Origin of the sequence: Paenibacillus tyrphae (assembly GCF_024158745.1) — a bacterium.
GTDB lineage: Bacteria > Bacillota > Bacilli > Paenibacillales > NBRC-103111 > Paenibacillus_G > Paenibacillus_G tyrfis_A.
Map to the genome: position 1 here is coordinate 1 of NZ_JAMZAW010000026.1, position 57,671 is coordinate 57,671.

At 54.3% G+C, this 57,671-nt stretch carries 47 protein-coding genes (1 of these 47 running past the window's edge); 33 read left to right on the top strand and 14 right to left on the bottom strand.

The window, feature by feature from the left end; translation table 11 throughout:
- Positions 1-439: 439 nt before the first annotated feature.
- From NI000_RS29655 to NI000_RS29685, 7 genes are all read left to right on the top strand, one after another.
- The gene (locus NI000_RS29655; protein ID WP_253414967.1) at positions 440-1,393 is read left to right on the top strand and encodes an ABC transporter substrate-binding protein; all 954 of its coding nucleotides are present in this window, start codon (positions 440-442) and stop codon (positions 1,391-1,393) included.
- A 13-nt stretch (positions 1,394-1,406) separates the two neighbouring features.
- On the top strand, positions 1,407-1,904 hold the full coding sequence (locus NI000_RS29660; protein WP_253414968.1) for a DUF7689 domain-containing protein: 498 nt from the start codon (positions 1,407-1,409) through the stop codon (positions 1,902-1,904).
- A gap of 36 nt (positions 1,905-1,940) precedes the next feature.
- Entirely contained in the window at positions 1,941-2,312 is a 372-nt protein-coding gene (locus NI000_RS29665; RefSeq protein ID WP_253414969.1) for a hypothetical protein, read from the top strand.
- Positions 2,313-2,421: 109 nt separating this feature from the next.
- Positions 2,422-2,664 (top strand): hypothetical protein, encoded by a 243-nt coding sequence (locus tag NI000_RS29670; protein ID WP_253414970.1) that lies wholly within the window; start codon positions 2,422-2,424, stop codon positions 2,662-2,664.
- Between the two features lie 378 nt (positions 2,665-3,042).
- Positions 3,043-3,792 carry a class I SAM-dependent methyltransferase gene (locus NI000_RS29675; protein ID WP_253414971.1) on the top strand — a complete coding sequence of 250 codons (750 nt, stop codon included), beginning with the start codon at positions 3,043-3,045 and terminating at the stop codon, positions 3,790-3,792.
- A 412-nt stretch (positions 3,793-4,204) separates the two neighbouring features.
- Entirely contained in the window at positions 4,205-4,720 is a 516-nt protein-coding gene (locus NI000_RS29680; protein ID WP_253414972.1) for a hypothetical protein, read from the top strand.
- Between the two features lie 55 nt (positions 4,721-4,775).
- Positions 4,776-5,183 (top strand): hypothetical protein, encoded by a 408-nt coding sequence (locus NI000_RS29685; RefSeq protein ID WP_253414973.1) that lies wholly within the window; start codon positions 4,776-4,778, stop codon positions 5,181-5,183.
- Positions 5,184-5,503: 320 nt separating this feature from the next.
- Here NI000_RS29685 and NI000_RS29690 read toward each other — a convergent pair whose 3' ends face one another.
- Positions 5,504-6,562, bottom strand: coding sequence for a hypothetical protein (locus NI000_RS29690; protein WP_253414974.1), 1,059 nt, complete (start codon positions 6,560-6,562; stop codon positions 5,504-5,506).
- 369 nt (positions 6,563-6,931) lie between these two features.
- On the opposite strand from NI000_RS29690, the gene NI000_RS29695 reads away from it, so the two are divergent.
- Both NI000_RS29695 and NI000_RS29700 read left to right on the top strand, forming a co-directional pair.
- On the top strand, positions 6,932-7,642 hold the full coding sequence (locus tag NI000_RS29695) for a DUF7832 domain-containing protein (RefSeq protein WP_253414975.1): 711 nt from the start codon (positions 6,932-6,934) through the stop codon (positions 7,640-7,642).
- A gap of 81 nt (positions 7,643-7,723) precedes the next feature.
- A complete protein-coding gene (locus NI000_RS29700) occupies positions 7,724-10,237 on the top strand; it encodes an SEL1-like repeat protein (RefSeq protein ID WP_253414976.1) in 2,514 nt (837 codons plus the stop codon).
- Positions 10,238-10,334: 97 nt separating this feature from the next.
- On the opposite strand, the gene NI000_RS29705 is transcribed toward NI000_RS29700, so the two are convergent.
- Entirely contained in the window at positions 10,335-12,566 is a 2,232-nt protein-coding gene (locus NI000_RS29705; RefSeq protein WP_253414977.1) for a helix-turn-helix domain-containing protein, read from the bottom strand.
- 260 nt (positions 12,567-12,826) lie between these two features.
- Here NI000_RS29705 and NI000_RS29710 point away from each other — a divergent pair, with 260 nt between their 5' ends.
- The 4 genes from NI000_RS29710 (at position 12,827) to NI000_RS29725 (ending at position 17,692) form a co-directional block, all read left to right on the top strand.
- The gene (locus NI000_RS29710; protein WP_301292765.1) at positions 12,827-13,816 is read left to right on the top strand and encodes an ABC transporter permease; all 990 of its coding nucleotides are present in this window, start codon (positions 12,827-12,829) and stop codon (positions 13,814-13,816) included.
- A 48-nt stretch (positions 13,817-13,864) separates the two neighbouring features.
- Positions 13,865-14,749, top strand: coding sequence for a carbohydrate ABC transporter permease (locus NI000_RS29715; RefSeq protein WP_253414978.1), 885 nt, complete (start codon positions 13,865-13,867; stop codon positions 14,747-14,749).
- Positions 14,750-14,812: 63 nt separating this feature from the next.
- Positions 14,813-16,381 carry an extracellular solute-binding protein gene (locus NI000_RS29720; RefSeq protein WP_253414979.1) on the top strand — a complete coding sequence of 523 codons (1,569 nt, stop codon included), beginning with the start codon at positions 14,813-14,815 and terminating at the stop codon, positions 16,379-16,381.
- Positions 16,382-16,432: 51 nt separating this feature from the next.
- Positions 16,433-17,692: a Gfo/Idh/MocA family protein gene (locus NI000_RS29725; protein ID WP_253414980.1), complete on the top strand. Its 1,260-nt coding sequence runs from the start codon at positions 16,433-16,435 to the stop codon at positions 17,690-17,692.
- A 55-nt stretch (positions 17,693-17,747) separates the two neighbouring features.
- Here NI000_RS29725 and NI000_RS29730 read toward each other — a convergent pair whose 3' ends face one another.
- The 3 genes from NI000_RS29730 to NI000_RS29740 form a co-directional block, all read right to left on the bottom strand.
- The gene (locus NI000_RS29730; RefSeq protein WP_253414981.1) at positions 17,748-17,945 is read right to left on the bottom strand and encodes a hypothetical protein; all 198 of its coding nucleotides are present in this window, start codon (positions 17,943-17,945) and stop codon (positions 17,748-17,750) included.
- 731 nt (positions 17,946-18,676) lie between these two features.
- Positions 18,677-19,498 carry a WYL domain-containing protein gene (locus NI000_RS29735; protein ID WP_253414982.1) on the bottom strand — a complete coding sequence of 274 codons (822 nt, stop codon included), beginning with the start codon at positions 19,496-19,498 and terminating at the stop codon, positions 18,677-18,679.
- Positions 19,485-20,801 carry a helix-turn-helix transcriptional regulator gene (locus tag NI000_RS29740; RefSeq protein WP_253414983.1) on the bottom strand — a complete coding sequence of 439 codons (1,317 nt, stop codon included), beginning with the start codon at positions 20,799-20,801 and terminating at the stop codon, positions 19,485-19,487. Before NI000_RS29740 ends, NI000_RS29735 begins: the two co-directional genes overlap by 14 nt.
- Before the next feature lie 833 nt (positions 20,802-21,634).
- Here NI000_RS29740 and NI000_RS29745 point away from each other — a divergent pair.
- From NI000_RS29745 to NI000_RS29760, 4 genes are all read left to right on the top strand, one after another.
- The gene (locus tag NI000_RS29745) at positions 21,635-23,143 is read left to right on the top strand and encodes a TROVE domain-containing protein (protein WP_253414984.1); all 1,509 of its coding nucleotides are present in this window, start codon (positions 21,635-21,637) and stop codon (positions 23,141-23,143) included.
- 256 nt (positions 23,144-23,399) lie between these two features.
- The gene (locus NI000_RS29750) at positions 23,400-24,188 is read left to right on the top strand and encodes a nucleotidyltransferase domain-containing protein (RefSeq protein WP_253415041.1); all 789 of its coding nucleotides are present in this window, start codon (positions 23,400-23,402) and stop codon (positions 24,186-24,188) included.
- A 6-nt stretch (positions 24,189-24,194) separates the two neighbouring features.
- Positions 24,195-25,793: a limonene hydroxylase gene (locus tag NI000_RS29755; protein WP_253414985.1), complete on the top strand. Its 1,599-nt coding sequence runs from the start codon at positions 24,195-24,197 to the stop codon at positions 25,791-25,793.
- A complete protein-coding gene (locus tag NI000_RS29760) occupies positions 25,775-27,001 on the top strand; it encodes an RtcB family protein (RefSeq protein ID WP_253414986.1) in 1,227 nt (408 codons plus the stop codon). The genes NI000_RS29755 and NI000_RS29760 overlap by 19 nt, the downstream gene beginning before the upstream one ends.
- A gap of 166 nt (positions 27,002-27,167) precedes the next feature.
- Here NI000_RS29760 and NI000_RS29765 read toward each other — a convergent pair whose 3' ends face one another.
- Positions 27,168-28,025, bottom strand: coding sequence for an amidohydrolase family protein (locus tag NI000_RS29765; RefSeq protein ID WP_253414987.1), 858 nt, complete (start codon positions 28,023-28,025; stop codon positions 27,168-27,170).
- Between the two features lie 6 nt (positions 28,026-28,031).
- The gene (locus tag NI000_RS29770; RefSeq protein WP_253414988.1) at positions 28,032-31,169 is read right to left on the bottom strand and encodes a GNAT family N-acetyltransferase; all 3,138 of its coding nucleotides are present in this window, start codon (positions 31,167-31,169) and stop codon (positions 28,032-28,034) included.
- A 181-nt stretch (positions 31,170-31,350) separates the two neighbouring features.
- On the opposite strand from NI000_RS29770, the gene NI000_RS29775 reads away from it, so the two are divergent.
- Positions 31,351-31,842, top strand: a complete 492-nt coding sequence (locus tag NI000_RS29775) for a DUF6884 domain-containing protein (RefSeq protein WP_253414989.1) — start codon at positions 31,351-31,353, stop codon at positions 31,840-31,842.
- A gap of 49 nt (positions 31,843-31,891) precedes the next feature.
- Here the strand turns inward: NI000_RS29775 and NI000_RS29780 are convergent, their stop codons facing one another.
- From NI000_RS29780 to NI000_RS29795, 4 genes are all read right to left on the bottom strand, one after another.
- Complete coding sequence (locus NI000_RS29780) at positions 31,892-32,503, bottom strand: TetR/AcrR family transcriptional regulator (RefSeq protein WP_253414990.1); 612 nt, start codon at positions 32,501-32,503, stop codon at positions 31,892-31,894.
- A gap of 4 nt (positions 32,504-32,507) precedes the next feature.
- Positions 32,508-33,260: an alpha/beta fold hydrolase gene (locus NI000_RS29785; protein ID WP_253414991.1), complete on the bottom strand. Its 753-nt coding sequence runs from the start codon at positions 33,258-33,260 to the stop codon at positions 32,508-32,510.
- A 204-nt stretch (positions 33,261-33,464) separates the two neighbouring features.
- Complete coding sequence (locus NI000_RS29790; RefSeq protein WP_253414992.1) at positions 33,465-34,229, bottom strand: ANT(4')-I family aminoglycoside nucleotidyltransferase; 765 nt, start codon at positions 34,227-34,229, stop codon at positions 33,465-33,467.
- Positions 34,230-34,414: 185 nt separating this feature from the next.
- Positions 34,415-34,948: a hypothetical protein gene (locus NI000_RS29795; protein ID WP_253414993.1), complete on the bottom strand. Its 534-nt coding sequence runs from the start codon at positions 34,946-34,948 to the stop codon at positions 34,415-34,417.
- A 102-nt stretch (positions 34,949-35,050) separates the two neighbouring features.
- On the opposite strand from NI000_RS29795, the gene NI000_RS29800 reads away from it, so the two are divergent.
- Positions 35,051-35,644, top strand: coding sequence for a TetR/AcrR family transcriptional regulator (locus tag NI000_RS29800; protein WP_253414994.1), 594 nt, complete (start codon positions 35,051-35,053; stop codon positions 35,642-35,644).
- Positions 35,645-35,731: 87 nt separating this feature from the next.
- On the opposite strand, the gene pdxK is transcribed toward NI000_RS29800, so the two are convergent.
- Positions 35,732-36,541 (bottom strand): pyridoxine/pyridoxal/pyridoxamine kinase, encoded by an 810-nt coding sequence (gene pdxK, locus NI000_RS29805; RefSeq protein ID WP_054971846.1) that lies wholly within the window; start codon positions 36,539-36,541, stop codon positions 35,732-35,734.
- 111 nt (positions 36,542-36,652) lie between these two features.
- Positions 36,653-37,792, bottom strand: coding sequence for a glycerate kinase (locus NI000_RS29810; RefSeq protein WP_253414995.1), 1,140 nt, complete (start codon positions 37,790-37,792; stop codon positions 36,653-36,655).
- Between the two features lie 184 nt (positions 37,793-37,976).
- Here NI000_RS29810 and NI000_RS29815 point away from each other — a divergent pair, with 184 nt between their 5' ends.
- Positions 37,977-40,001, top strand: coding sequence for a penicillin-binding transpeptidase domain-containing protein (locus NI000_RS29815; protein WP_253414996.1), 2,025 nt, complete (start codon positions 37,977-37,979; stop codon positions 39,999-40,001).
- Positions 40,002-40,165: 164 nt separating this feature from the next.
- A complete protein-coding gene (locus NI000_RS29820; RefSeq protein ID WP_253414997.1) occupies positions 40,166-41,107 on the top strand; it encodes a serine/threonine protein kinase in 942 nt (313 codons plus the stop codon).
- Positions 41,108-41,534: 427 nt separating this feature from the next.
- On the opposite strand, the gene NI000_RS29825 is transcribed toward NI000_RS29820, so the two are convergent.
- On the bottom strand, positions 41,535-43,556 hold the full coding sequence (locus NI000_RS29825; protein WP_253414998.1) for a VWA domain-containing protein: 2,022 nt from the start codon (positions 43,554-43,556) through the stop codon (positions 41,535-41,537).
- A gap of 417 nt (positions 43,557-43,973) precedes the next feature.
- Here NI000_RS29825 and NI000_RS29830 point away from each other — a divergent pair, with 417 nt between their 5' ends.
- The 12 genes from NI000_RS29830 to NI000_RS29885 form a co-directional block, all read left to right on the top strand.
- Entirely contained in the window at positions 43,974-46,145 is a 2,172-nt protein-coding gene (locus NI000_RS29830) for a transcriptional regulator (RefSeq protein WP_253415042.1), read from the top strand.
- A gap of 122 nt (positions 46,146-46,267) precedes the next feature.
- On the top strand, positions 46,268-46,693 hold the full coding sequence (locus NI000_RS29835) for a hypothetical protein (protein WP_010497257.1): 426 nt from the start codon (positions 46,268-46,270) through the stop codon (positions 46,691-46,693).
- A gap of 90 nt (positions 46,694-46,783) precedes the next feature.
- Positions 46,784-47,227 carry a DnaJ domain-containing protein gene (locus tag NI000_RS29840; protein ID WP_253414999.1) on the top strand — a complete coding sequence of 148 codons (444 nt, stop codon included), beginning with the start codon at positions 46,784-46,786 and terminating at the stop codon, positions 47,225-47,227.
- 27 nt (positions 47,228-47,254) lie between these two features.
- Complete coding sequence (locus NI000_RS29845; RefSeq protein WP_253415000.1) at positions 47,255-47,806, top strand: FHA domain-containing protein; 552 nt, start codon at positions 47,255-47,257, stop codon at positions 47,804-47,806.
- A gap of 51 nt (positions 47,807-47,857) precedes the next feature.
- Positions 47,858-48,388, top strand: coding sequence for an FHA domain-containing protein (locus tag NI000_RS29850; protein WP_253415001.1), 531 nt, complete (start codon positions 47,858-47,860; stop codon positions 48,386-48,388).
- Positions 48,388-49,239: a PP2C family protein-serine/threonine phosphatase gene (locus tag NI000_RS29855; protein ID WP_253415043.1), complete on the top strand. Its 852-nt coding sequence runs from the start codon at positions 48,388-48,390 to the stop codon at positions 49,237-49,239. The genes NI000_RS29850 and NI000_RS29855 overlap by 1 nt, the downstream gene beginning before the upstream one ends.
- A gap of 6 nt (positions 49,240-49,245) precedes the next feature.
- Positions 49,246-50,958: a PP2C family protein-serine/threonine phosphatase gene (locus tag NI000_RS29860; RefSeq protein ID WP_253415002.1), complete on the top strand. Its 1,713-nt coding sequence runs from the start codon at positions 49,246-49,248 to the stop codon at positions 50,956-50,958.
- 6 nt (positions 50,959-50,964) lie between these two features.
- Entirely contained in the window at positions 50,965-52,242 is a 1,278-nt protein-coding gene (locus tag NI000_RS29865) for a normocyte-binding protein (protein WP_253415003.1), read from the top strand.
- Positions 52,233-52,931 carry an iron-dependent peroxidase gene (locus NI000_RS29870; protein ID WP_253415004.1) on the top strand — a complete coding sequence of 233 codons (699 nt, stop codon included), beginning with the start codon at positions 52,233-52,235 and terminating at the stop codon, positions 52,929-52,931. Before NI000_RS29865 ends, NI000_RS29870 begins: the two co-directional genes overlap by 10 nt.
- 267 nt (positions 52,932-53,198) lie before the next feature.
- Positions 53,199-55,847 (top strand): molecular chaperone, encoded by a 2,649-nt coding sequence (locus tag NI000_RS29875; RefSeq protein ID WP_253415005.1) that lies wholly within the window; start codon positions 53,199-53,201, stop codon positions 55,845-55,847.
- A 10-nt stretch (positions 55,848-55,857) separates the two neighbouring features.
- Positions 55,858-56,631, top strand: a complete 774-nt coding sequence (locus NI000_RS29880; RefSeq protein ID WP_253415006.1) for a DNA and RNA helicase — start codon at positions 55,858-55,860, stop codon at positions 56,629-56,631.
- Positions 56,632-56,690: 59 nt separating this feature from the next.
- Positions 56,691-57,671, top strand: the 5' portion of a protein-coding gene (locus tag NI000_RS29885) for a YiiG family protein (RefSeq protein ID WP_253415007.1). 42 nt of this gene lie beyond the right edge of the window; only the first 981 of its 1,023 coding nucleotides appear in the window; its start codon is at positions 56,691-56,693; its stop codon lies off the right edge, out of view.

The following is a 57,671-nucleotide window of genomic DNA, read 5'->3' on the forward strand; positions in this document are numbered from 1 at the left end:
AATGGGTGGGACGAGTGGTTTAATAAGAATTTTGAAATTCTCCAATAAAGTATTTATGAACATTCAAATGAAAGATTTTTAAAAGCACTACGGAATTCGTTCCTCGAAATGAGGACGGTTTATTTTGTAGGACCTATACCTGCTGAGCAAGGAGAAGATTTAGCTCAAAGAACTTAGAATGAAAAAAATGTTAGTCAAATACAAATTGGTTCTAATGTCTCATTTTAATTTTATTGGTATTATTTACAATAATACTATTAAATAGGATATCTTATCCTGTCGAGCATCCTCAAAAAGCCGCATTTGCTTGGCGTATCATCGATTATCCTCGCTACCGCAGTTTTCACGCTTCATCCACATCTTTAGAATACATCGGAAATGACCATTCTTTCATTACCCATTTTTTATTATCCTCCAAAAATATAGAGGGGAGGAGCTTATGATTGTTTTGAGAAAGTATAGCCTTTCAATTTTAATAGTATCTTCTTTTTTTCTATTGCTGCAAGGCTGTTTAGACGCGGGGTCCGTTAAAACACAGGACAAGACTCTCCCGCATCCAATAACTTATCGAGATGCTTGTAACGTTGAGGTTACGTTTGAAAAATCTCCTGGCCGGATCTTGGCATGGAATGTTTGGACAAGAGATCTTTTGCAGCACATTGGGGTAAGTGAGGACAAGATTGTGATGGATCAAGGGGTGGGAAGCAGCACCGCGGAAGGTTGGCAGAAAGCGGTTGCCTCTCAAAATCCCGACTTGCTTCTTTATATGAGCGAGACGCCAATCGATAGGAGTGAATGTGAGAGCTTCCAAGCTTTGAGATCATCGCCTATTAAGGTCATCGTTTCAGATCAAACGAAGCTGGAGAAGGTAGCAGAAGACATGCGTGCCTTCGGTCTTTTATTAGGCGTCGAGGAAGGGGGGAACCGGGCGGCCGGTGAACTGACGAATACAATGCAAAACGTAAAGGATGCCGTGAGGCGTCTTCCTAGCATGCGAGTTGCGTGGATTAATGGTTACAGCGAATGGGATAATCCCCTCAAAAGGGGGGTGCTCCTCACCGGCAGACAAACGTTAACTCACGATATTCTTACGATGGCAAATGGAGAAAATATAGTGAAAGATGACTTCCTTGGAACCAAGGCAAATATTACTTATACCTTGAAGGAGTTCATCTCCTTGGAACCGGATGTCTTGTTGGTTCGAGTAGATCCTGGTCGAACTGCTATCTCCGGTCCCATAGACCAGTATCCGGAATGGGGACAAATTATTGCTGTCCAAAAAGGGAACGTCGTCGAATTCCCGCGCGAATTTCCAAGAGTAAAGCAGCTGCGGCAAGAGTTAATTGCTGTTACGGAAGCTTTGTATCCGGAGCTGAAAAACAAAATCCAATAAAGGAGAAGATACGATGTTATCAGTTAAACGTTGTTTGAAGTATAGTGCGGTTACCGTTGCTTTCGCGGCATCTGCTTTTATTACAACTCAAGTGATAGCCGCTCCTTCACATGATTATTCGTGGTTTGAGGGACAATTAAAGTCCGGCATTCAATACTCAATTGAAGATGGCTCTGCAACATCTACTTATAATTGCTTGGCATATGCATTAGGAGTAACCTCAACTTGGATTTGGCCGTGGGGTTCTAGCGATGCTACTTTATCGGAGATGACCAAAGTGCTTACCGATCAAGGGTATAACACAAGAAGCCCGGGTCCTTCATACATTCCCCCTAGACTTGTGGTCTACGGATCGAGCAATGGGATTGGACATATTGCGAAAATAACCAATAGCAATCCACAAACAACTAAATCAAAGTGGGGACCATGGGAGTTGGTTGACACGAAGTCTTATGATCCGTATCGCCCCACCCCTAATGGCTATGGTCCCGCTGTTCAATATTACTGGTAAAAATGAATCTCCTTGATGCGGAAAGGAAGGGGTATATTGAATAAGAAAATGATAATTAGCGCGCTGCTTGGAATTGGGATTGGAGTGATTGGATATTTTGGAACGATTCCAGACTTTAAGGCCTATAGCTCTTCAAGTAAAGCAATTAGTATCGTTGACATTCGGAATGAAGTGGATAGACTAATCCAAAACGACCCACAACTTGCTTATAGTTCGAATCCATATGACTATGTGAAAAACAATAAAGCGTATCATCATATTGTAAAAATCGGATACCCAGCCTTACCTGAAATTGAAAGAATGATTACGGATGGTAACTCCTATGGCTTGGAAAAGTATTTACTTGCGATTGCAGCCGAAGAAATTGCCGGTGTCCAGCTGAAAAAAGGTAAGTATCGGTGGTCCTGAAGAGTTTATCCGTGCTTGGAATCTTCATCTCCAAGAAGTGGAGCAAAGAGTCGAGGATATAATAAAATCTGACAATAACCTAAAGACAAAAAATGAGGAGCTGTCCAAGTTGGGAGCACCGGCTCTGCCCTTTCTAGTAGATAAGATCAATCAAGAGAATACGGAAGTAGCCATCGCGATCGAAAGCATCGCATCGTCTGCTCCCCAGAGTTTTTCCACGCTAAAAAATCAAAACGTGGCCCGTTGGACGAAAGAAAACGAGGCGCAGCTTGATTTCTATCGCTCCTTGGTAAAAAACGCTTCCGGCAAGACAACTATCCGTAAAGACTTCCGTTTTGCCCCCGAAACTTAACGTAACCTCCTACTCCGTGAATTAAAAATGGCTTTTGTTTTTGGCAAATAGACTATCATTTAATGCCTTGATTGGCTCGTGCCTCTCAAGGTTTCTTTTTTGGGCCGGGGGTTAGATCGGATCGAAGTTCAGTCATAGACCCTATAACAATGCTGCCCCTTGATTGACAAACTCCAATCAAACTATAATTGAATGAATCTTTCAAATGAGGTGAAATGGATGTCTTTCCGTATCGTTCGAGGTATGTAGTTTTCGGGCTGGAAAAAACGCGTACCAGCCATCAAGGGGGAGGTCTGCCCTTTTGATCCAGAAACTACACATTGAATGATATCGGTCATCCGTTCTGTGATTTTTATCCTTATTGGAAGGTGAGAAACAATGAATTCAATAGACTATAAAGAATTTTATGATAAAGTTGGAAAAACCAACGGATGGAATTTCAGCAGTGTGAAATGTATCTCGGAAGGAATAAAATGGGACTTTTACAGTGAAGTAACAAAGGCATGCAAGAAGTCGGATTTGTTACTGGATATCGGCACAGGCGGTGGAGAAGCGATTTTATCGATAGCCGAAGCCGCGTTGCTGTTAGTGGGGATTGATCAATCAACTGGAATGATCGAAACCGCAACTAACAATTTGGCCAATTCAGGCAGAGCGAATGTTCGTTTTCTAAAGATGGACGCTGAAAAGTTAAATTTTCCTGAGAGTTTCTTTAATATAGTTTCTTGCAGACATTCGGTTTTCTATGCTAAAGAAATAGCAAACGTGTTGGTTAAGGAAGGGATATTCCTAACCCAGCAAGTAAGCGAAAATGACAAGTTAAATATTAAAGAAGCGTTCGGAAGAGGGCAGTCGTTAGGGATATCAGGAGGCACATTAAAACATCAATACATTGCCGAATTAAGCGAAGCGGGTTTTACAGAGATACAGTCATTTGATTGTAATGTCATTGAATTTTACCAGACGGCCGAGGACCTGATTTTTCTTTTGAACCACACTCCAATTATTCCTAACTTTGGACAAACCGAATTTGATTTTCAAATACTTCAACAATTTATTATGGAAAATCAAACTGAAAAAGGAATTAAAACCAACTCTGAACGTTTTATGATCATTGCTAGGTTATAGGGATATCTTGTGGGTAGTAGGAAGGAGCGTCTTTCAGTTAACCTTTGTTCGGTATTCCGGACTAAGGTTTTTTCATTGTACCCGATATGTGTGTTAATTTACATAAAATAGAATATGAATATGTCCGATATATATTAAGTTCAAGGCTTGGTAAAACGAGGCGGAAGTCTAATGTGAGGGTATGATTCGTGTTAATAATACAAGCAATCGTTCTATTATTAATTTCAATAGGATTTTTATTTTTTCCCAAATATATGAAGTACTATAGAACTGATGAGCTTTTCTTGCCGGTTCCGGAGTCTATTATTATTATTGGTTTTGTTCGAAGTTAATATGAAATGTACGCCGGTTCTGATTCTTCTGATGAATCTAAAACGACTCTACTTAGAACACTTTAGTCAAAGGTGGACCAATGCGAAAAATTAAATTGACTTTGGCATTCGCAGCTTTAATTTCAGTGGTATTTCTTTGCGTTCAAGAATTACCGGTTAAACATGCGGTATCCGTTGAGTTTGATTACATCCCTAAGGGCGAGCTTCCTTTAGGTGAAATTGAGATTATTTCCGAGCATTCGGATGCATCGGGAGCCGATTGGAAAATACTTGGCTACAATAATCATTTATTTCCTTCGACTAACGGCTACATGTATGTTGAAGGCGCAAATCCGATGGATGAGCTAAGCGAGTTTCTAACTATTTATGATGGGTCGTCAGGATGCAAGAAAAACAGATTTGTCCTTAAGGGAGTGCTAGAGAAACGAGAAGGTCCTCGTTATAACAAACAAGATGGGAATTTGGTTCTTATTTCCAAGGGGTGGGAGATTTTTTATCCGATTCGTGGAAGGGATTTTTTTAGACCTTTGGCTTCCGCATCATATCTGTCGAAATGGGATTATAAGGACTCCAATTTTAAGAAGGGATACGAATAAATTGTTGCAATAGTCGAGTTTATTGGGTGATGCGGGATACGGTTGAGGTGATCTTTTGAAGAGAATTTGCTTATTTTTACCTGTAGTCCCAGTTCTATTTCTTCTGGCAGTCATTTATTATTACGTCTACCAACCTAAATTTATTGATATAAAAACGAACTGGTCTGAGAAAGAGTTTAGTAATGGCATTGAACTAAAATATGATTATTTCGATGGTGAGAAAAGAATCCCGATTAAAGCTATAAAGGGCAGTCGAATAAAAGTAGACTACACAATCGGCGGAAAGGGAGGACTATCCACGTCATTTTTAGATCAGAACGGCAAGTTTGTTAAAATTATTCCGGAAGGAAGCACAGTAAGTATTATGGCTGAGAAGGATGGGGAGTATTTCTTCGTCATAAAGGGAAATAAGATGGAAAATGGGTATATAAAAGTAAGATGGAAGATCGAAAGTGGATCGTGACCCAAAGTAAGCAGAGTAACCTCCAAAAGGCTACTCTGCTTCTCAATCCGTACCCCAAGTTTACGGCGTCTTCAACTTAACTATATCGTCCTTGGTTATGAGCTTCAGATTATTTTCCGGATCTTCCAGGTACCATTTGTTAAATCCATACTTGCTCAATAAGGCTGTGATTTCGGAATTGTCCCTGAAATAAGCATTTAAGGAAACTTGGCCCGGCATCGTGGGGAAGACTTCGTCGCCATTGGCTCCGTGCTTGCAGGGAAACGGCCATAAGCAACAACTTTTTCATAAAATGTGCCTCCAAGCTCTATGCCGCTCTACTACTCCTCAAACATGTCCGTAACTCTTCCCATAGTTCGGTCTACGTTAATCCAGTTTCCCGTTGCTGTATGTTCGTCGTCGTCTCCATTGCGCACCGCTTCGTACACATGGATCGTCACCTTCTCATCGTCGGATGAGGAAACTTCTTGAATGAAAATCGAGCCGATGTTGTCTTCATTGCGGCGGTTGTCTGCATGGCTTGTTACTCCTCCTATTCCGGTCGCAATAAAGAACGCTTCCTGTTCGGAAAGGAGGGCTTCCAACCCGGGGTGTCCTTCGTTATCGAATCTCTGCATCATCGTCTCCTGGTATCGATCGAACTCGGCTTTTCGTGTGGCCAGGTACACAAGGTCTTCCGGATAACCCAAGCTTTTTAAACGATCGGCTGCCTTCTTTCGGCTTACCGTATCAATCTCGCCAATAACGTTGAATGCTTTGCTGGATTCGTTATAAATGACAACTTGCTCCGAAACGAGGTTTGACCGATTGATTGCACTGTACGATTGAAGCAGCAACAGCTGTTTTCCTTGATCCGCGTTAACTGTCCAGATATCAGTGAACCCTTCCCGGTACGATGGTTCGATCTTGGCCGCATCGTAGAGTTTGGCAAGAAACGGGGGATCGATCGGCGATTTGAATAAATAATAAGTGCCTCGCGGTTCTGCATTATGACCGCCGAATAATTTGGAATCGGGATAATCGATCACAAGTCGGTTCTCGGCGAAGGTTACGGATACGTCATCGTACTCTTCATTCAGCAATTTCACTTTCCCGGAGGTGATGGTAAAATCCGATTCCATGGACCCGACATTATGGGCGAAACCGCTCGTTACATTCACTTCCAAATGAAAAGTGCCATTGTCCCGCTTGCTAATCTCGGCTCTCCCTTGCCAAAGCTGATTTTCCCCGGCTCTTGCATAAGTTCCCTCGATCGGCTGCTCCTGCGCGGCAACCGGTTTCGGCGGTAGAACTTCCGTTTGCGATGCCGCCGTCGGCTTCGATTTTTCCGATGCTGCAGGAGGTTGAGCTGGCGCTTGGGGAGGCGCCGGCGTCGCCATCTGGGTCGTTGTTCCTGATTCTACAGGCGCAGACGAGGTTGCATTCGTCGTTAATTTGCACCCCGAGCATAAAGCAAGTAACGATATGAATATTGTCAACTTGCGTAAAAATAGGTTTTTCATGCTTCACTCCGCCGTTTTTTTCTAAAATCTGTATTCAACATGCACAATAGTACCAGTATATAGCAAAATGCTGTGCAGAAATAGCTTTTTAGAAAAATGCATTCCCCGGCAGACGGCGTTGAAGAGCGATTTTCTCTGGAAGGAAAAAAGGTTGAGTTTGGTAATTTTGCAGGATTCCCATAAAATGCAATCCAAGGTAAGCTGGTAACTACAGAAGCTTAACTTCGTATGAGTATGGGGAGAACGATGACAAAAAAGATCGAAACGGTATTGACCAAGCAGAGAAAGACCTTTAAAGATTATGTGCATTTGACCATTACGGAAGGACCGCAGGTCTATATCCTGAATGTCATTAAAGGCCGGCTGTATCCCGATAAAAAGACGATGAATCCGACCTACGAGCCGTATCCAATCAAGGAGGAAGCCGTCGACCGGTTGAATGAACGGGCTCATGAACTGAGAGCTAAAGACTTCGTCGAAGAACCGACGGATGTTTTGTTTCAGATTAAGGAAAAAGAGCTGTACGTGTTCGATAAAGCGAAGTGGCATTACGAAGGGGACTTTCCGCAAGAACTGGACGTATTTCAAGCTTATATCCCGACCGGCATGTTCGTCGAGTGGGTGATCAAAAACGATTTGTCCAGCAAGCGAAGCCGGAAAGAAGATGCGCTAGATATCGAGCTGGTAAAACGGGATGAAATGACAGGCACCCAATTTTTTCGGAAAAATTGGGATGGCGTACTGACCTCGAAGGAACTGTCGGATGAAGCGGATGCTTTTGCGCGCGAATACCTGAATATCCATAACGATATTTATACGGCCACGGATTTCGCGGAAATATTGGCCGCCGGCCTGCCGACAATCTACCACGTGGAAGATACGATCGAGAATTACCAGATCATCGAGCCGGTCATTTCGGAACGCTACCGCGTCTGGAAGCGCGACAAACGGATATAACAAAGGCTGTCCGCTGCGGCAGTCTTGTTATTTTGAGAGAAGAGAACTTCACGAACTTCATAGTCTAAGGAGATATCCGCGATGTCGCACAGAGTCTATTTATATAATGTCAGCGTCCCTTCCGAAGCACAGGATGACGATAAGATGATGATGGAATGGGGCTATGAAATGCCCCTCGTATTACAGCCTCTCTTGGTCGACGGAGGGTTTATCGACGGCAATAATTATAACAACCATACGGAGCCGGACAATGCGGGACTGTATTACAATGCCCGGACGGGAATCGAAAACCTGAAACGGTTTTACGATTTTCTGGAGAAGCAGGAAGGGCTGATTGCAGACAAAGCAGCCTTTGCCGAAGCCAAAACGAAGCTTGTGAGCTATCTCGAAAAATTAGACCTCCCGTATTTCCATCTCGATGCTTGGGACGTATTCAATATGGACGACATCCCCCATGCCGAGCAGGCGGAAACATGGCGGGCGAATATTGCCCACAACAACGAGATCATCACCAAGGCGATGGACAACGACGACATCTCGCTGCTGCGCTATTCCGAATTGATGGACGTGAACCCTGGCTTTAAATCGTTTGCCGAGCTGCTCAATTATCCGAATTACGAATACGGCTGGGGGTCGATTTGGGAGCCTTATGAAGATGAGACGAAAGTAGAAATTTTTGAGGAAAACGGCTTGTGGGGCCTGAAAGACAAGGCTGGCAACATACTGCTCAGCCCGCAGTTTGACGAATTTTACGATTTCAGCTGCGAAGATCTTGCCGTGGTCACCCGGACGGGCAAATACGGCTATGTACATAAGTCAGGGAAAATCGTCATTCCGCTCGTATGGGACGATGCTTTCGATTTTGAATACGGCACGACTTCTGCCATTGTCAAACGGGACGATAAATTCGGGCTCATCAATCTCGAAGGCCGGACCGTGACGCCAACGGAATACGAGAGCTTGGAAGAGCTGGCCGGCATCTATTTCACCGGGAAAAAAGACGGCGGCTGGGGCGTGCTGGACCAATCCGGATCCGTCATCGTACCGTTCGAGCATGAAGAACCGTTCAAATTCGGCGGGGAGTATTACCATACGGCAGTGAAAGGGAGAAAAAACCGCAAAATCTTCAACGAATATTGGAACTATATCGGAGACTTTCCGTTAACCGCGGTGGAGCCGATCGAGGAAGGGCTTATTCTGGTCAAGCCGCACAAGGATGCCAATCACCACACCTTGTACAAAAAAGACGGCACGGTCTGCGTGTCGGGCTTCGATAAGCTGAACCGGCAGACCCATTTCCCGAATCTGCTTATCCTGCGCAAAGGCAAAAAGCACGGCGCCTTCGGCAAGCGGCAGGAAAGCCTTCTGCTGCCTTATGAGTACGATGCGCTGATCGATCTGCAGGCCGTCGTCGATTCTATGTCGAGCAACCTGGTGCTGGCGCAAAAGGACGGGCAAAAAGGCGTATTTAACGGGGACCCGGACGAGCCTTCGTGGTTATTTCCTATGGACGATTACGAGAACATCGTTTGGCTGTACGAGCGTGCCTTCGCTTTGAAGCGTAATGGGCTATGGAGCATCGCCTATTCGCCCGAAAAACGGCTGAGCGACTACGAATTCGATCTTGTAGCGCAGAAAGCGCCGGTGAACGGCTTTGCTTATGCCTTTAAAGGCTCTGAAGTTTACACGGTAGGGGAGTATGGACTGTCGAGGGCCGATAAAGCCGAAGTGCTGGAGGATGCCGAGGATACGTATTATAACTATTATTTTGATGCCGACGTACGCAATCGACTGTTGGCTTATGCCAAAGCGGACAGCCCCGATCCCGGTGGCGTGGACGAATATACACCGGTCGAGACGTTGTACAACTTGAGCTTGGAGGCTTACGAAGCGGGCGATTACGACAAAGCGTTCCACTACGATACCCTTGCGGCCGAGAAAGGCTATGCCCCATCGATGAGTAACCTGGCGCAAATGTATTACAGCCAGGAGGGCTATCTCGATGACGATAAGGCTTTCTACTGGTACGAAAAGGGCGCAGCAGCAGGCAACCCTTATGCCATGAACGGTCTGGGCGCCTGCTACCGGCACGGAGTAGGAACGGAGCCGGATGCGGACAAGGCGCTGTACTGGACCGGCCAAGCCGCAGAACGCGGCCTTGATTTTGCCCACAACAATCTGGGAGCCATCTATTACGAGGGACAGCTAGTGTCGCAAGATTTGGACAAGGCGCTCTGGCATTATGAGCAGGGCGAAGTATTGGGCTCGCCGGACTTTGGTTGGCTCGGTTATATTCATGATTTGAAAGGGAATCACGAAAAGGCGCTGCATTATTACCGTCAGGATTACGAAGCCGGCAGCAATGTGGGGGCCTATAACCTGGGAATCGTGTACAGTCAAGATTTGGGCATAGCCAAAAATATTCCGGCGGCCATTACTTATTTTAACGTGGCTTTGGAAAGAGACTATCCGCATGCCCATATCGAGCTGGCTCGAATCTACCGGAACGAAAAGGAATTCGCGGATGAGAGCTTGGCGAAATACCATCTTGAACAGGCCGAGAAGGCCGGACTGGATATCCCGGACGACATCTGACATGAATTGAGCGGCGCTGAAAAGAAAAAACATGATTCCGGTCGCTTCGCAGGCACCATGGCCCGGAAGAAGGCGACCGGAATGCCGGCCGGTGTCCCTACATCTGCGTCCCCGACCGCCGGTACTCGCTCGGCGTAACGCCGGTAATCTTCTTGAACATTCGGTTGAACGAGTTCATGTTTTGATAGCCGACCTGCCCGGCGATATCCTGAATGCGCAGATCGGTCTGCCGCAGCAGCTCCTTCGCTTTGCCGATGCGCACGTCGTTCACGAAATCGAGGAAGTTGATTCCCGTTTTTTCTTTAAAATAAGTGGACAAGTAGCCTCCCGTAATGTTGAGCCAAGAGGCGACGAGATCCAGCGTAATATCTTCCGTATATCGCTCCGTCACATAAGCGGTCGCTCCGGTAATAATCGGGTCGGCGGCTTCTTTTTTATTGTTGATGCGCCGGCAGGCTTCACCAATCATCGCTTCGAAATAACGGTCCAGCTTGGAGACGGTATGGAGCTGCTCCGGCTCTAGGTCCGTTAATTGTCCGCTGTCCAGCCCCATGCCATGCAGCAGCCGGGTCGTTTTATACGTGATTTCACGGGCAAACTCACGGTAGGCGAGCGCGTCGGCCTTTCTTTTCTCCATCTGCGCCATGAGGCGCCGCAACACTTGCAGCACGTTCGCGGCGTTCCCCGCTTGCAAATTCGCTTTAATCTCCTGCATCAGCGCATCGGGCACGACGAACGGCTCCTGCGGGACGTGCTGCGCTTCGAGCACGACCGTTTCATCGTCGAACGGCCGGTGACGGATCATCTCCAGCGCCTCTTCGTAGGCGTCGGTCAGGTCAGCGGTATGCGCATGCAGCGGACTGACGGCAATGGTGAGGAAGCAGTAGGCTTTGTCCGTGCTCAGCACCCCGACGATGCCGTCCAGCGTCGTGCGCAGGCGCTCTTCCTCTCCCGGCTTCGGATGCACGATCGATAAAATCTGATTTCGCTCGATTTGGAACGTGAGCGATCCTTCCAGCTCCTTCGTGACGACGTGGTTAATGTACTCGCGAATGTACGACGCGGCGCGTTCCTCTTCCGCTTGAATTTCCGTGTGAAACGGGTGATTGAACGAGAGATGAAACAGAACGACCTGGAACGGCTTTTGCTCGCCTAACTGATCCGCACCGGCGACCGGCAGCCCGCGGATTTTTTTCAGCTTGTTCATATAGCTGTGATAGCGCAGCAGCGCATGCTTCTCCTCCAGATCCTGATGCCGCAAATGCCGCTGTTGGAGCAAAAAACCGATATTGCCGCGGATGAGCTCGAATTCGTTGTCGTGCCGGGGCACGGTGTCCTGCTCGTTCAAGCTTTTGATCGAGTCGACGATGCGCTGGACCGGATTGTTGAACCGGACGGTGAACAAGACGGATACCGTGACGCTGGCCGCGATCGCGACGAGCAGGACGGCGACGAAGGTCAGATTCAGCTTGATCAATTGGGACGAGATATGGCCGTCCGGCACGAGATTCACATAGGTGAATCCTGTCTTTGGTCCGGTGGTGTAGAAGAAGTACTGGTTATCCGCCTTCACCCAATCTTGTCCCGGAGGCAGAGCAGGCAGAGGCTCATCGGCTGCGGAGCCCGAAGCGAACAGCAGACGGCCGCTTGCGTCCAATACGTAAAAGTTGTCGTTGACCGAGCGGTGGAACGCTTGAAACATGCGGTCCGCATCGACAAAAGCCAGCATCATGAAATCCGGGTAAAAGCGGCTTTTGACCAGCATGGGCCAGACCGGACCGGTTGCATCGCCCGGTGAGTCGTTTCTCAGGTAGGAGGCGGCAGGGTAGATCGTCATCGGGCCGGCTTGCTCGAATTGCTTTTTCCAGAACGAGTAGGTGTAAACGGGATTGACGTAATATTCGGTGAACATGGATTCGGGGCTCGCGCCTCGCGATTTCTCCAGCATCAGGGAATGCCTGACATCGTACACGAACAGATTGTTCAAGTATAGCGCCTGATTCGATACAGTGTTGCTGAGATAGTCCGTCACCTTGTTGGCCGCCACGTAATCGAGATACGGCTTGCTGTTCAGCTCCTGCAGCCGGGGGTTCAGGTACAAATTCAGCATCGTATTTTCCAGCAGCTGAAAATGCTGCTCGAAATCGTTTGTCGTGTTCGTGAGATTGACTGTGTTATATTTGATGATTTCATCGCGGAGGCTTTGCCGGAAAACTCCATAGGTCAGGAGCTCGAAGATGACCAGGAGAACGATCACCCCGAGAAAGCTGAGCAGCAGCTTAAAAAAAACGGAACGCGCTTTCATTTTGATGCGGAGGATGCTTGGCAAAGGCGGTTGACTCCCTTCCTGCGGCGGATCGGATACAATATGTCTGTTTTTCGAATGCTTCACTGATTTACGGAAATCCCGAAAACCGTGATAAAACGGCAATAGCGACGGTTTTCGGAGACGAATTCTCACTATATTATAACATTGCGGCCCCGGGATGGGGGCAGGCCCTTAAGTCTCAAAATAGACTGGAAGCGGTTCCAAGATAACGGGTGCGAACCTGCCGCTAGTCCCAACGAAACCGAGAAAGGAGTTTTCTTATGGAAACGGAATTCACAGCCAAGGCATCGCCCGATCCGAGTCCTTCCCGTATGACAGCGGAGTCCATATCCGGCAGCTCGCGCCGGCAATTGCTGTTGTCCCGGATGTGGAAAGAGCGTTACTTGTATCTGCTGCTGTTCCCGGGCCTGGTGTACTTTATCGTATACAAGTACTTGCCCATGGCCGGAAATATGATGGCTTTTCAAGATTATAGCGCATTTCAAGGCTTCTGGGGCAGCGAGTGGGTCGGACTGAAGCACTTTGAGCGCATCTTCCAGGACAAGGAAGTTCTGCGGGTGCTCTGGAACACGCTGTACTTGTCTTTGCTGCAAATCGCCTTCGCCTTTCCGGTGCCGATCGTGCTCGCCGTGATGCTCAACGAGGTGCGCCGCGAATGGTTCAAGCGCCTCATTCAATCGATCGTCTACCTGCCGCACTTCATTTCTTGGGTCGTCGTGATCGGCATGGTGACGGTGTTCCTCCAGTCCGAAGGCCTGGTGAACAAGCTGCTGCACGTGCTGTTCGGCGTCGGACCCGTTGCCTTCCTGCAGGAGCCGGGCTGGTTCATGCCTCTGGTCGTGCTTGAGGTGATCTGGAAGGAATCCGGCTGGGGCACGATCCTCTTCCTTGCGGCATTGGCTGCCGTAGATCCGAGCCAGTACGAAGCGGCCGTCATCGACGGAGCCAACCGCTGGCGGCAAATCTGGCATATTACGCTGCCTGCGATTCGCAGCACGATTGTGATTTTGCTTATTTTGCGGCTCGGCAGCGTGCTCGATTCGGGCTTTGAACAGATTTTCCTGATGCTCAACCCGTTCAACAAATCGGTGGGCGACGTGCTCGATACGTATGTGTACGTCAAAGGCCTGACCGAATCCGACTACAGCTTCGCCACCGCGGTCGGTTTGTTCAAATCGCTCGTAGGACTGCTGCTTATTATCGGGGCGAACCGTCTGGCTAAACGCTTCGGCGAAGAAGGCGTGTTCTAATCTTACCTGCGGCTGCGGCATAAAGCAAGATACGGAGGTGCAAACGCTATGATTCGTAATCGCACATGGCAGGAAAAAGCGTTCGGGGCCGTCAACGGGGTACTCCTCGTGATCATCGCGCTGCTGATGCTGTTCCCTTTCTACTATATGACTATCGTGTCGTTTACTTCCTACACGGAGTACGTGAAGACCGAGCTGCTGCTTGTTCCGACAAGCTTTGTGCTCGATGCGTACGCCTATATTTTTCAATCAGATTCGTTCGTGCGCTCGATTGGCGTAACCGTCTTCGTCACCGTCGTGGGCACGTTCGTCAATCTGCTGCTTACTTCGATGATGGCTTACGCTTTGTCGCGCAACATTCTCGGCAAACGGGTGTTTCTGTTCCTCGTCCTGTTCACGTTCGTCTTCGGGGCGGGCATTATCCCGACGTACATGATCGTCAGCGCCACCGGCCTGATCAACTCGTACTGGGCGTTAATTCTTCCCGTCGCCATCAACTCGTACAATCTGATCGTCATGCGGCAGTTTTTTCTCAACATCCCGCACGAGCTGACGGAGTCGGCTTTGATCGACGGGGCCAACGACCTGCAAATTTATGCCCGCATCATCCTTCCGCTGTCCAAGCCGGCGCTGGCCGCCTTCGGGCTGTTCTCCGCCGTGGCCCATTGGAACACGTATTTCTCGGCGCTGCTTTATTTGAACGATCCGGCCAAATGGACGGTGCAGGTCATGCTGCGTCAGATCGTAATTCTGAGCCAGGCGGGCAATATTTTGTCCGAAGGGGTGCAAGCGGCCCGGGGGCTGCAGGTTCCACCTGCGGAAACGATCGGCATGGCGGCGATTCTGGTATCGACGATACCGATTCTCGTGCTGTATCCGTTTCTGCAAAAGCATTTTGCGAAAGGGGTGATGTTGGGCTCGGTCAAAGGCTAGGGGGTTGGAGAATCGGTTTGACTGATGTACCATAGCATTACACCTTAAGGAGGATATTCATCCATGACAATGAAACGGTCTGTTTCCGTTCTGCTTTCGCTCGCCGTAGCGGGCAGTATGACAGCTTGCTCCGGAGGAGCGAACTCGGGTGCGGCGGACGCCGGCAAAGGCAGCGCGGATGCCAAAAATAAAAAGATTACGATCACCTGGTTCTCGGGCACGTGGGAAAATCCGGTGCCGGGGCCGGACAGCGAAGCGGTCAAAGTGATCAACGAGAAGTTCAACGTAGACTTCAAGCCGCAGTATGTTCCTTGGGATACGTATGATGAGAAGCTCAGCGTCACGATGGCTTCCGGCGATATTCCGGACGTCATCGGCATGGAGCTGGTGGATGCCAACTATATGAAATGGGCGAAGCAGGGCGCTTTTCTCCCGCTGAACGACTATCTCGACAATTACAATTCGTTCAAGCCGGTGCCTTCCAACGTCTGGGATATGCTCAAAGTGAACGGCAAAGTATATGCGGTTCCTTATTTCTTCAACGCCAAGGGCGGCAAAAAGCCGGTTATCCGCAAGGATTGGCTCGACAAGCTGGGACTGCCGATGCCTACGAATTACGAGGAGCTGAAAAAAGTCGCCATCGCGTTCGCCAAGCAGGACCCGGACGGCAACGGGAAGGACGACACGATCGGCCTCGGGTTGGCCAAAAACATCTATTACAGCCCTACGTTCAGCCCGTATTACGGCGCTTGGTACGAAAAGGACAAAAACGGGCAGTACATCCCCGACATCGGCGAAGGAAGCAAAGAGGTCGTCAAGTTCCTGACGGATCTGTACAAGGAAGGCGCGATCAAGAAAGACTGGGCCGTTACGAATTACAACGACGTGTTCAAGGCGTTCAACGCCGGGAAAGTCGGGATCTGGTACGAGGAGCCGGGCGGCAATCTCATCAACTACAAGACGCTGGCCGAGAACGCGCCGAATGCGGTGCTTGCGCCACTGCCCGCCTTCAAAGCGCCGGACGGCACGCAGGGCATCCGCTCGTTGGCCGGTTACTACAAAATGTATCTGCTGAGCGCCAAGCTGAAGAACGATCCGGAGAAAGTGCAGCGCATTCTCGAAATCATGGACTATTTCCGCGAATTTACACCGGCGGACCAGCGTAACGCGAAGAATGAGAAGTACGATTGGCTGAACGGCAAAGAAGGCAAAGGCTACAAAATGGAAGACGGCGTCCCGATTCCAATTAAGGAAAACCGTTCCAACGTCGCGCCGAGCGCATACATCAACACCGAAGGCTGGGCGCCGAACGACCAAGACCTGGAAGTGTTCATCAAAGGCTCGAAGTCGCCGCTCGAAAGGCAGTTCAACGAATCGGTGGTCGCGTATCTCAAAACGTCCAAAATTTATCTCAGCCCCGTGATGGCTGTTCAGTCGCCGCTGTACAATACGAAATGGACCGAGCTGTCCCAGTTCCTGAACGACGAGAAGACGAAAATGATCGTCGGCCAACGGCCGTTTTCGGATTGGGATAAGATGGTAGACGAATTTATGGCGAAGGGCGGCAAGGAAGTCGTCGACGAAGTGAACAAGCTGGTCAAGGATAACAACGCCAAAGTCGGCTGGCAGTAAGGCTTAAGGCCGGCAAGCGAGTATGATATTCGGAAAAAGGAGCCCGAGACCATGAAACCAATGACAGCCGTCTTGATCGGAGCCGGAGCGAGAGGGGCCGGCGGTTATGCGCGGTACGCGCTCGATTGTCCGCATGAATTGAAGTTCGTAGCCGTCGCGGAGCCTAACGCCGAGCGCCGGGAAAAGTTCGCAGCCGAGCACGGTATTTCCCGGGAAAACTGCTTCGAGACGTGGGAGGAACTGCTCAGCCGTCCGCAGATGGCCGATATCGCGATGATCTGCACGCAGGACCGGATGCACTACGAACCGACGCTGCAGGCGCTGGATCTCAAATACCACGTGCTGCTCGAAAAGCCGATGTCCCCGGACCCGCGCGAATGCGTGGAGATGGAACGGAGGGCTTTGGCAAACAACCGGCTGCTGACGATTTGCCATGTGCTGCGCTACACGCCGTTTTGGGCAACGCTGAAAAAGATCATCGCGGAAGGCCGTATCGGCGAGGTCGTGTCGATTCAGCTGAACGAAAATGTGGGCTATTGGCATATCGCTCACAGCTTCGTCCGCGGCAATTGGAATAACTCGGACAAATCCAGTCCGATGATTCTTGCAAAATCATGTCATGACATGGATGTGCTGTCGTGGCTGATGGACCAGCCGTGCGTCAAGGTCAGCTCGTTCGGCTCGCTGATGCATTTTCATTCAGGGAACGCGCCCGCCGGATCGACGGATTACTGTATCGACGGGTGCGCGGTGGAGGCGGAATGCCCTTACTCCGCCCCCCGGTTCTACTTGGGTGAAGGCAAGGCGTGGGCGCGTCATTACACGGAGGAGCTGACGCGTGAGAACATCGTGAAGGGCCTGCGCGAGTCGCCGTACGGCCGCTGCGTCTACAAGTGCGACAACAACGTGGTCGATCATCAAGTGGTCAACATGGAGTTCGCGAGCGGAGCTACGGCGATGTTCAGCATGTGCGGCTTTACGCGGGAGCAGGAGCGCCGCATCCAGATCATGGGCACGCGCGGTGAGCTTCGCGGGGAAGAGAGCACCATTACGCTGATGGATTTTCTGACGCACCAGAAGACGGAGATCGAAATTCCACCGCAGGTGAGCGGACACGGCGGCGGAGACAGCGGCATCGTGCGCAGCTTCCTGCGCGAGGTGCGGAGTAACGCCGGCGCGGAAAGCCTGACCTCGGCCAGCGCTTCCGTGCGCAGCCATTTGATGGCTTTCGCGGCGGAAGAGTCCCGCTTGAACGGCGGCAAGGCCGTTCTCATCGACGATTACTATAAGCAGGTTGTAGCGGCGACATAAGTCGTCGGCTTTGCCGGGATGCGCTGAGCTCCCCGTCGCTTAAGGGCTGTTGCCCTTAGGCGGTGGGGGGCTCTTGCGATTTTGCGATGCGGGCGTTGTCCGCCTTGATCTCCGCCCGCTTCTGATCGAGAAGCTGCTGTTCGATACGGGATAGCTTGCGGGAGATCGTTTGCAGCCGGTAAACGACATAGATCGGAAAAGCCAGAAAAAGAAGAGCGAACAAAATCGCGTTAGGCCAGTGAATTGCGTACATCGGGACACCTCCTTTTTTCGGTCGTTTGGTGGAAGCGTTCGTAGGTCCTGAAGTGAAACTGTTGGAGTGGAACTTTTTGCTCCATTTGGCATAGAAGCTGCTCTTATAGACATCGTTCGCGGGCAAGGTTGTGTGATCATAAGTCGGCAGGGCTTGGGATTCGGCGCACGCGAATCCCAAGCTTGCGTTTGGTGCTGCGGTGCTGTATGCGGTTTGTCAAGTCCTGTGCGGCGTTAAGCTACAGGGGGAGACTCCAGGGGATAGAGGAACTGACGTTCGCTATTCGGTTGTTTTGGTCGTTGGCGGGGGCGATAGAGGAACTTGGTGCCTCTATTCTGGCGAATGATGCCGGATTCACCGGATTCTTCCGTCGAGGCGGGGCAATAGCTCACCTGAGTTCCTCAATTTTTCGGAATGAGGCTATTTGAGGTGTTTTAGCGCATCTGAGTTCCTCTATTGGTTTTGCGAAGGTCGCTGCCGAGATTAGGATTGCCGCATTGTAACCGTGAGCCGAAACGCACTTCTAGTGTACCTCAATCGTCATAGTGTAAAGTATCATCGAGCACCTATCGAGCGCTTCGACGTCTCCGTTGCGCCGAAGGGTGCCCCCGAATTACCTTCGAGGCCCCGACAGGTCAATCCGACGCCTGACGCGTCATCCTAACAGCGGCACCGCTAGGTTGCCGATCTGCTTCGGACCGAGGCCCGTGCAAGACCCGGCCTGCCGCCACTCACGGAACAACAGGCTGCTCCTCCGCTACCCCATATCGGCTCAGCGCCTTGGCCGCTGATTCCCGCATGCGCCGCTTGAGCTTGTCGCCTTCGACCACCCGGACCCGCTTGCCAAGAAAGCGCAGCTTGGACAAAATATATTCGCTCTCGTCCCCGAGGAACGTCAGCCGGATCGTGTAGCAGTCTGCCGCGTCGTCGTACCCGACCTGCTTTTCGAAGCACGAGAAGGCGTACAGGATGCGAGACAGCTCGTTGTTATACTCGCGCACCACCTCGATGACCGCCGATTCTTTCCGGCCCTCCAGCATGCGGTTGATGTCTGCTTCGACAGCCGCGGCTTCCTCTGCCGAAACCGGTTGCTCCGCAAGCTCCACAATATGCTGCAGCTTCGTATTCATCAACGCCTGATGCCGAAGGTGATACCAGATGAGGTACCATTCCCGTTTGACCATGGAATATTCCAGCTTGAACGGAAAGCCCGGCTGCTCCTCGAACATCCGTCCGTCTCTGATCCGGTGGTTGATGAGAAAGCCGCTCTTCCTCAGCATGATCCGCCGCAGAGGGCGCAGAAGCGGGTGGTAGACCTGATGCTCCCGGCTTTTGGCCTTTTCGCCGAAGCCTTCTTTCATATCCAGCGCTGTGTCTCCTTCGAGCATGCTTTGTAGCTTCTCCAGTGTCTCGGGTGTAAAAGCTTGCCCCGACGCCGGGTGCTCCAACATCGCTTTAAGCCATGTCCGCTCATGGGACGTGACGGCGAGCGTACCCGTTTCGTGCAGGCGGGACATGACCTGGTAATTAAAAATTTTTTCAAACGGATTCATAATATGCTGCGATCTCCTTCCACTCCTCAATCAGCTCCCGGCGCAGGTGCTCCGGTGCGAGTACTTCACAGCTGGAGCCGAAGCTGCGGAGCCAAGGCTTGATCTCGGTCGTCCCGTGCACCTTAATTTCATAGATAAACGAAGCCTCGTCTTCCTCCGTAATATGACCCCATTGCCCTTGGAGCAGCACGCGCTCTTTGACGAAATTGGGCTGCGGGGCCTCCGGGCTGAAAAATCGCACCCGCACCGTAAGGGGCCTTCCCGTATCGATAAGCCAGCTGTAGCGTGTTTTTTCCTCTAATAGGTGCAGCTTCTCGTTGAACGTTTCTTCGGGTACGGCCTCGTCTTCGTTCAGTTGAGTCAAGCCTTCCAAACGGAACTTCACGATTCCCTGTCGGCTTTCCGAGCCAAGCAAATACCACCGGCCGTATTGATGATCGTAGATCACCTTGAGCGGCAGCATCACGACCTCTTTTCCCTCGGTTTCGCGTTCGAACAGCGGATTCGTATTTTTCGAAGCGTAGCTCTTGCGCGTCTTGGGCGAGAAATAGAGAAAACGCACCTTCCGGCGCTCCCGGATGGCTCCAAGCAGGGTGAACAAATGCGCTTCATCCAAAATGCGCGAGTAATAATGGTACTTGTACAGAAAAGGCTCTCCGGTGACATTTTCCGCGTTGCCCGCTTGCTGCAAAGCCTTCTTCACGCTATCCCGCAAAAGATAGCCTTGAACGGACGGCACCTGTGTATTCGCCATAATGTCGACGTAATCGTAGAGATCGAGAAGCTCTTCGTAGGTCAGGTCCTTGACGAGCCGGTCGTGAACGCGGTACCGGTATGGCCGTCCTCCGGGCTCTTTTGCGATAACGCCGACTTCCTCCAAATATTTCAGGTCCGAGCGAATCGTTTTCTCGTCGGGCAAAGATAGCTCCGCAGGAAGATCGCTGCAGCACACATCGAGCAGCTCCGTGACGGTCCGGGCCTCATCCTGCATGGCGGCGAGCAGCAGCGACAGCCGGTGGCTTTCCGATTCCTTGAGCGACTTGGCGCGGTATAAGAACAGCAGCATCGGATCTGCGGACTCGTAGTAGCTGAAGCGGAGCGTTTCGGCGAATTCTTTGCCCTGCTCTTGCGGGAGCTGCTGGTACATCGTGTTCACGATGTCTTTCAGCCGCCGGATCGTTTTATCGAAGGTATGTACGGAGATGCCGAGCCGCTGAGCGAATTGCTGACGGCTATAGGCGCCGCTGGTCAGCACCAGCATGCGCAAAAACTGGATTTCTTTATCGAAGCTTTCTCTGGCCATAAACAACCTCCGCTTTCGTAGCTGTTCCTTTCATTGTAACAGGGAAGGGAATTGGAGAAAAAGGAAAACTTTCTCTCTCGTCGTAATACTTTCGCCATGTTCGCGGGCTCGAAAATAAGCGATGATAGTACACGTAAGGCCGACGCCGAAAGGCAGAGCTTTACGCCAAAAGATCACCGAGGCGCTTGGAAGGGTTACTTCGCCTCTTAAGCGACAGGTCGCCGGTTCGAGTCCGGCTTCCGCTATACGGCGGAATAGCTCAGATGGTAGAGCGGTTATTGTACCTTTCCGCCCACTTCCTCGGAGATCTTCACCATATGAATACCGAAGCGAGGCGCTTGAAAGGGCTCCTTCGACTTTATGGGAAAAGAATTGACGGAGAAAGCCGGGCGTCAGAGACGCCATGCGCCTTTTCGTTTTTCCCTCGCTTCGTTCTTAATAGGTAAATACTACGGCGAGGCGCCGGGGAGGGTTCCTTCGAATCCAAGTAGCGGCCTGATGAACGTCGGGCAAATACGGCAGGGGCGAATCCTGCCGCCAACCTTCCTCACTTTTCCTCGCCGGAGTTTATGAAGAAGCCGTTTTTGCTGCGCAAAAAACTTGGAGCTTGTTGAGAAAGTAGCTTTTACAAAAATAGAAATGCAAACGGAGGTGGGGTATCCACTGGAGAAGCGATAGCGGCCGCCTTTGTCTTCGGGAAATGTCCGCTGTTAAGCGGCTTCCAATCAAGATTTCCCGATGACAACAGCGGTCGGAAGTGGATACCCCGCCCCTTCGTAACCTTCTATATATCCATCAGTTTGCTACGCAAAACCTTTAGGAGGTTTCCAACCATGAGTTTCGCTAAAAAAATGTTCGGCGCGATGCTGCCGACGACACATAACAAAGACGGATTTCCCGCTTATGCGCGTTCGGCCGAAGAGCAGTACGTGCAGACGCTGTTGACCAATACGCTCGGAAATACATTTTACGCCGATCAAAACGAGCTTCTGAAGGACGCGCTTGAACTGCATCACGAAATGGCGCAGCAAAACCCGCAATTTATGGCCAAAGCGCTGGTGTTCGCCCGTAACGAGGGATTCATGCGGCTGCAGCCGCTGTTCGGACTCGCCATACTGTCGTCTTACCGGCCGGATCTGTTCGCCAAGGTGTTCGACCAAGTGGTTCGGATTCCTTCCGATTTGTCCGACTTCCTGACGATCCTGCGGGGACTTGGCCGCGGGCAGGGCGGCCGGGCCGTGAAACGGCAGGTGACCCGCTTTCTGTCCGGGGTATCTGAATATTGGGCGCTGAAGTACAACGGCCGGGGACGCGGGTTCAGCTTGGGCGATGCGATCGCGACGGCGCATCCGAAGCCGGCCGATCTCAAGCAGCAGGCGCTGTTCCGTTATCTACGCGGGCAGGAGACGAGCCTTGCGATGCTCCCGCAGGTGGAGGCGCTGGAGCAATTGAAGCAGGCGAGAAGCGAAGCCGAGCAGCTCGCCTGCATCGAACGCGGGAAGCTGCCGTACGAAACGGTGACGGGGGCGATCAAGCCGTCCAAGGCTGTCTGGGAGGCATTGCTGCGCCAGATGCCTACGTTCGCGCTGCTGCGCCATTTGAACGCGCTGGATCGCGCGGGCGTGTTCGAGAAGAAAGCGAACCTGGCGTTCGCGGTGGAGCGTCTGACGAATGCCGAGGCGCTGCGCAAAGCGAAAATTTTGCCGTTCCGGTTCGCCAAGGCGTTCCGAGAGGTGGAGCGTCCGGAGCTGCGCGACGCGCTTCGGGCGGCGGTGGAGCAGACGTTTGCGAACTTGCCGGAGATCGGCGAGAGCACGGCAATTTTCCTCGATATTTCCGGTTCCATGCAGGGGGAATATTTGCAGATCGGGTCCGTATTTGCCTTGGCGCTGTACAAGAAGACGCAAGGGAATTCGTTGTTCTGGCTGTTCGACACGGAAGTGACGGATGCCAAGCCGTCGCGTCACGACAGCATTTTAACGCAAGCGGAACGCATCCGTTCCCGCGGTGGAACCGATACCGGCGCGCCTGTGCGCAAGCTGTTTTACGAAAACAAACGGGTCGATCAGATCGTCATCATCACGGATGAGCAGCAGAACAGCGGCAGTCCGTTTTACGCCGAACTGGCAAAATACCGCGCCAAAGTGAACCCGCAGGTCAAAGCGTTCATTGTCGACATTGCGCCGTACCGCTATGCAATGGCGCCACCCGCCGATCGGAATACATTCTATATTTACGGCTGGAGCGACACCGTGTTGTCCTATATTGCGCAGGCGGTACAGGGCTACTCGGACATGACCGGGAAGATCGATGCCATGGAGCTGGGCGGCGGCGAAAAGTAACGAGCAATTTCCAACGAAAAGGAGGCCGATGAAAATGGCAGGGATTACGCCGACGAATTTACAGTTCCTCTTGAAGTACAAACAACGCAGGCTGTCGAATCGCGGCAGCTTCGACTTCCGCATCTCATCGGTCCTATTCGGATGACATTTTACGCGCACACCGTAAAACCATCTATAAGAACATCGGGCCATGGACCGATGAGGTCGATGGCTTTTCCGTTACCACCATCTCGATCCCAAGGAGGGGAAAACCATGATGACCGACTTTCGTCAACCTATATTAGAAGAATTGTGCCACATCGAGCGGCAGGAGCAGGTGCGCATCCTGTACGCCTGCGAATCGGGCAGCCGGGCGTGGGGGTTCCCGTCAAAGGACAGCGACTACGATGTCCGTTTTCTATACGTCCGGCCTGTCGAGTGGTATTTATCCATATTTGATCAACGGGACGTGATCGAGCGGCCGATCAGCGACAAGCTCGATATCAACGGCTGGGATTTGAAGAAGGCGCTGAACTTATTCCGCAAATCGAACCCGCCGCTGCTGGAATGGCTGCAATCGCCGATCCCGTACTACGAGAATTACTCTGCGGCGGAGCGTATTCGCAGCATCTCGCCGCTGACGTTTTCCCCGAAATCGTGCATGTATCATTATCTCAATATGGCGAAGGGAAATTACCGGGAGTACTTGCAGGGGGAGCAGGTGAAGATCAAAAAATATTTTTACGTGCTTCGCCCGGTCCTGGCCTGCGAATGGATCGAGCGGTTTAACGCGATGCCGCCGATGGAATTCGACGTGCTGGTGGACCGCTTGGTGCCGGAGGGCAGCGAGCTGAAAAAGGTCATTCTCGAGCTGGTAGACCGTAAAATGGCGGGAGACGAAATGGACTACGAGCCGAGAATCAACCCCATCAACGAGTTTTTGGAACAAAAAATGAATCATTTCGAATGCACGGCCGTTCATTTGAAAAGCGCCGAAGGCGGACAGGCTCATGAGCTTGACGTGCTGTTCCGCGCCGTGCTTAGCGAAGTGTGGGAGAACAGGTGATTGACGATGATAAACTGGTTTAATCAAAATACGCTTTATCCATGGGCCGGCAAGCCTTCCATCTATGAGTACATCGTGTCCGCACTGGGTGACCAAGGCCGGCTCAATGACGCCAGGCTGCCGGATGACGACGAGTATTGGGCCGGGCATTCCGTGCGCTGGGTCGCGGGGGGCATGGACGGGACGTTCAGCCACCACGCCGGAGGGCAGGCGGAGACAGCGAAAGTGCAGGCGCTGGTGCAGCTTCTGGTCAAGCAAAGCCGGAGTCCGGGCAGCAAAACAAGACGCGCCACGTACCTCAAGCTGATGCAGGAGGATATGCTGAGCGTCATTGACCCGCTGCTGGAGTCGCTGCGGGAGCACACCGGAGTCGTGATTCCGAATCTGTACCAGGAAGCGGAGTGGTTCGCGAGATCCGGGGCGCATCGCAATGTCGTCAAGCTGGGAATTGCGCTGCTGGGCCAGTTCGAAACCGAGAGGCACCGGGAGCTGGTCGTTACGCTGGGCAAGCATGACGAATTTACGCTCTATTCGGCGGTTGCGATTCGGGGCAGTCTGGACAACGCCAACGAGACGCTGTTCGAATTGGCTAAGGCTGTAGACGGCTGGGGAAAAATCCAATTGGTCGAGCGTCTGGAGCCGCAGACGCAGGAAATCCGGGACTGGCTGCTTCGCCATGGATGCAGCAACAGCGTCATGAACGAATATTTGGCCTGTTACTGCGCCCGTAACGGCGGGCTGGCCGAAGCGCTGTCGCAAGCCTCCGTGGATCTCGAGCTGTATGACGGGGCAGGGGTCATCCTCTCCGCGCTGCTGTCCGGTGGGCCGGCCGAAAATATCGACGACTACGAGGATGCAGTGTCAGCGGTAGGTGATTTTCTAAGGCATTCGCAGACGATGTGCGTGACCACAGCGCAGCTGTCGGTTGTGACGGATGTTTATGATTTTCTAAACGAAGACAGTCAGCGTTGGGAGCAGCGGTATGAGAGGGGCTGGTCAGGCGATCTGCGCGAAGCCTGCAAGCGGCTGTGCGAAAACGTCATCCACAACGAAGAATGGCCGGCCAAAATATGGGAAGCTATCCGTTCGAAGGACAGCGCGGTACGGCAGCATGCGATATATGCAGCCAAACGGCTCCGTATGGACATCTGGGAGGAGCTGTTCGGGCAGCTTCCGGAGCATCCGCTGGAGAGCGGCATGTATTATGAGCTTGCGCGAACAGATGAACCGGAGCGGATGGACCGCTTGGTCCGTTATGCGGAAGCGCATCTTCCGCTGGAGGAAATCGCCAGCGGTCCGCAGGATGAAATCGGCTACGGCGAGCAGTACGGGCCGCATCAATGCTTGCAAAGCCTACTGCAGGCGCTGGACGTCTTTGAGGGCCACGGGACGAAGCTGGTTGTCGCCGGTTTGCTGAGCCCGGCAACCATGAACCGAAATATGGCGTTGAAATGTTTGGAGGCATGGCTTCTTCCGGACTGGGGAGAGGAAGTGGCGGCGGCTTTGCAGGAACTGATCGCCTGCGAGCCGAATGAACAAGTAAAGGAACGAATTGCGAAGCTTTTGCAGGAAAAGGAGCTGACGGCATGGCTTATCAAATCATAGACGGCGTCCGCGTCTGGGGGAACCCGGAGGCAGGCGCTTTGGCGCAAGCGAAAACGTGCGCCGAGCATGGAAATGTCGTGCAGGCGCTGCTGATGGCGGACCATCACAAGGGCTACAGCCAGCCGATCGGCGGGGTGATCGTCTACGAGGGACAAATCTCGCCGTCCGGCGTTGGGTACGACATCGGGTGCGGGAACAAAGCGGTGCGAACGAACATGCTGGCTGCAGATATCCGGCCACGGCTAGGGCACATCATGGATGAGATCGCACGGAACGTTTCGTTCGGCATCGGGCGTGTAAGCAACAAGAAGGTGGATCACGAGCTGTTCGACGATCCGGATTGGTCGGTGTATTCGTCGGTCGGGCGTCGTGAGCACCGTAAGCTGAAGGCGCTTGCCCGCGATCAATTGGGGACCGTAGGCAGCGGGAATCATTTCGTCGATTTGTTCGAGGAAGCGGGGACGGGACGGCTGTGGATCGGCAATCACTTCGGCAGCCGCGGGTTCGGCCATAAGACGGCCAGCGGCTTTATTAACCTTGCGGCGGGCAGGGAGTTTTTGACCAACGCTCCGGGGGAGAAGATGGACCAGCCGCCGGTGCTGCTCGATCTGGACAGCGAGCTTGGCGATATGTATTACCGCGCCATGAAGCTGGCCGGGCGGTACGCGTATGCCGGAAGAGATGCCGTCATCCGTCAGGTGCTGGCGATTCTGGGAGCGGACGCGAAATTCGAGGTGCATAATCACCACAATTACGCCTGGAAAGAAAACCACGGCGGACGCGAAACGGTGGTCGTGCGCAAAGGAGCGACGCCGTCCGCTCCCGGCCAGCTTGGTTTTATCGGCGGCAGCATGGGCGACATCTCGGTCATTGTCCGAGGCAAGGATACGGAGGAAAACCGGGCGGCCTTCTACAGCACGGTGCATGGCGCGGGAAGAATTATGAGCCGCACGCAAGCGGCCGGCAAAATGAACTGGAAGACGCGCACCCGCTCGGGCGGCCTCATCTCGGAGACGCAGATGCACGAGGCTGTGAGGAGCTTCGGCGTCGAGCTTCGTGGAGCCGGGACGGACGAAAGCCCGTTCGTGTACCGGAAGCTTCGGGAGGTGCTGGACGCCCACGCAGAGACGATCGAGGTGATGCATGTGCTGAAGCCAATCGGCGTATGCATGGCCGGTGCGGACGAATTCGATCCGTATAAGGACTAGCCGCTCTAATTTTTAATCCAATTTTGAACTTCTTTTAAGGTGTGCTTAAGCTTCGAGCCGCATACTAAAGAAGATCCCGTTACTTAACATATATCTTTGATCCCCGCCGTCGCTGCCATCGACGAGGCGGGGATTTTTTTTGAGCGTTTATGCGTCGGAAATGCGGCTACTCCACGAGCGGAGCGATTTTCGGAAACACGCGCAGGGCGGTTTTGTAAAAGACGTGCTCATGATACGCCTCCGGAATTAGCTCCTGTACGAATTGCAGATAAGGCTGCACGGGGGCGAGCGGCCAGTCCGTGCCGAACAGCATCTTCTCGTAATGGTCGCAATATGTCACGGCGTGGCGCAGATGGGCGAAAAAGAGCGGAGAATCCTTGAGCCGCGCGCATTCCGCGGCATCGCCAACCATCAGGCCGGACAAATCGGCGAATACGTTGCGGTTCTTGTAGACGATCTCGGCTCCGTCCAGCACCCATGGGTCGCCGAAGTGGGCGATCATGAAGTTGACGTCGCGGTGGGCGACGGCAACCTCGTCCACCGTCAGCGGGTGGGAATATTTCAGCAGACCGCGCTCCGAGTACGTATCCCCCGTATGGTAGACGACCGGGACCTTATACTGCTTCGCCAGCTCGTAAACCGGCTGGTAGACGTCATCGTAGGCATAGTACGGATAGTAGCCGAGGTAAATTTTGATTCCGACTGCCTCCGGCCGCTGCAGCGCTTGTTCCAGCGCATCCAGTCCGGCGTTGCCCAGCTTGAACGGATTAACGCCGGGGCAGTACACGATCTGCCCCGGATACGACTCCACCATATCAAGTCCCATCGGCGTCGGGGCTTCCCGATCAGGGAAGCCTCCGGCGGCGGTCTCCGTCACTCCCATGCCGATCCCCAGCACAACGCCGTTCTCGGCGTATTCGCGCAGCAGCCCGTCAACGGAGTAATCGACGAACGAGCGATTTTCGGCCGTTTCCTTGAACGAAGCAATATGAGACAAGTGCATGTGCGCATCAATGATTTTCATTCCATATTACTCTCCTTCCGTGTCACTGGTTTCAAGTATAAGAGGGAAGGCGAGTCTGCGTAAAGTATCCAAGCTGTCCGTCGGCAGCGGGGCGTCCGGGAAGACGAGGAATACCGGAGCCGAGCGGCTTACGCTTCCGTGAGGCAGACGAACCCTCCGCGTGAACGATAGGCAGCAGATCTCCTTGTTCGTGTAGACCGAAGGGCGGTTGGCGTCTTCGTCCGTCACGATGTGCATGACCCCGGTCCGGCTATCTAGGCCGAACACGTAATCCTTTGTCTCGCGCACGCCGAGCTCCCCGTTTCCGAGAGGGTAACGCAGCGTTTTGCCGTTCGGAGCGCAGGTTTGCAGCCACCCATAGCCGTCCGTCTCGTCGGGACGAAGGAACAGCTCGCTGAGCATCGATTTGTCCAGATACGTCCCGGTGTTCTGACGGATGTCCGTCATGTAAGCGAGCACCGGTACTCCGGGGAGCATCAAATAGTAGCTGTCCATGGTTGTCCCTTTGAACGTATCGTGTTTCCGAATGGATTGGCGGACCCGGATGCCTGCCCAGATGTTGCCTTTCTCATCGGAGAGGTGGACAAAAGCGGCGGAATGCTCTTCTTTGCGCACGGATAACGGACCTATCTCGTCGAATTGGCCCGACAAGCCGCCGGTCCAAGGATTCCACCACGACTTCGCGCCATATTCGGGAAATCCGGAAGCAAGCCATTCCTGACCCCCGACCGCAAGCGAGCGCAGCCCGGGGTAATAGTCGGCCGAAGCCGAGATGCGAATGATTCCATTGTCAGCCTCAAGCACCGAATAACCGGCTTCGGTCGATGCCTTGCTGCTGACTTCACCGGCCGAAACCGGGAACAACGCGGTATGATACGCTTCTTCATGCGCACCGAGCTGCGCTTCCACCCGGACGACGCAGCAACTGGATGCCGGCGCAGGCAGCATGAAGCGGGCTTCCGTCGCCTCGTCGTCGGTCGACAAATGCACCTGCTCCAGCGTTTCGGCCGCATCCATATAGCGGGCGGAGAGCTCTCCTTCCCATACGGTCTGCTTCGCATCCCGAAGCGTGACCGGCACTTCTTCCGCATCCGGCGGCACGAACGGATTTCCTTCATTGGCCGTCAGCTCCACATGGCGGAGCGGCGGCGCCGTCGTTTCCTGTCCGATGCGCTTCAGGGCAAATTCCCGGAACGAGGCCCAATCGTCGAACCCGCCTAGAGACAAGAAGATCGTATCCGAGGTTTTCGTTTCTCCGGCTTCCAGCCGTCCGAAGCGGGTTTCCAGCTCCATGTACCAATCGCCCATATTCATCCGGTGGCTATCGGACCAGCAAATTCCGTATGCGCTTCTGGCGCCGCAGGCGAAGAGCCAAGGCTCGCTAACCTTGGAGCCGTCCCAATACTCGAAATCGATGCCGTGCGAGTCGGTCGTTTCGACGATTTGACCGTCATAAGGCAGAACGATTCCGTACAAGTCGTGACGAATGCGCTGGGAGATCCACATTTCGCTGACGACGGGGGCATCCGAGTCGTTTTCCAGCTCCTGCCACAGCTTCGCCGTTCCGTCGGCGTACAGCAGCGTGTGGAGATGCAGCAGCAACTGCGGGAACGCATCCGAGCGGTATGTATGGCAGAAGCCGACCGCTCCCCGTTCTTCTTTAAGCTCGACACGTACCGGCTTCTTCCGGGTAAATTCGGCGGAATACGGCTTCCCTATCGATGGCGGGTAGATCATGATTTGTTCGTCCTTCCGGTTCCAGGCCCGAAGGAACGCTTCATTATGATCCTTATCGTATTCGATCCCATAGCCGCCGTTCACGGCAACCCGGTTGTCTTCCGTCTCCCCGGTAAACATCGCCCCGGGCCCGGCGAAGGCTCCGCCAACGAAACGGGTGAACGGCACCTCCGGCCCGTTGTCCGGAACGGCCCGGATTTGAAGCGGGGCTTGGTAGAAGCCGTAGTCGAGCAGGCGGTACGGAACCGCCAGCGAGATCCGCTCCTTCGCTTCCAAGCGCGTTTCGAAAGCCCGTTGTCCGAGCGCAAGCCAAGCTTGTTCCGGCAGCTCGAAGGAGAACGAGGCCGTCTCCGGGAAATGGTTTTCCATATCGAGGTACAGGACGTAATCCCCGCCAAGCGCATGCCTTGCATCCGGTACCCGCATTGTCAGGCCGGCCGGAAATTTCGGGACGATGCCGACCTTGAGCAGTGCTTCCAGACCGTTGATTCGCACCCGCGTTTGCACGGCAGGGCAGGTGCGCCATTCGCTTTGCTCTTCCTCGATGGCTCCGACGAAGAAACGCGCGGCGATCCGTTCTTCGCCTTCCACCTGCAGCTCGCTTTTCCAATCGAATTCGACATTGCGGTCCGATTCGCCCTGAAGCTCAAGCTTAAGCGGGGCGCCCGATTTGTTCACGATGCGGTATTCTATATTGTACTCGCTTCCGAATACCGGCTCGGCCTGCTCCGCGGTTGCGGACAGCAAGTAGTCCTCCGTTTCGATGAGGCAGATGCCGCGGCCTCTGCGCTCGATATCGACGCGAAGCGATTGTCCGTTCTTGTCCCACGCGTAAGTGTAGGTATCGAAGCCGTTCACTTTATCGCCGTCCGGTTTCACTTCGAGCGTCCGCTTCAAATCGGCGTACCAATCGATATCTTGAAGATAAGGGGCAAGCGCTTCGCAAGCCGCCACCTGAGGGATGAAGTTCATAAAGTGCGTCGCGTCCTCGCGGTCTTCCCAGAAAAAGCCGCATTTCTTGTACAGCGGTACCGCCTTCATGTTGGCTTCCCAAGTGTACAAATCGACACGAGGCCAGCCCAGGCGGATTGTTTCCTCCACCGCCCGCAGTACGAGTATTTTGCCGATTTTTCGGCCATGGTAGTCCGGGCGTACGTTCAACAGCTGGATATACAGCGCGCCGGTATCCTCGCGGTATTCGCCCAGGCTGCAGTATCCGACGACTTGACCGTCGCAGATGGCTAGGAAGACGGCCAAAGCATCCGAGTTTTCCTCGTCCTGGCGAATCTGCTCGGCTGTCCGGACGGCCGGTCCGCCGCCCCATTCGTCTTGGCTCCGGTTCCACATCTCGGCTACGCTCTCCGCATAATCAGGGTGGTAATGTACGATGTTCACATGCGTTGTCATTTCGTTTCCACCTCGGCTCTAGTAAAATATAGAAGATAATGGATATACGTGCGAGAAGGGAGGAAGGTTGCAGGTCCGGGAAAAAAGAAGGGGAAGACCGCTCCCGCGGCGAAGCAGTAAACGGCCGACAGCTAAGGAAGCGCAGCTGTTCGCGCACAACGACGGAAGGAGCGGGACGAACATGAACAGACTGTGCATCATCCCTTGCGGAGCCAAAAAAATATGGGATACCGCCGCCGCACCGTCGGGTCCTTGCCCGGCCAACCGGGCGTACATTTCGCCCCTTCACCGAAAATGTCAGGCGTATGCGGACCGCTTTTTTGATCATTGGGCGATATTGTCGGCCAAGCACGGTTTTTTGCTTCCGGACGATAGGCTCTACGAAAATTACAATGTCGCCTTTGGCAGCGGGCACCCGGAAATCATTTCATTGCACGAGTTGAAACGTCAAGTAAGCGAAAAACGGTTGGACCGATTTGAGGAAGTCGTCGTGCTCGGCGGCAAAAAATTTACCGGGATCGTTCCCGAAGTGTTTTCCGGGGAGACGCGGATTTATTTTCCGCTGGTCGAGAGCCGAGGGATCGGGGATATGCTGCAAAAGCTGAACCGCGCTCTGGAGCGCAACGAACCGTTCGATGGCGTTGTCGGAACAAGGCAAGCGGGCTTGGAATAGGAGGAACTCCCGCCGCCGTCATATCGACGGAGCGGAAGCTGCGGGAGAGTCAGGAGCCGTCCGGCTGCAAATTCCGATTGCCGCAAAACTCCTCGATCGTTTGCGCCTTCATGTCGTCCAGCGGGAATCCCGAAGGATAGTTAGTATACATCAGCATAATTCCTTGAAGTGTTGAGGAGAAGTGAAGGGACCGTTTTCGGGGATCGGGGGCCCCCAGCTTCTCAAATATTTCGCATTGGGCCTCGAACTGCTCCGCGTAGGCGCCGAGCAGCCGGTTTCCGTGCCTGGCCACAACTTCATCTTGTCTCGGACACGTGAACAAGTTCAGGTAGAAGCGGAATACTTCCGGCTGCTCGCGGACGTTGTCCAGCGCCCCTTCGACGATGTGGCGCAACTGCTCGGCAGGGGTTTCTTTGGCGGCTGCGGCTTGCATCACTTCGAGCACCTCTTCGATACGAAGATCGACCATGGCGGCCAAGAGCTCCTCCTTGCCTTTGAAATAATTGTAGAGAAGGCCCTTTGAAATGTCCGCTCGCTTGGCTACATCGTCGATGGAGGCGGAATGGAACCCTTTCTCGATGAAAAGCTCCGTGGCCGCTTGCAAAATTTTATCTCGGGCGGCGCGGCGAATCCGCTCGTTTTCCTCCGGCGTTCGGGGCATGTCGTTACTCCTCCAGAAACTGCAAAATCGTATGGGAGACCTCGTCGGGATGGGTTAGCATAGGCATATGATCCGTGCCGTCGATCCACACGAGGCGGGCATTCGGAAGCTGCCCGAATTGCTCGGCGAGCGGGAACAGGTCTGGGCGGTCTAGTGTGCCGATCATGAACAATGTCGGTGCCGCAAGCTGGTCCAGCCTTTCGACGGCGGGAGGCTGGGGCCATACCGATTCGCCGCTTTTCCAATCGAACCATCGCTTGATATTGTGTCTAATCATTTCGTGCATAAATGCTTGGTGCGGACTTGCTTTGACGACGTCATAGGACGGAAAATCGAGCGAAAACTCGGTCATTTTCTCCGCATCCGGCGCCGCGGCGAGAACGCGCTGGAACCGCTCCTCGATATCGGGGGCACTCTGGAAGCCCGTGACGGAGCAAGCGATGAGCACGAGCTTGGACACCCGCTCGGGGTACGTCAGGTCGAAGTCGACGGCAATCTGGCCGCCTATGGAGTGGCCGACTAGTATGGCCTTTTCCAGGCCGAAGTGGTCAAGAACCATTTTTACATCTTCGACGTAATTGGCTGGCTCGACAGGCGCCGGCGATTGTCCGGCTCCCCGGCCGTCGAATACAATAACCCGATAGTTTGCCGCAAGCCTCGGAATGACGAACTGCCAGGTGCGCATATCTGCCCCGCCCCCGTGAAGCAGGACGATCGTCTCGTCGCCCGCCCCATGAATTTCGTAGTGAAGATCCATCGTGATTCCTCCTCCGACATATGTTCCGCAACAGCGGATAGAGTGATGACCGGACCGTGACGCGTAACCGAAGCGATGGGAAAAAGTGCCATGGTCCTTGCAGCTTTAGTATAATTTATGACTGAACATACAGTCAATATAAAAATGGTTGCATACATAGAGAAAGACCCGCAGCAGGTGCGGGCCTTTGTGCCGGATTGCTTTTTAAAATGGAATTTGTTCCGTGATAAACGCATAGTCATGCTCTTCCGCCCACGCTTGCAGGCCGCTCCAGAAAGCCTCGCACGCCAGGAAGACGCGGTCCGGGTCCGACAGCTCGCCGGACAGCACGAGCTGTGCCAGCGCGTCAAAGCCGTCAGGCCGGTCGGGCAGGGTCATGGCTTCGGGAATGACCTTGGCTCCCGTAGAGTAAGTCGTCCGATGGTGCAGCCCGATGAGCATCGCGCCGTAATGCGCGGTCTCCATGGCCAGATAAGGCAGATACGTCCGCGGGCCTTGGGCGTTGGCATTGCGCCATTTGCCGGCGAATTCGAACATTTCGCCGACCAGAATGCCGCGGATGTTTTCCCGGAAATCGGCTTCGTCCGGTGACTGGACCGCTGCTTTCAGCTCATCGAAAAAGCCGTCCGGGTCGTACAGCGGAAGAGCCGTAAGGAAGGCGCCGTGGGACAGAGGCCATGTATCCTCGACGGTCCGCGCGTACTGCAGCAGTTCCTCCTCGCTGTACACGTTCACCTCCGCTTTCCAGGTCCCGGCCGCCCATTCGTGGCTGAAGTCGACCGGTTCGTCTCCCGAGCGGAGAACGCAAAGCATCTCGGTGTCCGAGAACGGTCCGTCCGTACCGCGCGCCATGGAGCCGTAGAGGCCGATCGCTTTAATGTTGTCGCCGTAAACCTGCTTAAGCCGGTCGGCAATTTCACGGGCAATGGCCCGTCTTTCTTCTTTGGTTACCGCCTGTGGTCCGTTCATTCGTTTGCACGCTCCTTGATAAAAGTTGAGGTTGATTTCGCGCACTGCTTCGAACGGAGGCGGCGGTCCCCGGGGTTAACGGGGGATTTTTAGGCGAGGCATGAGCATCGATCTCCTTTTGGCAAAAAATGTACGATTGTCTTACTCTTACGCGCGAGAGGGGATAAGGTTTCAGCCAAATTCGGCTATGCTTTTTTGGGCCAGAAGGTATAGCTGAAGCTCCATACAAAATCGATCCCCAGTACGATCGCCCAGCGCCAGATCATGCTCCACAAGTCGGCCGTCCGGCTGTCGTCGTCGACGAACCAGATCATGCCGAGCAGAATCAGGCAGCCGACGGTCCAAGCCAACAGGTGAAGAAACCACGTCTGACGCTCGCGGCGGGCGTGGGCTGCGCCGTGCTTGGGCTTCGGTTCGGGCGCCGGAGCCCCTGCGAACCTGTGTGCGAACCGTTTGTCGGCCCACCGGATCATCCGGTGGCCGAAGGCGACGGATACGCCGATATAGACGGCGGCGAGGCCGTGTATGAAGCTGGCGGTCGCCCCGTTGCGCAAATCAATGACGGTCGCGATAATCAGGACCAGATCGACCACCGGCGTGGCGACCAGCAAAAGAGCTCCGATTCGTTTCATGTCCAAAATATAGCGGAAGACAAGTCCGGCGGCGACAAACACCCAGAAGCCAATTTCACAACCGATAATAAATGCGGCTATCGTCATACAATCAGTCCTTTTTTTCTTTTTTTTGATACACTTGTGCTACTAAGCAGGGTTTATTTTAGCACTATTGTATTAAAAAAACAACCGTGCTATAATCGGGACATGCCTAAAATCGTAAACCATGAAGAGCGACGGGAGCAGTTGGCGGAAGCGGTGTGGCGGATTATTCGCCGGGAAGGGCTGGAAGGGGTCAGTGTGCGCAGTGTTGCGGAGGAAGCCGGCATGTCTCTTGGCTCGCTGCGTCATTACTTCGATTCGCAGTCGGCTTTATTGGCTTTCTCCATGCGGCTCGTCGCCGAACGGATAAAAAAACGTATACAGTCGCTTCCGCAGGACGGCAATCTCCGGGAAAATATCGAAGCGCTTGTCGGTCAAATCGTGCCGCTGGACGAAGACCGCTTGGCGGAAAGTCAAATCTGGATGGCCTTTTCGACTTTTGCTTTGACCGAGCCGGGCTTGAGGCCGCTGAGCCGGGAAATCCACGATTCGCTGCGGGACATGTTCCGTAAAATCTTCGAAATCCTCGTCCAGTCGCAGCTGCTGAAGCCGGGCCTTGATACGGAGCTGGAAGCGAAGCGATTCCACGCGTTGGTGGACGGTTTGCTCGTACACGGCGTCATCGCGCCAGAGGTCATGTGTGCGGAAGAAATTGCGGGGATCATTGCACGGCATCTGGACAGCTTACTTGTGCCGTAACGCTGTTGTTGGCAGAAAGAATAAAAAGAGCCTGTCTCGACTGAGATAGGCTCTTTGATATGGAGAAACGTTAAGTTAATTCAAGGCTTACCCGAACTGGCGCAGCGCCGAATGGCGGGTCGGGCCGACAAAGCCGTTCAGCGGAAAGCCGTGCCGGATGGCCGCGCTGATGAACCGTTTGGCGGTACCGACCGCTTCTTTGACGTCGGCGCCTTTGGCAAGCTCGGCCGTAATGGCCGCGGAGTACGTGCATCCGGCACCATGCGTATAGGTGGTGGAAATTTTGTCCGATTCGTACAGCTCGAATGCCTTTCCGTCATAAAGCAAGTCGACCGCCTGCGGATGATTCAGCTTCGCGCCGCCTTTGATCAGGACGTACTTGACGCCTGTGGCATGGATGATCTGCGCCGCCTCTTTCATGTCCTCAAGCGTTTGAATCGGCGGACGGTTCGCAAGCTGCGCCGCTTCGAACAAATTCGGAGTAACGACGTCCGCGATCGGGACGAGCAGCTCCCGCAATGCTACGGTGGATTCGGGATGGAGCGCCTCGTCGTTGCCTTTGCAGACCATTACAGGGTCTACAACGATGCGCTGCAGCCCTTTGCCTTTGAGCGTACGCGTGACGAGCTCAATCAGCTCGACGGAGCCGAGCATGCCCGTCTTGAGCGCATCGACGCCGATGCCGTCAAGCACGGTTTGCAGTTGGGCTTCAACGGTAGGCAAAGCGACCGGATGAACGCCGTGGTGCCATTGGTTGTTCGGGTCCATCGTAACGACTGTCGTGAGAACCGTCATTCCGTAGACGTCGCGTTCTTGGAACGTTTTCAAATCGGCTTGAATTCCAGCGCCGCCGCTTGTATCGGAGCCGGCAATGGTTAATGCTTTTGGTATGCTCATTGTACTTCTCTCCCCGGATGAATGAAGTTGCATTTATGACCTATCCTATCACGTTGGCGCAAAATTTCAATCGAAAATTCGCGGATTCCCCCAAAAAATGCCAAAAAATGACTACCGCCGCTGTTTGGCGCCCTGTAACAGGCGCATCATTTGGGCCGCCGCTTCGCTCGCCCACTCCGCGGCGCGCCCGACCGCTTCCTGCAAGTCGCAAGGCTTGCGCACGATGGGCAAAGCCGCCGTCAGTCCGAGCTCGTCCAACTGCTCCGCAGGCAGCTCCAGGCTGCCGCACAAGGCGACTACCGGCACTCCCGCCTCTCGGGCCTTGCGGCAGATGCCCGCAATCGCTTTGCCGGACAGCGTCTGCCTATCCAGCCGGCCTTCGCCGGTGATTACCCAGTCGGCGTGCCGAAGCTGCGCTTCGAACTTCGCCTTCTCCAGCACGATGTCGATGCCGGAGCGAAGCTGCGCGCCGAGGAACGCATGCAGCCCGGCTCCCATGCCGCCGGCCGCACCTCCGCCGGGCAGCGTGAGCACATCGATGCCGGTTTGCCGGCGAATGACGTCGGCCCACTGCCGCAGCGCCCGATCCAGCGCCTGCGTCATGTCCGGCGTCGCGCCCTTCTGCGGGCCGAAGACGGCGGAAGCGCCCTCCGGCCCGCAGAGCGGGTTGCGGACGTCCGTCGCCGCGACGAAGCGGCACTCCGCGAGACGCGGGTCCATGCCGGAGGCGTCGAAGCCGGCGAGCCCGGCGAGCGCTCCGCCCCCGGAGGGCAGCGGGACGCCGTCCGCTCCGTACCATCGGACGCCGAGCGCCTCCAGCATGCCTGCCCCGCCGTCGTTCGTCGCGCTGCCGCCGAGGCCGATGAGGAACTGCCGGCATCCGTGGTCCAATGCGGCCCGAATCAACTCGCCCGTTCCGTAGGAGGAGGCGGCAAGAGGGTTGCGCCGCGCTTCGGGAACGAGCGGCAGCCCGGACGCCTGCGCCATTTCGACGACGGCGGTGCCGTCCTTCAGGATGCCGTAGACGGCCGTGACCGGCTCTCCGAGCGGGCCGCGAACCTGCACTTCCACCCGGGTACCGCCGCAGGCATGCACAAGGCTGTCCACCGTGCCTTCCCCGCCGTCTGCGACCGGAAGCTCGACGATGTCGGCATCCGGGACGACGCTCCGAATGCCGGAGCTTATGGCACTACACAGCTGCAGAGCGGACAGCGAGCCTTTGAACGAATCCGGCGCAATCACGATTTTCATGTACCATTCCCCCACGAATCCATGGAATAAGACGATTATACCACCGCGCCAAAAGACGTATCCAACATTTCCGGCCGGTCCCGGTCAGCGTTTCGTAAGGGAAATATCAGGAAGCCATCCGTTCTCCTTCTGTCGGCGCTTAGATACAATGGTAATGAGTGGATAGAGAGAGGAAGTGCTGAGATTGACCTATCGAACAGTTGCGAGGGGCGTCGGATGGGGCGTCCTGTTTGTCGCGCTGCTGCTGACGCTCGCGGCCTGCAAGCCGGAGATGAAGCCGCCGGAAGAGGTGATGGACACATTCGTCGCCGCCTGGCAAAAGAAAGATTACGCAGTCATGTATCCCAGTTTGACGAGCCATGTTAAAGAATCCGTCACGCAAGAGGCATTCGTCAGCCGGCATCAAAACATTTATGAAGGAATCGGATTAACGGAACTGCATATCACGGCGGAGCCGACGGAGAAAGACCCGAAAGCGAAGACGGATCAAATTCGGTATAAGCTGCATGTGGAAATGAAGACGTCGGCCGGACCGATCGAGTTCAACCAGACGGCGACGCTCCGCAAGGAAGAGCGCGCCTGGGGAGTGGACTGGTCTTCGGCGTTTCTGTTTCCGCAGCTAAAGGACACGGACAAGATTCGTGTGCAGACGCTCCCGGCGAAGCGGGGAGAAATACTCGACCGCCAAGGCCATGGACTGGCCATCAACGAAGATCAATGGGAGGTCGGACTCGTACCTGAAAAAATGGCCGAGCCATCCGACGAGTCCGTGAGCAAGCTGGCGGCACTGCTGAACTTGAAGCCGGAGGATATCCGTGCCAAGCTCGGCGCTTCGTGGGTAAAGCCGGAGCTTTTTGTCCCGATCGCGCTAATCCCCAAAGGCGATCCGCGGGAGAACGAGATGCTTACGGTTCAAGGGACGGCTTACCGGACGAAGAGGGTACGTTCGTACCCGCTCGGCGCGGCGGCGGCTCATTTGACGGGCTACATCGGCAGGCTGAACGAGAAGGAGCTGGAGAAGCGCAAGGATAAAGGCTACCGGCCGGACGACTGGATCGGCAAAACCGGGCTGGAGTTGACGCTGGAGGACCGGCTGCGCGGCCGGGACGGCCAGCGCATTTACATTACGGATGCGGAGGGCCGGGACAAAGCGACGCTCGTGAAGCGCGATGCGGTGGATGGCGAAGACGTGAAGCTGACGATCGATGGCGGCATGCAGCGGGCGATGTACCGGGAGCTGGAGAACGATGCGGGAGCGGGGGTGGCGATGCAGCCGCTGACCGGCGAACTGCTTGCGTTGGTCAGTACCCCGTCTTACGATCCGAACCTCTGGATCTCGGGCATTTCGGCCGAGCAGTGGAAGCAGTGGACGGAGAACCTGGACAAGCCGCTGTTCAACCGATACGCCAGCGCTTATGCGCCCGGGTCGGCGTTCAAGCCGATCACGGCGGCTATCGCTTTGGAGCAGGGGGCGCTCGACCCGAAGGAAGAGAAGACCATTACGGGGAAACAGTGGAAAAAGGATTCGTCGTGGGGGAACTACTACGTTACGAGGGTGTCCGAGGCGGCGAGCGCGGTGAATTTGACGAAGGCGCTGATGTATTCGGACAACATCTATTTTGCTCAGGTGGCGCTAGGTTTGGGAGCGGAGCGCTTCGAGAAGGCCGCCGGCAAGTTCGGATTCGGCGAGAAGCTGCCGCTGCCGCTGGCGGTCGATGTCTCATCGCTGTCGAACAAAGGCATCAAGAAGGAAATTCTGCTGGCGGACTCCGGCTACGGGCAAGGGGAGGTCGTCATGTCGCCGCTGCATGTGGCGGATGCGTATACGGTCTTCATGAACGGCGGCAATATGATCAAGCCGGTGCTTGAATACGACGGTCGGACGACCGGCGAAGTGTGGAAAAGCGGATTGATCCGCCCCGAGGTGAGCCGCATGCTGACGGAGCAGATGAAGGAGGTCATCCAGAATCCCGCAGGCACCGGCCGCGCAGCAAGAATCGACGGGCTGACGCTGGCGGGCAAGACCGGTACGGCCGAGCTGAAGCAAAAGAAGGGGGAGTCCGGGCAGGAGAACGGCTGGTTCGTCGCTTACGATACCGACAAGCCGAAGCTGCTCGTCGCTTTGATGGTGGAGAAGGTGGAGGCGAGGGGCGGCAGTCGTCACCTTGCCGAGAAAATCAAGGTCTTGTTCCAAGGCTTCGCGAAGTAAGCAGCCAGTGCTGCTGCCTGTGAAACCCCGCATCCGTTCGATCATACACGAGGAAAATCCAATGGTTCCCAATTTCGATAGTTGTGATAAGATGGGAAAGGGGCTTGCGGGCCCGCGCCTCAATCGAATCAAGGCGAATGTTCGAAACGAAGGAGCAATTTTGGATGACCCGAGACCTTGAGGATGTGTGCCTTGGGCGGCATACGCAGCTAAAAGGCGGCGCCTACCGAATTGAAGAACGGCTGGCCTCGAGCGAGCTGTCCATCGTTTACATCGGAAGCCCGGCTGAGGGAGAAGAAAGGCTTGCGATCAAGGAATTTTATCCCGGAAGCCTGGCTTTAAGAGATATGGACGGGAAGACGGTCTTATGCCGCCGTCCTTCGAGCCGCCGGAAGTTTGAAGAGCTGAACGATGCCTTCCGGAGGGAAGCTTCGATTCTAAGCCGGCTCCGGCATAGGCATATCGTCGAATATATCGACCATTTCGAAGAAAACGGGACGAGCTATTTGGTAACCCGTTATTGCCCGGGCAAGCCGCTCGTGGATTTGATCCGGGAGGAGAAGCCTGCGGCGGCGCATTTGATTCGGAACGTGCTGCTGCCGTTTCTGGATACGGTGGACTTCGTGCACCGGCAGGGCCTCATTCACCGGGATTTGAAGCCGGGGAATATGATGATTTCGGAAGAAGGCTGGCCGGTGCTGCTGGATTTCGGTTCGGCCGTATCACTCGCCGAGCCGGACGTCCGTCCTATCTTTACAACGGCGGGATTCTCCCCGCTGGAGCTGTATTCGGAGAAGGCCAGGCAAGGGAAAAAGGCCGATTTATACAGCGCCGCCGCGATTTTATATTACAGCTTCACCGGGCGCGTGCCGGCGAACGTTTCCGAGCGGCTGATCGAAGACCGCATGGAAAGTGCGAGAACCGCGAACCCGGAGATCGGTCTGCTGCTGTCGGGTATGATCCGGTGGGGGCTTGCCGTTCAGCCGCGCAGAAGATGCCCGTCGCTGAAGCTGCTTAAGGCCGCTTTGCGGCTGGAATATATGCGCCTGAAAGCCGGGATGCGGCGGAAGGGCTTGGAGCCGCCTTCGGCCGTAAACGAAAAATAGAGGAACTGTGGGGGCTCTATTCAGGTCATTTGCCCGCTGTGCCTCCGCTTAGAGGAACTGTGGTGCTTTATCGATGCTTCGCAGGCACGGCGGAATATTTTTCGACACGGTTAGGGTGTCCCGAGTTCCGCTATGTTCCGGGGGAAAGCGCAAGGATTTCGGATAGCGCATCGTGGTTCCTCTAAGGCGTGTAAGCCGCGCAATCGTGTAACTGTGGCTTCGAAAGCTGCCGAAACGGCGCTCAATTCGTTACCGGACATAGCGGCAGTTCAGGTTGATTGATACTGGGAAATAGCGGTGGATTCCGTCCGAATGTCGAGGGGCCCCAAAGAGAGAAAAGCGGCCCGGCGCGTTCTCGCCGAATCCCCGGCTTTTCCCTGAATCTCCGGGCCTCCCCCGCGATTCAACGGCAAAAACCCAACCCCCGTTACAGGGCGTTGGGTTTTACTTCTTTATACCGCAGCTCAATTTCTGTCAGCCGGTCCTCGAACGTGATGTAAATTTTCTCGTTGTAGCTGATCGATTCCTTTTTGTTGCGGGGGATCGGCGTTCTGCCTTTTTCAATCGTGCAGCGCGTGTTGTGCCGGAGCAGGATCGTGCCGTTCTTCCCGGCTTCGATGATGATGTGTTGCGCCTCCGGCAGCGGCTCGTTGACGTCAAGGCTCGCGAACAGCTCGCGCAGGCTGATCTGCCGCTTCTCGAACGAAGCGAGAGGCCAGTACTTGACCGGAATGTCGCTGCCGCTCGCCGTATTGAGGAAGTATCCTTCCAGCCTTCCGGCAAAGCGCGGCTTCGGACGAAGCAGCCAATAGACGGCCCAAGCGGCCAGCAGTACGGCAAGCACGATGCCCGCGATGATCAAATAACGCTGCACAACGGAGTACACGTTGATGACCAGGTCCGAAGTGACGGAAGCTCCTTCGTCGTCCGTTACCGTCATCGTCAGAACCGCTTTGCCGGCATGCATAGAAGAGACGGTCAGCGTATCGCCGTCCACCGCGAAGTCGGCCAGCTTGGCGTTGCTGTTGGAGGCGATCGTATAGCTCAGCTTGTCCTGATTCACGTCGCGAAAACAGTTCTTAAGATCTATTTTGGCATCTCCGTCTTCCTTCGTCAGCTCGATGGCCCCGCTGCCGATCGCTTCGGGCGCCGTGTTCGCGATATCCAGCTCACTGACCGCCGTTTCCCGGTAAAAATCCGAGCTGCTCATAAATACGCGGGCTTGATACTTGCCGGAGTGAGGGAAGACCGTCTGCGTTTCGAAGCCGTTTCCGTTCAGCTTCATCGGCGTCCGTTCTTCTTTATTCGTCTGCAAATCTTTCACGATCAGCTCAGCCTTCATCGATTGGTACACGTCGGCGTCGGCCAGCTTGGCTCCGTCCGCTTGGTGCAGCAGGAAGGCGGAGACGTTCGACGGCACGCCCTTAACCGGCTGGGCAAGCTCCATCCCCGCCTTGAGGCCGTAGTTGCCGAGCAAGCTGATTTTCACGAAATCCCCGGGCCTTGCTTTGAATTTCAGCAGAAAGGCGCCTTTTTGCGGCTGGGGAATTTTGAGCAGCGAATATTTGTCCGATTTCACGAACCGGATGTTTTTCGAATTGTAATACAGATGCGTTTCGGTGATCGGATGCTCCGACAGCAGCACGATATTGGCTTCGTTCATGCTGCCGTTCGGAATGTTGACCGTCACTTCCTGCAGCTCCCCGGTGGCTGTGACAGCCGCGACGGGGACGAGCACGGAGCGGATTTGCTTGGCGAAAATGTTGTTGAAGATTTCCGGCAGATCGCCCGCGCTTTCCGTAATGAACGACGTGCCTCCCGTCTTGGCGGCAATCGCTTCGAGCTGCGACGCGTTGACCGAGCCGTCATGATTAAGCCCGACGGTGTAGATCGGGTAGCCTTTCCCCTGCGCTTCCGCGATTACACGCTCCACATCTTTGTTCGAATCCTCGACCGATCTTCCCGTAAAAATAGGTCCAAAGTCCGTGCCGCCATCCGACAGCAGAATCATAAACGGGCGTCCGCCGCCTTTGCCGCTCCCGACAAGCTCCGACCCTTTGCTCAGCCCGAGGCCGAGATCCGTATAGCCGGAAAAACGCAGCTCCGCGATTTTCTTTTTGAGCAAATTTTTCTGCTCCTCCTGGGTTAGCGGGGCGAGCTGCTGCGCTTCGACGATTTTATGGTTGTAGGCGACAAATCCGACTTGGGTGCGGGCCGCCTCGCTCATGTCCATAAACATTTTGATGACTTCCGCAGCGATCCGGTCCCGGTCCGTGGCGTTCATCGAATAACTGACGTCCATCACGAACACCGCGTCGAACCCCGAATTCGTATCGCCTTCGGCAAACGCCGATCCGAGAGGAACGAACAGCAGCGCCAGTGCGACAGCGATCGCCAAAATTCGCAGCCCGACCGGGACGCGCCTTCTTGTATGCATTTCCCCAACCATCAAAAAACTCACCCTTCATTTGTAAAATGTGTGAAAGTACACCAAAACTGCTATTAACAATCGGCATGACTTTACCGAAAAATTAGTACAGCGGGAAATAGTAAAAAAATACAGTTTTGTTAAGTTCGACACATTTTTGAAGGGGAGATGATGAAAAAGGGAATAAAAGGATGGATTTATATGGTTAATTCAGCATATAACAGAAGGGCCAAAAAATAAATGTGTTTGCTCAAAAATGGGAAAATAGTACTTGATTGCCTAGGATAAAATAACTATAAATATCCATAGTTGACAAAATAAAACATCAGACTCTATGATTAGACCTGTGTTTTCGGCCTTCATCCAAAAATGCTCGGAAAGGAGTAGGCTATAAGAATCATGCGCCGGTTCCGGCAAGTTTTTATAGCCGACAGCTCAATGGACATCATCAATCAAACGAACCGCACCATGCTCTTCGAAGAGATCAACCCGGAAAAGCTCGATCTCGTCACGATCGTCGGGGACGTCAGAGGCATCGACAGCTTGAGCGATGACAAGATCAAGGAGATTAACCAGCATCTGCTCGTTCGCAGCTTCGACGAGTTTTTGGACAAGTTTTCGCCGACCGTGTACTCGTTTTTCAATGCGGCCAACCAGAAGGTTATGTATACCCTCAAGAAGCCGGAAGGGATTGCCGAGGACAGCATTTCGGAGATCAAGATCGACCAAAGCAACGATTTTCTGAAAATGCTGTTCACGCTGATCGACACGAAGCGCAGCCAAGGCATCCCGAACGTGGACTTCAAGTTCGAGAACCTGCTCGACATGATCTCCCCGAAAAAAGTAATGGACGACATCCGCCAAGTACGCAAGGAAATCCATTATTTGTACGGGCAATATGACAAGCTGGACGACGGCGATCCGAAAAAGCTGGACCTCGGGGACAAGCTGAACATCATGTTCGAGGACGCCAGCAAAAACTATAACAACGTCATGGCCATGCTTCCGCTGGCGATCGAAGACATCAAGACCCGCCTCCTTCTTGGAGGGGCGCAGGAAGAGAACGAATCCGAAGCGATCCAGATCGGGATGCTGATGATCGGTGATTCCGGCGAGCTGAAAATTATCGAATCGCCGAAGTCGGACACGATGCAGCTCATGATCGCGGACGACAGCAGCACGAACGGCCTGATCAACGTATTCGAGGACGATTACGAGTCCGTGTCGGATACACCTTCCGCCTACGTCAAAGATCTGGTCGTGCGGACGTTCTGCCCGCTGCCTGCGGTACAAAGCGAGATCGATACCGAGAAGGAAGTGCAGAACTACAACACGTATCTGGAGTTCTACAAGAACGCCAAGGACGAGTTCGTGAAGACCGTCAAGCCTTTGGTGGAAAAATTGTTGGGCATCAAAATGTTCTTCGACCAATACTCCACCAAAAACAAAGGGATGCAGCCTTCGATGCTGATCACGAACACCAAGCTGGACATGATCGTGAAAAGCAGCAACATTCCGAGGCTGGAAACGTACCTGAACACGGTCAACTCGAAGAACGATTTCACCGACACGATCTGGTTCGGCATCGTTCCTTCGGTGCAGCTCGATTCTTCCGGCGCTTCGAAGGTGAGCCGGGAGCGGTTCAGAGGTAACGAAAAGGTGACCAAGCAGGACGGCAACACGATGGAATCGCTCACGATGCTGCTGCAGGTGATCAAAGACTTCAAAGTGCAGGTGTTCTTCAGCTTCGAGACCGGCGAAGAAACGACGTTCAACAGCATGGCTACCGCCGGCATCGACAAGTATATCGATAAATGCGGCCTGCTGGTCCGCAAAGAATTCAGCGAATTCGCGGTGCCGTCGGTTCCGAACTTCACGATTATTCCGAAGGACAAGTCCGGTGTCGTCATCGACAGCAAAATGCTGCAAACCGAAGACGGCGGCGTTAAGCTGTCGCAGGAGAAAGAAGACATTCTGAAGCTCTGGATCGAAGGCGTCTACGTCGGCGCAGCTTATGTGGCGGCGGGGATCGTAGCGGCATACCAGTGCCCGGAATATTTGCGCGAATCGTTCAAGACGGTAAGCCGGGAGTTCCCAGGCGTGCGCTTCGATATCGAGGCCGGGGAGAACGGCCTGCGTGCCGTCACGACGATGGCCAAGGAAATTTCCGGCTTCACGAACAACATCAAAGATTCGATCAACCGGAAAAACTTCGGCTTCGTGTTCTCTTCCGAGAACGCGCAGCTGCAGGGCAAAGACATCAAGCGCATTACCGTCTACAAGGCGCGGAGCCTTGCGTCGACCGACGACGGCTTCGATTCGATCTACAAAACGCTGGTCAGCACGTACATCGAGCGCATCCTGCGCTTCCAAACCGGCGATTTCAAACACGACAACATCGTTAAATTTTTCAGCAACAATCCGAGCAGCCAAAAGAGCAAATGGCTCGGCACGCGGGGGTACGTCAACTCGATCATCCAGGACGGGGACGACATGAGCTACATTATCGACGATAAGAGCAACATGTGCCATATCGACCTGGTGTTCAACGGCAACGTGAAGAACCTTGAGGTGATGATCACGAAAGGGACCACCCCGGTTAAAGCGTAACGATGCTGAACAAACTTATGCGGTTGTTAAAGGAGAGCTTTCGCAAGCTCCCCTTTCAACATAAATCCCGTCAGCGCCATACGCTGTCGGGGACCATACTTACCTTAAGGGAGGATTTATCTATGGGCTTCAGACTGAAAGTAGAAGGCGCAGAAACAATCGAATTGGGCATGGACAACATTCAATCGGTGATTTACGACACGGATACGCCGAACGACTCCAACGCGAGATCGACCGACGTAGGCGCGTTCCTGAAAATCTCCGGCAAAATCATCACCGCAACGGACGGCGACAGCGCCGACGACACGATGAAGCTTGCTTTGTGGTCGCTCGTACCGGCTGAGAAATCCGACTGCTACCGTAAAGTAACGCTGGAAGTGATCGCTGCCAGCCAAGTGGTGCGCAAAATCTACTTCCCGAACGCGTTCGTCGTGGATTACCAAGAGCGCTTCGGCGACACGGAAGGCGTAGGCACGTTCACGCTCTTCATCAAGCAAAAGAAAGACAAAACGGAATTCGCTACAATCGAAGGCGGATACGCGAACTAATCGGCTTGACCGGTTATTGCAAGCAACAGGAGTTAAGGGGCCGTTCCGCCCCTTAACTTTCTCCATTTCCGGCGGTAAGGATGGAATCCGATGAACAATTACTACGAGATTCTGGAGGTCGAACGCAGCGCCTCCCCCGAAGAAATCAAGAAAGCCTATAAGCGGCTCGCTAAGCTTCATCATCCCGACGCCAACGGCGGGAGCAAGCAGGCGGAGCTTAAATTCAAGCAAGTGACCGAAGCGTATCAGACTTTGTCCGACGCGTCGGCGAGGCAAGCCTACGACGAACGTCTGGACCGCAAGAAGGAAGGAAAAGCCGGTTCGTCATCCGGCGCCGGCACCAAGACGAAGGAGCGGCGCGCCGAGAGCGGCCAGCCCCAGTTTGATCTGAAAGATATGGAAAAGCAATTCGAGCGTTTTTTCGGCTATCATCCCAAAGGCGGGGAAGCCGGGATCAAGAACAAGAGCGAGACGAAAAATCCGGTCGATACGACGGCCATGTTCGAGAAATATTTTGGCATTCGAAAAAAATAAGCACATCCTGTTCCAACGGGGGAACCAATGTTGAGCGAAAAAAAATCCGTATGGGTAACCGTAGTCAACGTGCTGATCGCGTTGGTCGTGGCTTTTACCCTGGTTTATACGTATATATGGAACACCAACGTCGCCCTGATGCTGTTCGTCGCCGTCTTTTTCATCATCGGCTTGACGGGGATGGCTTGGCGAAAGTACGGGCGGGCGGCTGCGTCGGCGCCCGAAGCCAAGAAGGAAGCGGCGATTACGAAGCTGGCGCTGCTCAGCGATGACGGCGAACGAATCAAGGAATGGTACATTCACGGGGAAACGTCGCTCCTGATCGGGAAAAGCTCTTCCGATCTCGAGGTGCAGATCGATTTGTCGGGCACCGAGTATGCCGCCCTGGTCAGCAAGCAGCATGCGGTGCTGAATTACGCTTCCGGCAACTGGTATATCGAAGACCTCGACTCCAGCAACGGCGTCGGCATCAAGAAACGCGGCGAAAGCGGCAAGCGGCTGCTGAACGGTGACGAGCCCGAGCAAGTGCATTCGGGCGATACGATTTACATTGCCAATACGAGGCTGTTGGTCAAGTAAGGCATATCGGCTTTGAGCTTTGAGAAGAAGCAGACGGGGGAATGGATATCAATGAGTTTGACAAGATGCGCCAACGGACACATGTTCAGTACGAGAAAGCACAGCAGCGTATGCCCCTATTGCAGCATGGTCGTGGAGCCGGCTTCCAAAGCCGAGGGCAAGAAAGCGGCAAGAGTGCAGGAAGACGAAAAGACGATGCCTTATCTTGGGGAGTCCGAAGGCATTGAGCCGGTGACCGGGTGGCTTGTCTGCATCGAAGGGCCGCAGCAGGGTCAGGATTACCGGATCATGGCGGAGAAAAATTTCATCGGCCGGGCCGAGGATATGCACATCCGGATCATCGGGGACAATACCATCTCCCGCCGGAATCACGCGGTCGTCGTGTACGACCCGAAGAAGCGGAACTTTTTCCTGCTGCCGGGCGATGCGTCGGGGCTCGCTTACCATAACAACGAAGCGGTCTACACGCCGGTCGAATTAACCGCGTACGATGTCGTGCAGCTCGGACACAGCAAGTTTCTGTTCATTCCGTTATGCGGAGTGCATTTCGAGTGGGACCAAGATCAATCGGGTAAGGAATGATGAGCATGCCGGAACAACACGAATGGTTGCCTTACGTTATCGTTTGGGCCTGTGCCTGCACCCTTGTGGTTTTGTTCCGCATCAGGAGAGGCCTGCTTCATCAGGACAACGCCGTTCCGAAGATCGAGATCGGCAACGGACAGACGATCGGGGCGCGCGAGGAGCAGGACGACTATTTCTCCACCTTCGTCAGCCCGCACGGGACGATCGCCGTTCTGGCCGACGGCATCAGCGGTCTGTCGGGAGGCAGGGCGGCAAGTACGGCTGCCGTGACGACGTTCGTCAAGCAGTTTCTCAAGCTGGAGCATATTCGGGAGCTTCCCGAGTTTTTTGCGAATGCGGCAGCAGCGAGCAATGCGGAAATCATGCACACCCTGAAAGGGGCGCAGGGCGGAACGACACTAGTCGTCGTTGTGGTAGAAGGCAGCAACCTTCACTGGGGAGCGGTGGGGGACAGCCTCATCAAAATTTTCCGGAACGGGGACTTCATTGACGTCAATCAGAAGCACATTCTGGAGTCGGTGCTGGAGGAACGCTTTGTGTCCGGGGAAATTACGCGGGACGAAGCGCTGGATAGTCCGATGAAGAACCATCTGGTCAACTACTTGGGCTACGAAGGCTTCAAAAATATCGAGATCGGCACGGAGCCCGTCCGGCTGCAAAAGAGGGACAAAGTCATCCTGTGCAGCGATGGCGTGTACAATACGCTCACGGAAGTGGAACTGGAGGACATTTTGTCTAAGCCGATTTCGGCCTACGACGCCGCCCAGGAAATCATCGAAGCGATCGAGCGGAAGCAGCTCACGCACCAGGACAACGCGACCGTCGTGATTTTGGAAAAAGGCTGGTAGAACCCGATGCGTAAGGAAAACAGCGATTTCAAAACGAGCTTTCTATCCGAGGCGGGGACGTTTATCCGCAACAAGGATTATTTTGCGTTTACGGAGCAGGACGATAAAGCTTGCTATGTGATTGCCCGGGGGCTCGATTCCGATACGGAGAAAGAAAGCGCCGAGCTGGCGGTCAAGAGCGTCCTTGGCAGTTTTCTAGATAAGCCGACGCTGTCCCGCCGGAAGCTGAAACGGTATTTGTGGGAAGCGCACGAATTGCTGCAGATCGAAAGCCGCCGGGTCCGGCGTAAGGTCAGTCTGACGCTGGTCGCAACGGACTACACCCGGATGGTGTGGGCGGTAGCCGGGAACACCCGGATGTATCAGTTTCGCAATGGAAGATTGCATACGAAAAGCAAGGATCAGAGCTTGTCCCGGTCGATGGCCGATGCGGGAGAACTCTCGGAGGACCGGCTGGACAAGCACGAGGAACGGCACAATCTGCTGTGGTATATGGGGAAGCCGGGCGCTTTCGAGCCGTTCGTTTCCAAGAAGACGCTGCTGTCCGAGGGCGATGTCCTGCTGCTCTGTACGCCGGGCTTATGGGAGAACGTAGACGGCGCGGAGATGCTGGATGCGCTGGAAGAGGTCAAGGAGCCGGCGGAGCTTGTCGATACGCTGGAGGATGTGCTGCTCAGCCGGCAGAATAAGCAAGTGCCGAATTATACGGCAGCGGCCGTTTATGTCAACAAAGTGTTCAAGGAAGACCCGAAGAAAAAATGGAAAATCATAAAAAGGATCGCCCTGGTGCTGATTCCTCTCCTGCTGCTGGGAGGAGGAGCCTATTTATATACATACAAGACCGCCAAGGCCAAAGTGGAGGCGGCGGCCGCCATCCTCGAGCGTGAAAAAAGCGGCGACGAGGCGGTGCAGGAGAAGGATTATCCGAACGCGGTCAAGGAGTACAGCGAAGCGCGCAATGCGGCGATCAAGGTGAGCGACGTCGTCCATATGCGGCTCATCGGCAAAAAGCAAAAGACGGCGCAGCTCATCGTGGACGGCGACGGCTCCTTCAAAGACGGAAATTATGCCAAGGCGCTCGACAGCTACGAGAAGGCGCAGAAGGAAGCGAAGCAGCAAAGCGTATACGATGAGAAGGATATAGAGAGCAAAATTGCCAAAGCCCGCACCTACCAGCAAATTACGGAGCTGATGAAGCAGGGGGATCAGAAGCTGCAAGCGCAGGATTACGAAGGCGCCAAGGAAACTTACGCGAAAGCGAAAAAGGAAGCGCAGCAGGCTGATTTTGCAAGCGGGGAAAAGGAGCTGTCGTCGAAGCTGGAAGCGGCGGATGCGAAGATTGCCGGCGTCTTTAAGGAGAAGAAGCAGCTGGACGCCGACAAGCTGGAGAAGAAGGGCGACCAGAGCTATACGGCGCAGGCTTATGAGCAGGCCGTAACCTCCTACGCGATGGCGCAGGAGATCTATCAGGAAATCAACATGCTGGAGAAGGTGCTCGGCGTCGAGCGGAAAATTTCGAAGGCGCAGGAGAAGCTGAATCCGCCTCCGCAGCCGCCCCAGCCGGCCGGAGCCGATGGGGCTGCGGGGGCCGGTGGACGCGCTCCGGCAGCTCAAGGCGCAGGCGAAGCGGGCGCGGCAAACCAAGGGGCTGCCGGCCAAGGCGGAGCCAAAGCGGCAAGCGGCGGTCAGGCCGAGAAGACCGAGGGAGGAGGCAAGTGAGTTCCCATGAAAGACATCTTGCTGGACAGGCTGAGCCGAATGGAGGATCTCGAACAGCGCAAGCTCTTGAAGCAGATTGTGACGGGCGTCTTTTTGAACCTGGTGGAGTATCAGGAGGATTTGAACCGCAAGCTGGAGGAGCGCGTGTTTAACGAGGTGGAGGACCAGGAGGACCGGGACGACATCTATGTGACCTTGTGTGCCCGGGAAGAGATCGACCCGATTCACGAGTTTCTGTACCCGATGCTTGCGGCCGACACCGAGCCGAAAACATGCGACCTGCGCAGCGTGACAGAGCAAATGCAGCGCGGGGAAGAGGCGCTGCTGATGTCGCTGTTTTTGCAGTGCGATTACTCCAAGCTGAAGGAGCTGCTTCGCGGAAAACGCACGTTCCGTGGGGAAATCGTTACTACCGGAGGCACCCGGGCCATTCAGGTGCGCCTGCGGCAAAACCTGACGTATATCCGCGAGCTGGAAAAGCTCTATTTTATTTTCCAAAAAAACAACGTGCCGTGGAAGACGGTGAATCATCCGTACGCGGGCAAGTTTTTCGACGTGCTGTGGACCGGCGGGGAGCAGCCTTCGGGTCCGGAGGAGGAGCTGCTTGAAATCCGGATATTCCTTGAGGAATTCGAAGCGTACAAAAAGCTGGACATGGTGCCAATGTGGAACATTGAGCGCTTGGAGCTTAAAAACGTAGGCTTTCCGGTGCCGGCCGCCGACCGGATTAATTTTGAGCATGTGCTTTCCTTGCGTAAAACGGGGACGCAGCACGGCTATTTGGTCGACGGGGACGAGGCGCTGATCCGGTATATTAAGCGGATGCCGGAGGAACTGACCATCGTATCCCCGCAGGACAAATCCGGGAACTGGAACGTGCTGAAAATTACGCAGCCGACACCGACGAAGCTCGGCCGGCTGGCTTACGAGCTCGTTTCGAACAAGCGGAAAAGCAGCTTCACTGGCCGCTTCTCCCGCAAGCATCCGGTCGTCGTCCGGGCGAAGGGTGAGATAGCGCGGATCGCGGGCTCCTTCGAAGCTTCGGACGACCTCGAGCTGGTGCAGGTCGAGATTATGGACGAGGCGGACGGGAAGGAAGTTACCTACGGGATGAACCCGTTCATCAGCGACAACGTGCGGGTGGAGAACGACAAAAAACGGATGCGGCTCCGCTTTAGAGCCCGCCGGAGCGGGAGCTTTATTTTGCAGGATTTGATGAGCTTTGTCGTTTCGGAGATCCAAATGTATTTTCCAGAATACGTCTGCGAAGGGGAATGGGCTTGAATTACGTATGGGATCTGGTCATTCGGGCTGCGGACGCGGGCACGCCGAAGGACGACCTTTATTTTGCCCCCGCCAAAGTATACTCGCCTTATATGGAGCTGAGCACCGAAACGCTGAATGCCCGCACCGTCGAAGAGCGTACGGTCGAAGTGAATCCGTATTACCGGTTTTACGATATTTTCCGCGATCTGTTCGATATTAACAATCAAGAGGATTCGGAATTCCGGCGCACGCTGTTCGATCTTGCGATGCATTTCTTGACCGATATCGACCTCATGCAGGGCATGAACAAGCGGGAATTTTATATCCGGTTCGTGCTCCGGGATATGGAAGCGGGGCTGTTCGGCGACGGTGTCCGGGACCGGCTGAAGCTGCTGAACCGGGAGGAGCGGGAAGTCGTGGCCTGCAATCTGCTGCGGCTGTACGAGACGGGGGAAGCGGTGTACCTGCTGAAGGACACGATGCGGAAATTGTTCAAGCATTCGACGATTTACGCGAACTGCGAGGAAAAGGACGAACTGTTGTTCTATGTGGGACAGCGGGAGAATGAGATCACACGGGCGAAGCTGGAACTGATCAAGGACCTGTTTCTGCCCGTGCGTTTTCATACGGAGACGTATTGGGATAATCATTTCGGCATTGTGGACGTCGAGGACACGATGCGCGTGGATCATATCGCAATGTATTAAGCCAAAACTTTAAAGTCGGGTGAATACGAGCGGAGTGAGCGGAATCGTTCTGGAGAAGCGTCAGCGTTCGCCTTTGTCCCCGGATTCTCCCCACTAAATGGGTTATTGAATCCAAGAATCCGTGGTCGGGGGTCCCCACAAAGTACTCTGATTTGCTTCCATGGATAGACTTCACTTTGTGGGGTGGGGCAGCGATCGGAAGAATGATCCGCTTGCGCAGCGGACAGTGATTCACCGGACTTGGTCCTCTACGAAAGGAGCGGAGACATGAGAACGTATAAGCTGCATTCGCCGAAGAACGGCGGCACGGAAGAGACGAGCAAGGTCAAGTACACGCGGGACGAGCTGTCGGAGATGACGACGCTGCAATTGCGGAGCATCTGCCATAAGGAAAAGCTGGTCGAAGGGCTCTCGGGACCACTCGACCGCGAAGCGCTCATCCGCACGATTCTGAAATACCGCAGCGCGGAGCAAAGCCTGCTGATCGAGAGCTACGACGAGCACGGATGGGAGCGCGTAGAGGCGGTGATCGCCCGGTATTTGAATACGCCGCTGCCGGATGATGGCAGCATTCAAATTCCGGCCAAAGTGACGCTGTACGACGGACTTAAGGTAGATAAACTCGACCAATACCGGGTCAAAGCTCCGGGCACCGTTACCGAATCGAACGTGCTGCTCGTCAACGATCATATGGAGCTGTGCGGCATTATGAATCTGGTCAAGGACGGGCCGGACCCGGGCATGTACTGCCTGACCGCTTCTAATGAAATGTCGTTTCGCCGCACCTCGAACAAAAATTACAGCTTCCTGCTGTTCCGCAAGCAGGATTCGGAATATGTATACCAGACCTATACCCGCAGCAAGCCGCTGCCGCCCACGAATTTGCACTACTGGCGAATTCCGATTCCGGAGCTGGAAATCCGGGACTTGGAAGATACCGACGCGGTGCTGGCTATCGATTTCGGAACGTCCAACACAACGGCGGGCGCCTATTTGGACAGCAGCTACATTTCCAATCCCTCTCGCCATGATTTGTTGAACGGGACGCTTCGGCTGAACAGCATCAATCTGGTGAAATTCCCGGTGGCCGGTGGCAAACGGGAGGAGTGGATCGAGCTGCTGCCGACGATTGTCGCCGTAGCAGACTGCTCGGATACGCAGCAGGTGAACTATTATTTTGGCCATGAAGCCATGAAATTCATGAAGAAGAACGGATACACGGGCCATGCTACCGTCTTTCACGGCATCAAGCGCTGGGTCAACCGGTATAAGCTTCCCGAAGAAATCGTGGACGGGCAAGGGAATACGGCGGTCGTCCGCAGAAACGATATTTTGCGTGCCTATCTGCTTCACGTAATCGAAACGGCGGAGCATCAATTCAAGTGCCGCTTCCGCAAGCTGCACATTTCCAGCCCCGTGAAGCTGAAGACGCAGTTCGCCGAAATGTTCGCGGAGCTGCTGCCGGATTACCGCATCGAATCGGACGACGCGCTGGATGAAGGGATGGCCGTGCTGTTCAATACGATCGCGGATCAGATCGAGAAAAATACGTTTGCGGACGGCGAGACCTATAACGCGCTTGTCATCGACTGCGGCGGAGGAACGACGGATTTGTCTTCGTGCCGGTTTCGGATCGAGGACGGCCACATCTCCTACAAGCTGGATATTCATACGGCCTACGAGAACGGCGACACCAATTTTGGCGGCAACAATATTACTTACCGGATTTTGCAGTTCATGAAAATCGTCTTTGCCGACTACTACACCAAGGGCGGCAGCGTGCCGGATATCGACAGCTTGATCGGCATTCCCGGCCCCGACCTGTTCCGGCACGTGGACGAATTCGGCATCGAGTCGGTCTACGAGCGGTTCGAAGCGCGCTATCGCGAAGCGGAGCGCATTATTCCGACCCGGTTTAAGGATTACGAAAACCGGACGCGGGAAGAATACCTGCGGGTAAAAAGTAATTATTACTTTTTGTGGGAAATCGCAGACAGCATGAAGAAAGAGTTTTTCCGCAAGACGGGCATTCTGCGCAATCGGTTCGATTCGCAGACCGGGGACCGGCAGGAGCAGGATCTGAAAATCACCGCGGTAGACCGCTGGTGCCTGTCCGCCTACGAGAACGGCCGCATGAAGGATATCTACGAATTCCCCCGCGTCGTGTTCAATATTAACGAGATCAACCAGTTGATCAAAGCGGATATTTACGACATCGTGCGCAAGTTCCTGGAAGATTTCTACCAGGATGGGCGGCTGCAGGAATACTCCATCATCAAGCTGACTGGCCAATCGTGCCGCATCGACAGCTTCCGCGAAGCGCTGAAGGAATTCGTCCCCGGACGCAGCATCGAATTCCGGCAAAAAACCGAGGAAAGCGACAGCGTTCCGGAGCTGAAGCTGGCCTGCCTGCGGGGAGCGATCCGCTATCTCAGCGCGAGGAAGGCGGGCACGATCGAGGCCTATATTACGAATCACGCGCCGGTCGTCCCTTATACCGTCAGCGCCTTCACCCACAGCCGGCAGGAGAAGCTCTTGATCAGCAGCCAGGAAAGGCTGAATCAGGTGCAGGGGTCCATTTCCCGGCCGTTCGAGGTCAAGGAGGTGGAGCTCTTCTTGAAAGGAAGCGACGGCGCCGTGCGTCACAAGTATGCGTATGCCAACGAGCCGGGAAGCTTCGAGCCGATCCGCTATGAGGACATCGCCGGACGGTACGGGGCCAAGATCCCGCAGGACGACACGGACTCCATCCAGAACGGCGAGGTCAAATTTTTCGTGTTCGCGGAGGACAACGAGTGGGGCTTCCATGTGGTGCCGGTTGCGCGAGAGGACGAGCAGCTGTACTTGGGAAGCAAGCGGTTTTTTGCATTCGAAAACGATCTGTCGGAGCTTGATTTCTTTGACGGCTGGAAATAGGAGGTAGCGGATGTTCTCCAATATATATCCGAATTTTCATAAAGGCCGGATTCTGAAGCGGGAGATGCTGGAGAGCCTGAGGGATTATCCGAGGCAGCTCGCGGACCTGTATTTTCAGTCCTATTCGGACGGTATCGTGGCGGGGACCGACGTTAGAGTGGAAGCGGAACAGCTTGTGGTCGGCTGCGGGATCGTCAAGCACGGCGGCCGGCTGTATACGCTGGAGGAGGAGCAGCAGGTGCCTTACTCTGCGACCGGCAAGGAGACCGTGCTCAAAATCCGCTTTCACGCAGCGGAGGAGCAAAGCGATTATACGGTGTACGACGCGGAGCTCGTCCTGGACGAGGAGGCCGCCGGCGACAGCGAGCTGGAGCTCGGACGGTTCAAGCTGAAGGAGGGCGCGAAGCTGCGATCGGAGTACCAGGGCTTCGCGGACTTTGCCACCGAGTTCAATACGTGGAACATGATCCACGCGGCTTATGCGGGCGTCGGGCAGCGCAGCGTTCACCCTGCGTTGATGCGGTATTTTGCCGGCCAACTGCTCAGCCGGGGCAGCACGAACCCGTACGACATCGCCTTTGCGATGCAGTGCATGAGCCAGGAAACCGTAGACCGGGAGCTGATCCTGCATTATATCGGGACCCGGCTCGGCATGGGCTATAAGCCGTACGACAACGGGCAAATTCACAAATATTTGGGACGCATATTGGACGACGTTCAGGGCGGAAACCGCAGAGGGCCTGACCTGAGGCCGGGTGGTCCGCGACGGATGATTGTGGAGTAGCACGACGTAGTGGTAAGAGTACAACTAGAAATTCATACAGTGAGAGGAATTTGCGAATCATGAATAAACGTTTAACGATTCTATCGCTTGGTGTGGCGATCTGCGTATCCCTTAGCGGCTGCGGCTCCATCGGCAAAATCGCGGAGAAGGTAAAAGAACAAACCACCCAAGCGAAGCAAGAATCGAATCAAGCGCAGGACACGGCAAAATATAATACGTATATCGCTTTAAGCAACTACTTGACCCAGAGGCTGGACAAGACGTTCGAAATGTATTTCCAAGAGTTCGGCGGGGAGGAAGAAATCCGCATCCGCAAAAACTTTACCGGCTTCAATACGATTCCGGTGCTGCAAGGGCATAAGGACGATGTGGATAAAGCGCTGGCGTTCGCCTCGAAGGAGCCTTCTTATCAGGCTGCGGACGAATCGGTTAAGGCTTTGGCTCCCAAGCTGAAGGAGCTGATGGAAACGACGGGCGAGATGCAGACGTACTATCAGAACAAAGCACATGCCGAGGACGAGTTCGCCAAAGGCAAGGAGCTGCACAAGAAATTGCTTGTGCAGTTTAGCGAGGTGTCGGATTTAGCCGACAAGTTTTTTGCCGATTTTGCGGTCATCACGGAGAAAAGGAAGAAAGAAGACTTGGAGGAGCTCAAGAAAAGCGATCAGTTGATCCGCTACCATGCTATGAGCATCGTCAACCGGGCGCAGGATATCCAGAAGGCGTTTGACAAAGCCGGGGTGACCGACGACAACGTGCTGGATTTCGACGCGAACCAATACGCCGAGCTGTACAAGCTGCTGACGGAAGATATCGACAAGTTTACGGAGCTTTCGAAGGATAAGGAAAGGCTGAAAAAAGAAAAGGTGCAGATCGTTCCCGTATTTACCGACAGTATCCAGCGGGTGAAGACGTCTGCCACCGATCTGATGGAAATTTTGCGTACTAAGGATACGACGATCAGCAGCGATATGAAAGGGAAAGTGACGACAGGCGGAAAGAACGTGCCGCTGAAAAACTTCGACAAGCGCGTTTCGGCT

Bases quoted from the DNA above. Each gene is read 5' to 3' on its own strand.
- NI000_RS29845 (WP_253415000.1), top strand. From the start codon at position 47,255: ATGTTGAGCGAAAAAAAATCCGTATGGGTAACCGTAGTCAACGTGCTG.
- NI000_RS29800 (WP_253414994.1), top strand. From the start codon at position 35,051: ATGCCTAAAATCGTAAACCATGAAGAGCGACGGGAGCAGTTGGCGGAA.
- NI000_RS29775 (WP_253414989.1), top strand. From the start codon at position 31,351: ATGAACAGACTGTGCATCATCCCTTGCGGAGCCAAAAAAATATGGGAT.
- NI000_RS29660 (WP_253414968.1), top strand. From the start codon at position 1,407: ATGTTATCAGTTAAACGTTGTTTGAAGTATAGTGCGGTTACCGTTGCT.
- NI000_RS29785 (WP_253414991.1), bottom strand. From the start codon at position 33,260: ATGGATCTTCACTACGAAATTCATGGGGCGGGCGACGAGACGATCGTC.
- NI000_RS29700 (WP_253414976.1), top strand. From the start codon at position 7,724: ATGTCGCACAGAGTCTATTTATATAATGTCAGCGTCCCTTCCGAAGCA.
- NI000_RS29850 (WP_253415001.1), top strand. From the start codon at position 47,858: ATGAGTTTGACAAGATGCGCCAACGGACACATGTTCAGTACGAGAAAG.
- NI000_RS29855 (WP_253415043.1), top strand. From the start codon at position 48,388: ATGAGCATGCCGGAACAACACGAATGGTTGCCTTACGTTATCGTTTGG.
- NI000_RS29825 (WP_253414998.1), bottom strand. From the start codon at position 43,556: ATGGTTGGGGAAATGCATACAAGAAGGCGCGTCCCGGTCGGGCTGCGA.
- NI000_RS29730 (WP_253414981.1), bottom strand. From the start codon at position 17,945: ATGTACGCAATTCACTGGCCTAACGCGATTTTGTTCGCTCTTCTTTTT.
- NI000_RS29720 (WP_253414979.1), top strand. From the start codon at position 14,813: ATGACAATGAAACGGTCTGTTTCCGTTCTGCTTTCGCTCGCCGTAGCG.
- NI000_RS29750 (WP_253415041.1), top strand. From the start codon at position 23,400: ATGACCGACTTTCGTCAACCTATATTAGAAGAATTGTGCCACATCGAG.
- NI000_RS29790 (WP_253414992.1), bottom strand. From the start codon at position 34,229: ATGAACGGACCACAGGCGGTAACCAAAGAAGAAAGACGGGCCATTGCC.
- NI000_RS29870 (WP_253415004.1), top strand. From the start codon at position 52,233: ATGGGCTTGAATTACGTATGGGATCTGGTCATTCGGGCTGCGGACGCG.
- NI000_RS29780 (WP_253414990.1), bottom strand. From the start codon at position 32,503: ATGCCCCGAACGCCGGAGGAAAACGAGCGGATTCGCCGCGCCGCCCGA.
- NI000_RS29745 (WP_253414984.1), top strand. From the start codon at position 21,635: ATGAGTTTCGCTAAAAAAATGTTCGGCGCGATGCTGCCGACGACACAT.
- NI000_RS29865 (WP_253415003.1), top strand. From the start codon at position 50,965: ATGAAAGACATCTTGCTGGACAGGCTGAGCCGAATGGAGGATCTCGAA.
- NI000_RS29690 (WP_253414974.1), bottom strand. From the start codon at position 6,562: ATGGCGACGCCGGCGCCTCCCCAAGCGCCAGCTCAACCTCCTGCAGCA.
- NI000_RS29655 (WP_253414967.1), top strand. From the start codon at position 440: ATGATTGTTTTGAGAAAGTATAGCCTTTCAATTTTAATAGTATCTTCT.
- NI000_RS29710 (WP_301292765.1), top strand. From the start codon at position 12,827: ATGGAAACGGAATTCACAGCCAAGGCATCGCCCGATCCGAGTCCTTCC.
- NI000_RS29860 (WP_253415002.1), top strand. From the start codon at position 49,246: ATGCGTAAGGAAAACAGCGATTTCAAAACGAGCTTTCTATCCGAGGCG.
- NI000_RS29795 (WP_253414993.1), bottom strand. From the start codon at position 34,948: ATGACGATAGCCGCATTTATTATCGGTTGTGAAATTGGCTTCTGGGTG.
- NI000_RS29830 (WP_253415042.1), top strand. From the start codon at position 43,974: ATGGACATCATCAATCAAACGAACCGCACCATGCTCTTCGAAGAGATC.
- pdxK (WP_054971846.1), bottom strand. From the start codon at position 36,541: ATGAGCATACCAAAAGCATTAACCATTGCCGGCTCCGATACAAGCGGC.
- NI000_RS29725 (WP_253414980.1), top strand. From the start codon at position 16,433: ATGAAACCAATGACAGCCGTCTTGATCGGAGCCGGAGCGAGAGGGGCC.
- NI000_RS29735 (WP_253414982.1), bottom strand. From the start codon at position 19,498: ATGAATCCGTTTGAAAAAATTTTTAATTACCAGGTCATGTCCCGCCTG.
- NI000_RS29675 (WP_253414971.1), top strand. From the start codon at position 3,043: ATGAATTCAATAGACTATAAAGAATTTTATGATAAAGTTGGAAAAACC.
- NI000_RS29765 (WP_253414987.1), bottom strand. From the start codon at position 28,025: ATGAAAATCATTGATGCGCACATGCACTTGTCTCATATTGCTTCGTTC.
- NI000_RS29880 (WP_253415006.1), top strand. From the start codon at position 55,858: ATGTTCTCCAATATATATCCGAATTTTCATAAAGGCCGGATTCTGAAG.
- NI000_RS29875 (WP_253415005.1), top strand. From the start codon at position 53,199: ATGAGAACGTATAAGCTGCATTCGCCGAAGAACGGCGGCACGGAAGAG.
- NI000_RS29835 (WP_010497257.1), top strand. From the start codon at position 46,268: ATGGGCTTCAGACTGAAAGTAGAAGGCGCAGAAACAATCGAATTGGGC.
- NI000_RS29755 (WP_253414985.1), top strand. From the start codon at position 24,195: ATGATAAACTGGTTTAATCAAAATACGCTTTATCCATGGGCCGGCAAG.
- NI000_RS29770 (WP_253414988.1), bottom strand. From the start codon at position 31,169: ATGACAACGCATGTGAACATCGTACATTACCACCCTGATTATGCGGAG.
- NI000_RS29810 (WP_253414995.1), bottom strand. From the start codon at position 37,792: ATGAAAATCGTGATTGCGCCGGATTCGTTCAAAGGCTCGCTGTCCGCT.
- NI000_RS29715 (WP_253414978.1), top strand. From the start codon at position 13,865: ATGATTCGTAATCGCACATGGCAGGAAAAAGCGTTCGGGGCCGTCAAC.
- NI000_RS29760 (WP_253414986.1), top strand. From the start codon at position 25,775: ATGGCTTATCAAATCATAGACGGCGTCCGCGTCTGGGGGAACCCGGAG.
- NI000_RS29680 (WP_253414972.1), top strand. From the start codon at position 4,205: ATGCGAAAAATTAAATTGACTTTGGCATTCGCAGCTTTAATTTCAGTG.
- NI000_RS29820 (WP_253414997.1), top strand. From the start codon at position 40,166: ATGACCCGAGACCTTGAGGATGTGTGCCTTGGGCGGCATACGCAGCTA.
- NI000_RS29840 (WP_253414999.1), top strand. From the start codon at position 46,784: ATGAACAATTACTACGAGATTCTGGAGGTCGAACGCAGCGCCTCCCCC.
- NI000_RS29695 (WP_253414975.1), top strand. From the start codon at position 6,932: ATGACAAAAAAGATCGAAACGGTATTGACCAAGCAGAGAAAGACCTTT.
- NI000_RS29740 (WP_253414983.1), bottom strand. From the start codon at position 20,801: ATGGCCAGAGAAAGCTTCGATAAAGAAATCCAGTTTTTGCGCATGCTG.